At 73.7% G+C, this 56596-nt stretch carries 51 protein-coding genes and 1 pseudogene (2 of these 52 only partly in view); 19 read left to right on the top strand and 33 right to left on the bottom strand.

Features of this window, described 5'->3' with window-relative positions; translation table 11 throughout:
• The 7 genes in view from ACQP1S_RS13770 to ACQP1S_RS13740 are tightly spaced (at most 39 nt apart) and all read left to right on the top strand, a layout consistent with a single transcriptional unit that may run on beyond the window.
• Positions 1-18 carry the 3' end of a polysaccharide deacetylase family protein gene (locus ACQP1S_RS13770; RefSeq protein WP_432906842.1) on the top strand. It extends 921 nt beyond the left edge of the window, so only the last 18 of its 939 coding nucleotides appear in the window; its start codon lies off the left edge, out of view; its stop codon occupies positions 16-18.
• 2 nt (positions 19-20) lie between these two features.
• Positions 21-812 carry an ABC transporter ATP-binding protein gene (locus ACQP1S_RS13765; RefSeq protein WP_091239274.1) on the top strand — a complete coding sequence of 264 codons (792 nt, stop codon included), beginning with the start codon at positions 21-23 and terminating at the stop codon, positions 810-812.
• Positions 809-1669, top strand: a complete 861-nt coding sequence (locus tag ACQP1S_RS13760) for an ABC transporter permease (RefSeq protein WP_432906840.1) — start codon at positions 809-811, stop codon at positions 1667-1669. Before ACQP1S_RS13765 ends, ACQP1S_RS13760 begins: the two co-directional genes overlap by 4 nt.
• Positions 1666-2745, top strand: a complete 1080-nt coding sequence (locus ACQP1S_RS13755; RefSeq protein ID WP_432906838.1) for an ABC transporter substrate-binding protein — start codon at positions 1666-1668, stop codon at positions 2743-2745. Before ACQP1S_RS13760 ends, ACQP1S_RS13755 begins: the two co-directional genes overlap by 4 nt.
• Entirely contained in the window at positions 2745-3527 is a 783-nt protein-coding gene (locus ACQP1S_RS13750) for an HpcH/HpaI aldolase family protein (RefSeq protein WP_432906836.1), read from the top strand. Before ACQP1S_RS13755 ends, ACQP1S_RS13750 begins: the two co-directional genes overlap by 1 nt.
• The gene (locus ACQP1S_RS13745) at positions 3524-4186 is read left to right on the top strand and encodes an SDR family NAD(P)-dependent oxidoreductase (protein ID WP_432906834.1); all 663 of its coding nucleotides are present in this window, start codon (positions 3524-3526) and stop codon (positions 4184-4186) included. The genes ACQP1S_RS13750 and ACQP1S_RS13745 overlap by 4 nt, the downstream gene beginning before the upstream one ends.
• Before the next feature lie 39 nt (positions 4187-4225).
• Positions 4226-5245 carry a LacI family DNA-binding transcriptional regulator gene (locus ACQP1S_RS13740; protein WP_432906832.1) on the top strand — a complete coding sequence of 340 codons (1020 nt, stop codon included), beginning with the start codon at positions 4226-4228 and terminating at the stop codon, positions 5243-5245.
• 81 nt (positions 5246-5326) lie between these two features.
• Here ACQP1S_RS13740 and ACQP1S_RS13735 read toward each other — a convergent pair whose 3' ends face one another.
• The 5 genes and pseudogenes from ACQP1S_RS13735 to ACQP1S_RS13715 form a co-directional block, all read right to left on the bottom strand.
• On the bottom strand, positions 5327-6553 hold the full coding sequence (locus ACQP1S_RS13735) for a glycosyltransferase (RefSeq protein WP_432906830.1): 1227 nt from the start codon (positions 6551-6553) through the stop codon (positions 5327-5329).
• 3 nt (positions 6554-6556) lie between these two features.
• Positions 6557-9103 carry an ArnT family glycosyltransferase gene (locus ACQP1S_RS13730; RefSeq protein WP_432906828.1) on the bottom strand — a complete coding sequence of 849 codons (2547 nt, stop codon included), beginning with the start codon at positions 9101-9103 and terminating at the stop codon, positions 6557-6559.
• A 200-nt stretch (positions 9104-9303) separates the two neighbouring features.
• Positions 9304-10809 (bottom strand): annotated as a pseudogene (locus ACQP1S_RS13725) (HAMP domain-containing sensor histidine kinase); the annotation flags it as partial.
• Positions 10787-11533 (bottom strand): response regulator transcription factor, encoded by a 747-nt coding sequence (locus ACQP1S_RS13720; RefSeq protein ID WP_432906827.1) that lies wholly within the window; start codon positions 11531-11533, stop codon positions 10787-10789. The gene ACQP1S_RS13720 and the pseudogene ACQP1S_RS13725, both read right to left, overlap by 23 nt.
• 133 nt (positions 11534-11666) lie before the next feature.
• Positions 11667-11900, bottom strand: a complete 234-nt coding sequence (locus ACQP1S_RS13715; RefSeq protein WP_091239248.1) for a hypothetical protein — start codon at positions 11898-11900, stop codon at positions 11667-11669.
• Between the two features lie 281 nt (positions 11901-12181).
• Here ACQP1S_RS13715 and ACQP1S_RS13710 point away from each other — a divergent pair, with 281 nt between their 5' ends.
• From ACQP1S_RS13710 to ACQP1S_RS13700, 3 genes are all read left to right on the top strand, one after another.
• On the top strand, positions 12182-13132 hold the full coding sequence (locus tag ACQP1S_RS13710) for a serine/threonine-protein kinase (protein ID WP_432906825.1): 951 nt from the start codon (positions 12182-12184) through the stop codon (positions 13130-13132).
• An 87-nt stretch (positions 13133-13219) separates the two neighbouring features.
• A complete protein-coding gene (locus ACQP1S_RS13705) occupies positions 13220-13645 on the top strand; it encodes an OsmC family protein (protein WP_363673929.1) in 426 nt (141 codons plus the stop codon).
• 271 nt (positions 13646-13916) lie between these two features.
• Complete coding sequence (locus ACQP1S_RS13700; protein WP_432906823.1) at positions 13917-14756, top strand: hypothetical protein; 840 nt, start codon at positions 13917-13919, stop codon at positions 14754-14756.
• An 85-nt stretch (positions 14757-14841) separates the two neighbouring features.
• Here the strand turns inward: ACQP1S_RS13700 and ACQP1S_RS13695 are convergent, their stop codons facing one another.
• The 5 genes from ACQP1S_RS13695 to ACQP1S_RS13675 all read right to left on the bottom strand — a co-directional run bounded on the left by ACQP1S_RS13695 (position 14842) and on the right by ACQP1S_RS13675 (position 19375).
• The gene (locus ACQP1S_RS13695; protein WP_432906821.1) at positions 14842-15348 is read right to left on the bottom strand and encodes an ATPase; all 507 of its coding nucleotides are present in this window, start codon (positions 15346-15348) and stop codon (positions 14842-14844) included.
• Positions 15349-15504: 156 nt separating this feature from the next.
• Positions 15505-15951 (bottom strand): response regulator, encoded by a 447-nt coding sequence (locus ACQP1S_RS13690; protein WP_091239235.1) that lies wholly within the window; start codon positions 15949-15951, stop codon positions 15505-15507.
• Between the two features lie 129 nt (positions 15952-16080).
• Complete coding sequence (locus tag ACQP1S_RS13685; protein WP_432906819.1) at positions 16081-16449, bottom strand: STAS domain-containing protein; 369 nt, start codon at positions 16447-16449, stop codon at positions 16081-16083.
• Positions 16450-16514: 65 nt separating this feature from the next.
• Positions 16515-17561 (bottom strand): cobalamin B12-binding domain-containing protein, encoded by a 1047-nt coding sequence (locus tag ACQP1S_RS13680; RefSeq protein WP_091239227.1) that lies wholly within the window; start codon positions 17559-17561, stop codon positions 16515-16517.
• Positions 17558-19375 carry a SpoIIE family protein phosphatase gene (locus ACQP1S_RS13675; RefSeq protein WP_432906818.1) on the bottom strand — a complete coding sequence of 606 codons (1818 nt, stop codon included), beginning with the start codon at positions 19373-19375 and terminating at the stop codon, positions 17558-17560. The genes ACQP1S_RS13680 and ACQP1S_RS13675 overlap by 4 nt, the downstream gene beginning before the upstream one ends.
• A gap of 253 nt (positions 19376-19628) precedes the next feature.
• Here ACQP1S_RS13675 and ACQP1S_RS13670 point away from each other — a divergent pair, with 253 nt between their 5' ends.
• Positions 19629-19979 carry an STAS domain-containing protein gene (locus tag ACQP1S_RS13670; protein ID WP_432908000.1) on the top strand — a complete coding sequence of 117 codons (351 nt, stop codon included), beginning with the start codon at positions 19629-19631 and terminating at the stop codon, positions 19977-19979.
• Between the two features lie 101 nt (positions 19980-20080).
• Positions 20081-20434, top strand: coding sequence for an STAS domain-containing protein (locus ACQP1S_RS13665; protein ID WP_091239223.1), 354 nt, complete (start codon positions 20081-20083; stop codon positions 20432-20434).
• An 84-nt stretch (positions 20435-20518) separates the two neighbouring features.
• On the opposite strand, the gene ACQP1S_RS13660 is transcribed toward ACQP1S_RS13665, so the two are convergent.
• A complete protein-coding gene (locus tag ACQP1S_RS13660; protein WP_432906816.1) occupies positions 20519-20854 on the bottom strand; it encodes a hypothetical protein in 336 nt (111 codons plus the stop codon).
• 200 nt (positions 20855-21054) lie between these two features.
• Here ACQP1S_RS13660 and ACQP1S_RS13655 point away from each other — a divergent pair, with 200 nt between their 5' ends.
• The gene (locus ACQP1S_RS13655; protein ID WP_432906814.1) at positions 21055-21444 is read left to right on the top strand and encodes an AI-2E family transporter; all 390 of its coding nucleotides are present in this window, start codon (positions 21055-21057) and stop codon (positions 21442-21444) included.
• 70 nt (positions 21445-21514) lie between these two features.
• Here the strand turns inward: ACQP1S_RS13655 and ACQP1S_RS13650 are convergent, their stop codons facing one another.
• Entirely contained in the window at positions 21515-22816 is a 1302-nt protein-coding gene (locus ACQP1S_RS13650; protein WP_432906812.1) for an NAD(P)/FAD-dependent oxidoreductase, read from the bottom strand.
• 250 nt (positions 22817-23066) lie between these two features.
• Here ACQP1S_RS13650 and ACQP1S_RS13645 point away from each other — a divergent pair, with 250 nt between their 5' ends.
• Entirely contained in the window at positions 23067-24152 is a 1086-nt protein-coding gene (locus tag ACQP1S_RS13645) for a hypothetical protein (protein WP_432906810.1), read from the top strand.
• A 223-nt stretch (positions 24153-24375) separates the two neighbouring features.
• Positions 24376-25407 carry a LacI family DNA-binding transcriptional regulator gene (locus ACQP1S_RS13640; protein ID WP_432906808.1) on the top strand — a complete coding sequence of 344 codons (1032 nt, stop codon included), beginning with the start codon at positions 24376-24378 and terminating at the stop codon, positions 25405-25407.
• A gap of 99 nt (positions 25408-25506) precedes the next feature.
• Here ACQP1S_RS13640 and ACQP1S_RS13635 read toward each other — a convergent pair whose 3' ends face one another.
• The 5 genes from ACQP1S_RS13635 to ACQP1S_RS13615 all read right to left on the bottom strand — a co-directional run bounded on the left by ACQP1S_RS13635 (position 25507) and on the right by ACQP1S_RS13615 (position 28963).
• The gene (locus ACQP1S_RS13635) at positions 25507-25800 is read right to left on the bottom strand and encodes a DUF6510 family protein (RefSeq protein ID WP_432906806.1); all 294 of its coding nucleotides are present in this window, start codon (positions 25798-25800) and stop codon (positions 25507-25509) included.
• 16 nt (positions 25801-25816) lie between these two features.
• Positions 25817-26578 carry a ferredoxin reductase gene (locus tag ACQP1S_RS13630; protein WP_432906804.1) on the bottom strand — a complete coding sequence of 254 codons (762 nt, stop codon included), beginning with the start codon at positions 26576-26578 and terminating at the stop codon, positions 25817-25819.
• Position 26579: 1 nt separating this feature from the next.
• On the bottom strand, positions 26580-27170 hold the full coding sequence (locus ACQP1S_RS13625; RefSeq protein ID WP_432907997.1) for a sulfite oxidase-like oxidoreductase: 591 nt from the start codon (positions 27168-27170) through the stop codon (positions 26580-26582).
• A gap of 110 nt (positions 27171-27280) precedes the next feature.
• Complete coding sequence (locus ACQP1S_RS13620) at positions 27281-28300, bottom strand: TerC/Alx family metal homeostasis membrane protein (RefSeq protein WP_432906802.1); 1020 nt, start codon at positions 28298-28300, stop codon at positions 27281-27283.
• A gap of 249 nt (positions 28301-28549) precedes the next feature.
• Positions 28550-28963 (bottom strand): DUF2267 domain-containing protein, encoded by a 414-nt coding sequence (locus tag ACQP1S_RS13615; RefSeq protein ID WP_432906800.1) that lies wholly within the window; start codon positions 28961-28963, stop codon positions 28550-28552.
• Positions 28964-29189: 226 nt separating this feature from the next.
• Between ACQP1S_RS13615 and ACQP1S_RS13610 the strand changes: the two genes are divergently transcribed.
• Positions 29190-29462: a DUF2795 domain-containing protein gene (locus ACQP1S_RS13610; protein ID WP_432906798.1), complete on the top strand. Its 273-nt coding sequence runs from the start codon at positions 29190-29192 to the stop codon at positions 29460-29462.
• 246 nt (positions 29463-29708) lie between these two features.
• Here the strand turns inward: ACQP1S_RS13610 and ACQP1S_RS13605 are convergent, their stop codons facing one another.
• From ACQP1S_RS13605 to ACQP1S_RS13575, 7 genes are all read right to left on the bottom strand, one after another.
• Complete coding sequence (locus ACQP1S_RS13605) at positions 29709-30683, bottom strand: pirin family protein (RefSeq protein ID WP_432906796.1); 975 nt, start codon at positions 30681-30683, stop codon at positions 29709-29711.
• A gap of 49 nt (positions 30684-30732) precedes the next feature.
• A complete protein-coding gene (locus ACQP1S_RS13600; RefSeq protein WP_432906794.1) occupies positions 30733-31665 on the bottom strand; it encodes a hypothetical protein in 933 nt (310 codons plus the stop codon).
• A gap of 103 nt (positions 31666-31768) precedes the next feature.
• Positions 31769-32560 (bottom strand): DedA family protein, encoded by a 792-nt coding sequence (locus ACQP1S_RS13595; protein WP_432906792.1) that lies wholly within the window; start codon positions 32558-32560, stop codon positions 31769-31771.
• Between the two features lie 309 nt (positions 32561-32869).
• Positions 32870-33097 (bottom strand): winged helix-turn-helix domain-containing protein, encoded by a 228-nt coding sequence (locus tag ACQP1S_RS13590; protein WP_091240754.1) that lies wholly within the window; start codon positions 33095-33097, stop codon positions 32870-32872.
• A 422-nt stretch (positions 33098-33519) separates the two neighbouring features.
• Positions 33520-34374 carry an SAM-dependent methyltransferase gene (locus tag ACQP1S_RS13585; RefSeq protein ID WP_432906791.1) on the bottom strand — a complete coding sequence of 285 codons (855 nt, stop codon included), beginning with the start codon at positions 34372-34374 and terminating at the stop codon, positions 33520-33522.
• A gap of 98 nt (positions 34375-34472) precedes the next feature.
• The gene (locus tag ACQP1S_RS13580; RefSeq protein ID WP_432906790.1) at positions 34473-35306 is read right to left on the bottom strand and encodes a helix-turn-helix domain-containing protein; all 834 of its coding nucleotides are present in this window, start codon (positions 35304-35306) and stop codon (positions 34473-34475) included.
• Between the two features lie 194 nt (positions 35307-35500).
• Positions 35501-35740 carry a DUF397 domain-containing protein gene (locus ACQP1S_RS13575; protein WP_091239172.1) on the bottom strand — a complete coding sequence of 80 codons (240 nt, stop codon included), beginning with the start codon at positions 35738-35740 and terminating at the stop codon, positions 35501-35503.
• 270 nt (positions 35741-36010) lie between these two features.
• Here ACQP1S_RS13575 and ACQP1S_RS13570 point away from each other — a divergent pair, with 270 nt between their 5' ends.
• Positions 36011-36661 (top strand): GGDEF domain-containing protein, encoded by a 651-nt coding sequence (locus ACQP1S_RS13570; protein ID WP_432906787.1) that lies wholly within the window; start codon positions 36011-36013, stop codon positions 36659-36661.
• A 61-nt stretch (positions 36662-36722) separates the two neighbouring features.
• Here ACQP1S_RS13570 and ACQP1S_RS13565 read toward each other — a convergent pair whose 3' ends face one another.
• The 4 genes from ACQP1S_RS13565 to ACQP1S_RS13550 form a co-directional block, all read right to left on the bottom strand.
• Entirely contained in the window at positions 36723-37217 is a 495-nt protein-coding gene (locus ACQP1S_RS13565) for a type II toxin-antitoxin system PemK/MazF family toxin (RefSeq protein ID WP_432906785.1), read from the bottom strand.
• A 30-nt stretch (positions 37218-37247) separates the two neighbouring features.
• Positions 37248-38561, bottom strand: a complete 1314-nt coding sequence (locus tag ACQP1S_RS13560) for an RNA polymerase sigma factor (protein WP_432906784.1) — start codon at positions 38559-38561, stop codon at positions 37248-37250.
• Positions 38534-38953 (bottom strand): YciI family protein, encoded by a 420-nt coding sequence (locus ACQP1S_RS13555; protein ID WP_432906782.1) that lies wholly within the window; start codon positions 38951-38953, stop codon positions 38534-38536. The genes ACQP1S_RS13560 and ACQP1S_RS13555 overlap by 28 nt, the downstream gene beginning before the upstream one ends.
• A 92-nt stretch (positions 38954-39045) precedes the next feature.
• On the bottom strand, positions 39046-39921 hold the full coding sequence (locus ACQP1S_RS13550) for a class I SAM-dependent methyltransferase (protein ID WP_432906780.1): 876 nt from the start codon (positions 39919-39921) through the stop codon (positions 39046-39048).
• Positions 39922-39975: 54 nt separating this feature from the next.
• On the opposite strand from ACQP1S_RS13550, the gene ACQP1S_RS13545 reads away from it, so the two are divergent.
• Both ACQP1S_RS13545 and ACQP1S_RS13540 read left to right on the top strand, forming a co-directional pair.
• A complete protein-coding gene (locus tag ACQP1S_RS13545) occupies positions 39976-40491 on the top strand; it encodes an NUDIX hydrolase (RefSeq protein WP_432906778.1) in 516 nt (171 codons plus the stop codon).
• 41 nt (positions 40492-40532) lie between these two features.
• A complete protein-coding gene (locus ACQP1S_RS13540) occupies positions 40533-41801 on the top strand; it encodes a hypothetical protein (RefSeq protein ID WP_432906776.1) in 1269 nt (422 codons plus the stop codon).
• 122 nt (positions 41802-41923) lie between these two features.
• Here ACQP1S_RS13540 and ACQP1S_RS13535 read toward each other — a convergent pair whose 3' ends face one another.
• The 5 genes in view from ACQP1S_RS13535 to ACQP1S_RS13515 are tightly spaced (at most 25 nt apart) and all read right to left on the bottom strand, a layout consistent with a single transcriptional unit that may run on beyond the window.
• Positions 41924-47479 carry a non-ribosomal peptide synthetase/MFS transporter gene (locus ACQP1S_RS13535; RefSeq protein WP_432906774.1) on the bottom strand — a complete coding sequence of 1852 codons (5556 nt, stop codon included), beginning with the start codon at positions 47477-47479 and terminating at the stop codon, positions 41924-41926.
• Complete coding sequence (locus ACQP1S_RS13530) at positions 47476-50685, bottom strand: non-ribosomal peptide synthetase (RefSeq protein WP_432906773.1); 3210 nt, start codon at positions 50683-50685, stop codon at positions 47476-47478. The genes ACQP1S_RS13535 and ACQP1S_RS13530 overlap by 4 nt, the downstream gene beginning before the upstream one ends.
• Positions 50682-50870, bottom strand: a complete 189-nt coding sequence (locus ACQP1S_RS13525) for an MbtH family protein (RefSeq protein ID WP_432906771.1) — start codon at positions 50868-50870, stop codon at positions 50682-50684. Before ACQP1S_RS13525 ends, ACQP1S_RS13530 begins: the two co-directional genes overlap by 4 nt.
• On the bottom strand, positions 50870-51823 hold the full coding sequence (locus ACQP1S_RS13520) for a TauD/TfdA family dioxygenase (protein ID WP_432906769.1): 954 nt from the start codon (positions 51821-51823) through the stop codon (positions 50870-50872). Before ACQP1S_RS13520 ends, ACQP1S_RS13525 begins: the two co-directional genes overlap by 1 nt.
• Positions 51824-51848: 25 nt before the next feature.
• A protein-coding gene (locus ACQP1S_RS13515) for an SDR family NAD(P)-dependent oxidoreductase (RefSeq protein ID WP_432906768.1) crosses the window boundary here: on the bottom strand, positions 51849-56596 show its 3' portion. The gene runs 730 nt beyond the window's last position; only the last 4748 of its 5478 coding nucleotides appear in the window; its start codon lies off the right edge, out of view — the gene reads right to left on this strand; it ends in the stop codon at positions 51849-51851.

Below are 56596 nucleotides of genomic sequence, written 5' to 3'. Positions count from 1 at the left end.
GCCCACGGAGGGCAGTGACCATGCGCATCGAGATCGACAACGTGGCCAAGGGCTATCCCCGGGCCGACGGGAGCCGACTGTCGGTGGTCGGCAGCCTCAGCACCACGATCGAGGCGCAGGAGTTCGTCTGCGTGATCGGGCCGAGCGGATGCGGCAAGTCGACGCTGCTCGGCCTGCTCGGCGGGCTGCGCCGGCCGGACGACGGGGAGATCCGGTTCGTCGGCGAGCGCAGCGCCGCCGGGCCGCTCACCTCGATCGTCTGGCAGGACTACGCGCTGATCCCGTGGCGGTCCATCGTGGACAACGTCGGCTTCGGGCTGGAGCTGCGCGGGGTGCCCGCCGGCCGGCGGCGGGAGGTCGCCCGGGAGCACCTGGCGATGATGGGCATCGAGGCGTTCGCCGACAACAAGCCGCACGAGCTGTCCGGCGGGATGCGCCAGCGGGCCGGGATCGCCCGCGCGCTGGCCAGCGACCCCGAGGTCCTGCTGATGGACGAGCCGTTCGCGGCGGTGGACGCCCAGACCCGGACCCTGTTGCAGGACGAGCTGCTCCAGGTCTGGTCCCGGCACCGCAAGACGGTCCTGTTCATCACGCACAGCATCGAGGAGGCGCTGCTGCTGGCCGACCGGATCATCGTGCTCGGCCCCCGGCCGACCCGGGTGGTCGAGGAGATCCGGGTGCCGTTCCCCCGGCCGCGTACCCGTGACGTCGAGTTGGACCCGCGGTTCACCGAGCTGAAGCGCCACCTGTGGGGGCAGTTGCGGGACGCCACCCTGGCGGCCGAGTGGGCGGAAGCGAAGGGGGACCGATGAGCGAGCAGAGCGTGCCGGCCCGGGAGCGGGCGGCCGACGAACCCGTGGTCCGCTACGCGGTGGACCCCCGCGCGGAACGCCCGCCCGGCCGCGGCTTCAAGCTGCTCAGCAGCGGGCTGGGCAGCATGGTCCCGGTGGTCGTGGTGCTGGCGCTGTGGCAGGCCGGCAGCATGGCCGGACTGATCGACAAGACCTTCTTCCCGGCCCCGTCGGAGTGCGTGCAGGCCCTGGTCGACCTCTTCTCCTCCGGGGAACTGCTGCCGAACGTCGGGATCACCGCGCAGCGGATCCTGCTCGGCTTCCTGCTCGGCGTGATCCCGGCGACGCTGCTGGGCATCGCGATGGGGCGGTCCCGCTGGGTCCGGGTGCTGCTCGACCCGTTGATCGCCATCACGTACCCGATCCCGGTGGTGGCGATCCTGCCGCTGCTGCTGGTCATCTTCGGCACCGGCGGGCGGCCGATCGTGGTGCTCGCCGGCATCATCTCGTTCTTCCCGGCCGTGGTGAACGCGATGTCCGGGGTGCTCCAGGTCGACGAGCGGCTGATCCAGATGGCCCGCAACCTGGGCGCCGGTCGGCAGCAGATCCTGTGGAAGATCGTGCTGCCGGGCGCGCTGCCGTCCATCTTCGCCGGTATCCGGCTGGCCGCCGGGCTGGCCCTGCTGGGCACCATCGCCGGTGAGTTCCTCGCCGCCAGTGACGGCGTCGGGTCGATGACCTGGCGGTACTGGCAGATCTATCAGATCGACAACATGTACGCCACGCTCGCGGTGATCGCGGCGATGGGCTTTTTCCTCACCACGGTGACGCTGCGGGTGCAGCGGCGCTTCTTCAGCTGGACGGAGGGCCAATCATGACAATCAAGAAAAAGGGTGTCATCGCCGCGTTGTTGGGGGCGAGCCTGCTGCTCGGCACCGCGGCGTGCGGTGACGACGCGGAGTCGAAGGGTGCCGGCGGCACCGACAAGGTGACTGTCAACTCGCTGGAGATCCTCTCGCTGGCCCCGATGATGGTGGCCGACGCGAAGGGCTTCTTCGGCAAGCACCAGGTCGAGGTGGAGTTCAGCAACGCCGACATCTACTCCCGGCTGGCGGTGCAGGGCCAGGGCAAGCTGGACGTGAACATCCCGGGCACCGGTGGGGCGCTGTTCAACGCGGTCAACCAGGGCCTGCGGGTGCGGGCGGTCGCCGACCGGCAGCAGTACCGGTGCGCGTCGGACAACCTCCTGCTGGCCCGGACCCAGTCCTTCGACGGCGGGCTGAAGAGCGTGGCCGACCTCAAGGGCAAGAAGGTCGCGATCCTGGCCAAGGGTTCGACCACCGAGTACTGGCTGGACCGGGCGCTGGGTGAGGTAGGGCTGAAGCAGTCCGACCTGGCGCAGATCGTCACCCTGAGCTACCCGGACACCGCCAACGCGCTCAAGAGCGGTGCGGTGGACGCCGGCTTCGTGGTGCAGCCGCTGGCGTACCAGCTCATCACGGACGGGCAGGCCAAGCGGGTGCTGGCGATGAACGAGGTCGCGCCCAACCAGGAGCAGGGCCTGATCACCATGTCGCAGGACTTCATCAGCAAGCGGTCCGACGTGGCGGCCCGGTGGATGGCCGGCTGGCTGGAGGGCGTGCGCTACTACCAGGACCCGGCCAACAAGGACGACGTGATCTCCATCGTGGCCGAGCGGACCAAGGTCCCGGCGGCGACGATCAGCAAGCTGTACGGCACCGACCAGTGGCCGTACATGGACCCGAACGGTCGGGTGGACACCGCCACGGTGGCCGCCGAGGACGGCAAGTGGCTGCTCGACAACAAGATCATCGAAAAGCTGCCGGAGGTCGGTGACTGGCACGACGGTTCGGTCGTCGACGCCGCGCTCAAGATCGTCGGCGAGGTGCCGGTGAACCGCGACTGCGGCGGCGTGCAGAAGCTGGAGTCCTGATGTATCCCCGTCCGAGCCGGCTGGCCGAGGTGCTGCGCGACGGTGGCGTCGCCCTGGGCAGCCTGACCCTGCTCCAGGAACCGGCGATCGGCGAGATCCTCGGCGCCCTGGGCTACGACTTCGTGGTCGTGGACACCGAGCACGCCGCAGCCGACGAGCAGAGCGTGCTGGCGATGGTCCGGGCGGCCGGCGCGGCGGGGACCACCCCGCTGGTCCGGCTGCGCCGGATCGAGGAGAAGGACCTGCTCTGGTCCCTGGACAGCGGTGCCGGTGGCGTGGTGCTGCCGCTGGTGGAGACCGGCGCGCAGGCCGCCGAGGCGGCCCGGCTGACCCACTACCCACCGGTCGGCGACCGGACGCTGTGCTCGGCGGCGCGGGCCGCCGGGCACGGCACCGCCCGGGGCGACTTCGACCGCTACCTGACCTGGGCCGGGCAGAACACCACCGTCGTCGCGCTGGTCGAGACCCCCGCCGGGCTGGCCAATCTGGACGACATCCTCGCCGCCGACCTCGACGTGCTGATGCTCGGCCGGGCCGACCTGTCGGTCAAGCTGGGCCTGGGCTACCAGCCCACCCACCCCGAGGTGGAGAAACACGCCGTCGCGTTCGTCGAACGGGTGGTCGCGGCCGGACGGGTCGCCGGCATGCTCGCCTACTCCGCCGAGGAGGCCCGTCGGTGGATCGACCGGGGGGTGCGCTTCGTCGTCTACTCCCAGCCGGAGATGCTGCTCTCCGACGCCTACCGGCGGGCCCGCGAGGAGATCCTCGGCGGTACGCCGTGAGCCTGTTGGTGACCGGCGGGGCCAGTGGCATCGGCGCGGCGGTGGTCGCCGCCGCCCGGGCCCGGGGCGAGACGGTGCACGTGCTGGACGTCTCCACCGGCGTGGACGCCGCCGACCCGGTCGCGGTGGGCGAGTTCGTCGACGCGATCGGCACCCCGCGCCGGGTGGCCCACCTGGCCGGGGTGGTCAGCGCCGGTGGCATCGCGCAGACCACCCTCGCCGAGTGGGACCGCACGCTGCGCAACAACCTCACCGCCGCGTTCGTCGTCAGCCAGGCCGTGGTGCCCCGGATGGCGGCGGCCGGCGGCGGGTCGCTGGTGCTGATGAGCAGCCTCAACGCCCGCGACGGCGGCACCCGGCTGTCGGGTACGGCGTACGCGGCGGCGAAGGCCGGGGTGCTCGGCCTGATGCGGCACCTGGCTGTCGACTTCGGACCGCAGCGGGTACGGGTCAACGCCGTCGCGCCCGGCCCGGTGGCCACCCCGATGCACGACCGGCTCACCGCCGAACAGAAGGCGGGGTTGCGGGCCCGGATGCCGTTGGGCCGGGTCTCCTCGGCGCAGGAGATCGCCGACATCGTGCTGTTCCTGCTCTCCGACTCGTGCGCCACGGTCACCGGCATGACCTTCGATGTGAACGGGGGCAGTCATCTCAGCTAGGTTGCCGGGTACGGATACGGGTGCGGCACGGGAGGCACAGTGAACAAACGGGTGACGTTGCGCGATGTCGCCAGCCTCACCGGTGTGCACGTCTCCACGGTCTCCCGGGTGCTGCGCGGCGACGACGTACGGGTCAGCCCGGCGACCGCCACCCGGATCGTGGACGCCGCCAAGCAGCTGGGGTTCCACCGGGACCGGTGGGCGGCCAGCCTGCGCAGCGGCAAGACCGGGGTGATCGGCGTGCTGGTCCCCCGGATCACCGACATCGTGCTGGCCACCGTCTTCGAGGGCATCGACGCCGCCGCTGCCGCCGCCGGCTACCAGGCGGTGGTGAGCAGCAGCTGGGACGACGACGAGGCGCGGGCGCTGCGCATCCAGCGGTTGATCGGGGAACGGGTGGACGGGCTGATCATCGGCGACGCCCGGCGCAACGACCCGATGCTGGCCCGGCTGGCCGCCGACGGGGTGCCGTTCGTGCTGGTCAGCCGGGCCTCGCGGGGCTTCCCGTCGGTGACCGGCCGGGACCGCCTCGGTGGTCGGCTCGCCGCCGAGCACCTGATCGACGTGGGGTGCCGGCGGCCGGCGGTGATCGCCGGCCCCGACCACGCCAGCACCTCCGCCGACCGGGTCGCGGGTTTCCTCGCCGCGGCGAAGGCCCGGGGTGTCCCGGTCGACCCCCGGTGGGTGGTGCCGTCCACCTTCGACGTCGCCGGTGGGGCTTCGGCGATGGCCCGGCTGCTGGCCACCGGTCAACCGGACGGCGTCTTCGCGGTCAACGACTTCGCCGCGATCGGGGCGATGGGCACCCTGCGCGACCACGGCCTGCGGGTCGGTCGGCAGGTGGCGGTGGTCGGCTACAACGACATCGACGTGGACGCCCAACTCCTGGTGCCGCTCACCTCGATCCGCACCCCGCTGCGGGACATGGGCTCGCAGGCCCTGCACGCGCTGCTCACCCTGCTCGGCTCGGGCAGCACCACGTCGGTGCGGCTGGCCCCGGAACTGGTCGTGCGGGCGACCACCGCCGACTTCTCCCCGGACGCCGCGACCGGCCGGTAGGGCCCGACCGGCGGCGTACCGCCGGCCGGGCCGTCTGTTCCGGCGGGCCGCGCCACCGCCCGCCGGACGCCGCCCGCCGGGTCAGCTCCGGCGGTGGTGCATCGCGAGCCGCAGCAGCAGGAAGCGCAGCGCCGTCGCGGCCAGGTTCGCCGCCACCAGCACCACCAGTTCGACCGGCCGCGACGGGGTGCCGACGGCGTGCAGGGCGGCGAGCGAACCACTGGTCAACGCCAGCCCGAGGGCGAAGGCGAGCAGCCCCTGGAGGTGGTGCCGCCCGGCCGCCCGGCGACCGGTGATGCCGAAGGTGAGCCGCCGGTTCGCCGCGGTGTTGCCCACCGCGGTCACCAGCAGCGCCAGCAGGTTGGCCGGCTGCGCGCCGAGCACCCCCCGGGTCGCCACGAACAGCATCAGGTACGCCACGGTGCTGACCACCCCCACCAGGGCGAACCGGGCCAGCTGGCCGGGCAGCCCGACCGGCACCCGCGCCGGTGGGGCGGCCAGCGGCGCCCGACCCCACTGGGCACGCAGCGCGGCCAACGGCAGCGCCCCGGTGACCAACGCCCGGCCCAGCCGGCCGATCCCGCGCAGGTCGGCCAGGGCGGTGGCCACGATGTCCACCCGGCTGTCCGGGTCGTCGACCCAGTCCACCGGTACCTCGTGGATGCGCAGTCCGGCCCGCTGGGCGAGCACCAGCAACTCGGTGTCGAAGAACCAGCCGGTGTCCTGCACCAACGGCAGCAACTCCCGGGCCACGTCGGCCCGGATCGCCTTGAAGCCGCACTGGGCGTCGGAGAACCGGGCCGCGAGGGTGCCCCGCAGCAACAGGTTGTAGGCCCGGGAGATCACCTCCCGCTTGGTGCCCCGCACCACCCGGGAGGTGCGCGCCAGCCGGGTCCCGATGGCCAGGTCCGAATGGCCGGAGATGAGCGGCGCGACCAGCGGCAGCAACGCGGCCAGGTCGGTCGACAGGTCCACGTCCATGTACGCCAGCACCGGGGCGTCCGAGGCCGACCAGGCGACCCGCAGCGCGCGCCCCCGGCCCTTCGCGGTCAGGTGACGTACCTCGACGTGTGGCAGTTCGACGGCGAGCGCCTCGGCCACCGCGAGGGTGCCGTCGACGCTGGCGTTGTCCGCCACGGTGATCCGGAACGGGTAGGGGAAGTGCGTGCTGAGATGGTCGTGCAGCCGGCGTACGCAGGGGCCGAGGTCGACCTCCTCGTTGTAGACCGGGACCACCACGTCCAGCACGGCGGTCGGGGTGCTCGTCCGGGTCTCGACGGCTGGCCGGGGGCTACCGGTGTGGGTCATGGCTCAGCCCTCCCCTGCGCTGCTCAGGTCGTAGACGGTGACCCCGTCCACGGTCTGCGCCGTGAAGGTCTCGGTGACCCAGGCGGCGATCTCCTGGGAGGCGGAACTGCCCCCGTTGGCCCGGAAGCCGCCCCCGCCGACGAAGTAGTGGATCTTCCCCTCGGCCACGTACGCCTGGAACTGGGCCAGGGTGGGCGACGGGTCGCTGCCGTTGAATCCGCCGATCGCCATCACCGGTCGGCCGGTGGCGAGTTGGTAGCCGGAGGCGTTGTTGGAGCCGACGGTCGCCGCGACCCAGGTGTAGTCGTCGGCGTCGGCCGCCAGCAGCGCCTTCAGCGCGGCGCTCGGCTCCCGGGAGTTGAGCAGGCCGCCCATCCCGCCGCCGGTGCGTCCCTGGCCGCCCCCGATACGCCCACCATCCTGACCGGTGCCACCGTTCTGGCCCGTGCCGCCGTTCTGGCCCGTGCCACCGTCCCGACCGGTGCCACCGTCCTGACCGGTGCCGCCGGGGAAGCCGGGGAACTGGCCCGTGCCGCCGTTGGCGGTGCCGCCGGGGAAGCCGGGAGGCGGACCGTTCTGGCCGGTGCCGCCGTCCCGGTTGCCGCCCGGGAAACCGCCACGACCGGGGAAACCGCCACCGGGGAACTCCATGCCGTTGCCCATCCGGCCGCCGGGTCCGCCCCGACCCGGGCCGAAGCCGCCCTGCACGTTCGGGCCGGCGCTCGGGATGGACCCGGTGTGCGGGGTGCCGGCGGTCTGCGCCGCGTACGCCGCCGGGCCGGCCAGCGCGGCCGACGCGCCGAGCGCCAGCACCACCGGTACCAGCCGCCGGGGCAGCCGCCGGGCGAGCACGATCAGCACCGCCACGGCGAGGCCGGCGACCAGCACGACCGGGCGCAGCCAGGGGTGGAAGTCAGGGCTGCGGCCGAGTAGTTGCCAGGACCACCAGGCGGTCACCGCGAGGGCGCCGGCCAGGGTGGCGGTGGCGAACCACCCCCGCCACCGGACGGACCGGCGACCACCGGCCACCGACCCGGTCGCGGAGTCCACACCCGACGTGGGCGCGGGGTCCACACCCGACATGGGCGCGGGGTCCACACCCGACATGGGCGCGGGGTCCACACCCGACATGGGCGCGGAGTCGACACCGGGGGCCGTCGCGGCGTCGCCACCCGGGGCGGCGACCGGCCCGGCGGGTACCGCGGTGCCGGTGACCGGGGTGGCGGGTTCGGCGGCGAGGGCCCGGCGTTCCCGCCAGAGCAGGACGGTGCCGATGCCGACCAGCGCGCCGACCGCCGGTGCCAGGGCCACCGTGTAGTACGCGTGGAAGATGCCGGACATGAAGCTGAAGATCAGCCCGGTGACCAGCAGCCAACCGCCCCACAGCAGCAGCCCGGCGCGACGGCGGTCGGTACGGGCCGCCCGGCCCGCCAGCACCAGGCCGGCGACGAGCAGGATCAGCGCGGCCGGCAGCAGCCAGGAGATCTGGCCGCCGACCTCGGTGTCGAACATCCGCAGCCAGCCGGTCTGCCCGGAGAACGGCCCACCGCCGCCGCCCATCCGGGCGCCTCCACCGATGCTGCCCTCCTCGTCACCGGTGATCCGGCCGAGGCCGTTGTAGCCGAGGGTCAGCTCCAGGATGCTGTTCTGCTGCGAACCGCCGATGTACGGCCGGGCGCTGGCCGGGACCAGTTCCACCGTCGCCACCCACCAGCCGGCGGCCACGATCAGCCCCAGACCGGCCAGCAGCAACTGCCGGATCCGCCGCCAGAAGCCGGTCGGCGCGCCCAGCAGGTAGACCCCGGCGAAGACCGGGATCACCAGGAACGCCTGGAGCATCTTGGTGAGGAAGCCGAAGCCGACCAGCACCCCGACCAGCACGATCCACCGGGTGCTGGCCGTCTCCACCGCCCGCACCGTGGCGTACGCGCCGAGCACCAGCAGCAGGACCAGCAGCGCGTCCGGGTTGTTGAACCGGAACATCAGGGTGGCGACCGGGGTGAGCGCCAGGACCGTCCCGGCGATCAGGCCGGCGGCCGGGCCGTACCAGCGGCGGACGGTGGCGAACAGGGCACCGACCGAGGCGACCCCGAGCAGCGCCTGCGGCACCAGGATGGCCCAGCTGTTGAGCCCGAAGATGCGCACCGACAGGGCCATCAGCCACAGCGAGGCCGGCGTCTTGTCGACGGTGATCGAGTTGGCCGCGTCGGAGGAGCCGTAGAAGAACGCCTTCCAGCTCTCCGCGCCGGCCTGCACGGCCGCCGAGTAGAACGAGTTCGCCCAGCCGGACGCCCCCAGGCCCCACAGGTAGAGCAGGCCGGTGCCGAGCAGCAGCACCGCCAGGGCGGGCCTTACCCAGCGCGGATCACGTCGTGGTGGGGCGTCGACCGCGCCCGGGTGGACCGACGCCGACCGGGCCGGCCCTACGGTCGCGCCGTCGGGCGGGCCCGAGCGCGGTGCGGTCGCGGCGTCGGGCCCGGCCGACGGCGGTGCGGTCGCGGCGTCCGGCGGGCTGGCCGGCGTCGTCACCAGGCTCTCGGTTCTGTCCATGCGGCCAGCCTGGATGAGCTGGTTGGGTCGACCCCATGACCCGGCTATGCGTGGGCTGTGGAATCCGGTGGCCCGGCTGCGCCGGCATCCGGCAGCGCGGGGGCGGCGGACTGCCGCGACGCGGGCGTATCGGAATCCGGCGGTGCGGACAGGTCGGCGGTCGGCCGTGCGGGCAGATCGGCGGCCTGCCGTACGGGCACGGTGGAGTCCGGCAACCGCACGGTGAAGACGGTGCGGCCCGGTCGGCTCTCCAGGGCGACCGTGCCGTGGTGGGCCTCCACCACGGCGGCCACGATGGCCAGGCCCAGGCCGGTGCTGCCGTGTTCCCGGGACCGCGAGCTGTCCCCCCGGGCGAACCGTTCGAAGACCTCGTCGCGCAGCTCCGCCGGCACCCCCGGGCCGTCGTCGGTGACGCTGATCTCCACCGCGCCGGGCACCGGGGCGAGCCGGGTGGTGACGGTGCTGCCGGGTGGGGTGTGCACCCGCGCGTTGGCCAGCAGGTTCGCCACCACCTGGTGCAGCCGGACGGCATCGCCCGGCACCTCCAGCGCCTCGTCGGGCAGGTCGAGCTGCCACCGGTGTTCGGGGCCGGCCACGTGGGCGTCGCTGACCGCGTCCACCACCATCGCGGTCAGGTCGACCGGCCCGGTGGCCAGCGGACGGCCGGAGTCGAGCCGGGCCAGCAGTAGCAGGTCGTCGACGAGGCTGGTCATCCGGGTGCTGGCGGACTCGACCCGGCGCAGCGCGTGGGCCACGTCCGGCGGCACCCGGTCCCGGCCCCGGCGGGCCACCTCCGCGTAGCCCCGGATCGCGGCCAGCGGGGTGCGCAGTTCGTGCGAGGCGTCGGCGACGAACTGGCGTACCCGGGTCTCGCTGGCCTGCCGGGCGGCGAGCGCGGCGGCGACGTGACCCAGCATCCGGTTCAGCGCCGCGCCCACCTGCCCCACCTCGGTACGCGGATCGGTGTCGGCGGCGGGCACCCGTACCGACAGGGCCACCTCACCCCGGTCCAGCGGCAGCTCGGCGACCCGCCCGGCGGTGGCCGCCACCCGGTGCAACGGGCGCAACGTGGCCCGGACGATCAACGCGCCCAGGCTGCCGGCGACGAGCAGACCAGCGGCCGCGACCCCCGCCTGGGCGACGACCATCCACCACACCGTCTCCTGCACCAGCCGCAGCGGAATGGCGAAGACCACGATGCCGCCGTCGGAGAACCGGCGGGCCACCGCCCGGTAGTCCCCCCGGTCGCCCAGCTCGACGGTGTGCGGCGCGCGGCCGGTGGGCAGGCGGGTCAGTGGGGTCACCTCGGCGGCGGCGAGCGCGTCGGTCGCGCCGGAGCTGGTCCGGATCCGCGCCGACGTCTCCCCCGAGGGGGCGACCCGCACCGAGATCGAACCGATCGGAAACGTCGGCGGCGGGTCGGGCTGGGTCTGCCGGCCGGATGCCTGCTCGGAGGGGCGCAGTTGGTCCGGGGGGCGGTCCCCGGGCAGTCGGCTGTCGAAACGACGGTTGTCCATGGCGAGCTGGCTGTCGACCTGATAGACCAGGAAGTGCCGCAGCGCGATAGTGGTCAGCCCGCCGATGCCCACACTGACCAGGGCGAGGAGGGCGACCACCGCGAGCACCAGCCGGCGGCGCAGCGACCAGCCGGCCAGCCAGCGACGCAGCGACCAGCCGGCCCGGTCACGGCGCGGGCTTGAGGACATAACCGGCGCCGCGCAGGGTGTGGATCATCGGCCGGCGTCCCACGTCGATCTTCTTCCGCAGGTACGAGATGTACAGCTCGACCACGTTGGCCTGCCCGCCGAAGTCGTAGTTCCAGACCCGGTCGAGGATCTGCGCCTTGCTCAGCACCCGGCGCGGGTTGCGCATCAGATAGCGCAGCAGCTCGAACTCGGTGGCGGTCAGGGTGATCAGGTCGTCGCCCCGACGCACCTCGTGGCTGTCCTCGTCGAGGCTGAGGTCGCCGACGGTGAGCACGGCCTCCTCGCGGGCGGTCACCGCGAAGCCGGTGCGCCGCAGCAGGGCACGCAGTCGGGCGATGACCTCCTCCAGGCTGAACGGCTTGGTGACGTAGTCGTCGCCACCGACGGTCAACCCGGCGATCCGCTCCTCGACCGCGTCCCGGGCGGTCAGGAAGAGCACCGGGACGGTCGGGATCTGCTCGCGCAGCCGACGCAGCACCTGGAAGCCGTCCAGGTCGGGCAGCATCACGTCGAGCACCACCGCGTCGGGCTGGAACTGCCGGGCCGCACTCAACGCCGCCATGCCGTTTCCCGCGCTGCGCACCTGCCACCCCTCGTAGCGCAGCGCCATCGAGAGCAGGTCGGTCAGGGTGGGTTCGTCGTCGACCACCAGCACCCGGACAGGCTCGCCATCGGGACGGCGAAGCTCGATCCGGTTCGGTAGGGTCTGCCCGTCGGTCACCATGCCCCCATCGTGGGACCGGTTACTGGCGCTGACCTATGCGCATCCTGTGCGCCGGCTGTGCGCGGCGGCGGCCCCGCTCGACCGTACCGGGCCGGGTGGGGCCGGGGTGAGCCGATCCCGGTTCTGCGGGCCGCTACTGGCCCACCCCGATCGGATAGGTGTGCACGAAGGACATCGTCCAGACCCCGTCGGCGGCTGGCCGGTCCCGCTGGTAGAGGTGGTCGGGGCCGCCCCCACCGGGGGCCGGCGGGGCGTCCGGGTGGCGCAGCACCCAGCGGAGCGGCGGCGTGCCCGCCGGGTCGGCCGGCAGCGCCCGGACCAGGTCGTGGGCCGGCCCGCCGACGAAGCGTACGGTCACCTCGCTCATCGGCCCTCCCTCTGGTGGGCCGACGGCACGCCGGCCACCCCGGCAAGCTACCGCACACCCCGGCCGTGGCGGGGTCGCTCGGCCGAGCCCACCACCGGACGACCGCCCGCCGGCGCCGGCCCGGCGGCTGCCGTGGCGGCCCGGCGGGCACGCCGATGGTTTGCCCTACGCAGCGGCCCGCCGGGCACGCGGAGCGGTTTGCCCTGACCAGCGGCCGGGTACCGGGTGGGGAGCGCCATCGCCATCCCGGCGACGCGGTCGGCATGGACAGGAGCGGGTCGATGAGGACGCTCGCCGGGCGGTACCAGCTCGAACAGCGCATCGGCATGGGTGGGATGTCGGAGGTCTGGCGGGCCCACGACATCGTGCTGGACCGACCGGTCGCGGTGAAGCTGATGTCCCCCGCCCACCGGGGCGAGGAGACCTCGGTCGAGCGGATCAGGACCGAGGCCCGCTCCGCAGCCCGGCTGGTGCACCCCAACGTCGCCGGCGTGCACGACTTCGGCACCTCCACGACGCTGCCGGGCCGGGAGATGCCGTACATCGTGATGGAGCTGGTGGAGGGGGAGACCCTCGCCGCGCACCTGCGGGCCGGGCCGTTGGACTGGCGCATCGCCGTGCGGGTCTGCGCCGAGGTGGCCGCCGCGCTGGCCGCGGCCCACGCGCACGGCATCGTGCACCGCGACGTCAAACCGGCCAACGTCATGCTCACCCCGTCGGGGGCGAAGGTGCTCGACTTCGGCATCGCCACCCCGGCCGGGGCCCCCGACCACAGCCCGGACGGCATGGTGGTGGGGACTCCGGCGTACCTGGCCCCGGAGCAGTTCGACCGGCAGCCGGCCACCCCCGCCGCCGACATGTACGCGGTGGGGGTGCTGCTCTACTACTGCCTCACCGGGCGGTTGCCGTACGCCGCGGGGACCACCGCCACCCAGTTGGTCGGGGCCCGGCAAAAGATCACGGCGGAGCCGCTGCCACCCATCGTGGGGTTGCCGCCCGAGGTGGTGGACCTGTGCCGACGCTGCCTCGACGACGACCCGCACCAGCGGCCCAGCAGCCTGGTGGCGGCGCTGGAGCTGGCGGAGGTGGTCGACGCCCGGGTCTACGTGCCGATGCTGACCTCGGTGCCCCGGCCCCGGGTGGCCGCGAGGTCGCCGTGGACCGAGCAGGCGGCGACGGAGGCGACCGAGGCGGTGGCGCTGCACGACCGGTCCCGTACCGGATCGCTCTGACCCGGTGCCGCCCGCCGGGCGCTGCGGGCCACGGCGTTTCACCCGTTCGTGGCCGGGAATCCGGCCGACGAGTGAGGGAGGAACGCGATGCCGGATCCGAGTTCCTGGCTGCACGAGGCCAGCGCGACCGCCACGGGCGGACATGTACGCACCGACGACGGCGGGCTCTCCTCCGCGTTGGCGTCGCCGCTCGCGCCGCACTGCACCGGGTTGACCCCCGAACAGTTGCTCGCCGCCGCCTTCGCCTCCTGCCTGCACCATGCGGCGGTCGAGGCGGCCGGGGAGATCACCGACGAGGCGCACACGGTGCAGGTGACCGCCGAGGCCAAGCTGGGGCGCGACGACGACGGCCGGTACCGGGCCGACGTGCACGCCAGCATCTCGTCGGTGGGGTTGAGCCGGGACCAGCTGGCCGAGCTGGTCGCGTACGCCGATCGGCTGTGGCCCTTCTCCAGCGATGACAACAGCCGGCACCGGTTGACGGTGAGCGCGGCCGAGAACGGCCGCCACTGAGTTGCGCCGCTCATCCGTCCGGTGGACAGCCCATCGACGGTACGGCCACCCGCACTTCCGCCGGACGACCCAGGCCCGCCCATCGGTCGAGAACGATCGACTTTCGTCCGTTACCAGATGAAAAAAGCTCCATAAGAGACAAAGTCGACTTAGCGCTTTAGCGAATCTAGTCGCTTTTGGTGAGAGATATCCGGGCGAATTGCGGCCCGTTGTGGTGCAGGCCACCCGCAGCGGTGGTGGCCTGCGGCCGAAACCTCTCTAGCCTCGGCGGGTGCACCCCGACGACACCGCTGAGCAGCAACCGGTCCGACCGTGCCCGGCTGGCCCTTCGACCGGGGTGGCCTCGGACGAACGGAGGGTCGGCCGACACCGCGCACCGGAGCCGCCCCGGCAGGGTGCCCGCGCCGCGCTCACCTCGGCCCCCGCCCGGATCGCTCTCGCCGGCGGCGTCACCTGCTGCCTGGGACTGCTCGCGTTCGCCGGCACGCACCACGTCGACCGGCAGCCCCGGCCGGTGCAGGAGGTGCTGGCCGACCGGGCCGCCGACGAACAGCGGGCCTCCCGGGCCCGGGAACGGGCCGCCGCGCCGTTGGCCGTCCCGGTCACCCCGGTCCCGGCGAGTCCCCGCCCACCAGCCGCCCGCAGCGCCACGACGACACCGGAGAAACCGGCCCGGCCCCGCTCGGTCGCCGGCCTCACCCCGCTCCAGATGGACAACGCCAAGAAGATCGTCGACGTCGGTCTCGACCTCGGCGTGCCCCGGCGCGGCATGGTGGTCGCCGTCGCCACCGCCATGCAGGAGAGCGACCTGCACAACCTCGCCAGCGACGTGCTGCCCGAGTCGTACGACCACCCGCACCAGGGCAGCGGGTCCGACCACGACTCGCTCGGCCTGTTCCAGCAGCGCCCGAGCAGCGGCTGGGGCAGCGTGGCCCAGTTGATGCGTCCCGACTACGCGGCCCGGGCCTTCTATTCGGCGCTGGCCGAGATCCCCGGCTGGCGGGACCTCAGCGTCACCGCCGCCGCGCAGGCCGTGCAGATCTCCGCCTACCCCGACGCCTACGCGCGGCACGAGCAGCGGGCCACCAGCGTGGTGGAGGCCCTGACCTGAGCCACGGTCCTGGCGGGCCCGCCAGGGCAACGGCGGGGGCAGCCAGGGCAAACGGCGGGCCGGTCTCAGGGTAACGGCGGGCCGGTCAGGCCACCCAGGTCCCCGGCGCCGGTCGGTCGGCCGGCACCTCGTCGACGCCGGCGGCCACCCGGGTCGCCGGAACACCCCCGGCGGCGGTCGGGGTGTCGACCGGCACGGTCCCGACGGTCAGCCCGGTCAGGAGCTGATCCACCCGGGCCGCCCGGTGCCGCCGTTCGCGCAACGACGCCTCGAACTCCCGGCGGGCCTGCACCGCCTCGGCGTACACCCGCTCACGCAGGTGTCGGGCCTCCTCCCGGGCGGCGTCGAACTCGCCGCGCGCCCGGGCCAGGATCTCGGCCGCCGGTCGGGCCGCCCGGTCACCGTCGGCCTGCCGGCGATCGACCAGCGCCAGGAGCAGGGTGGTCTCCTGGCGGATCTGGTCCGGGTCCCGCCCCGCGCCGACGATCACCTCCACCCGCGCGGCGAGTCGGGTCAACCGGACCGCGAGCTCGTCCAGGTAGGAATCGACCTGTTGCCGGTCGTAGCCGGACCCCACGACGGAGAACCTCATCACGTGTCGCCCCCAGGAAGCTGGTACGTCTGTCCCCGTTCGATCCTCGTGGCAGCGGACGACCACGGGGGCGGTTCGGGAAAAATGTTCAGCAACTGCGGGCCGGGCGGCCGGTGCGGCCCCGGCGCGGGGGACGCGCCGGGGCGAACCACCCGATCAGGAACGTTTCGGCAGCACCACGACCCGACCGAAGAACTCGTCGATCCGGCGCACCACGTCGTTGAAGTCGTCCAGGTCGATCGGCTTGGTGACGTAGGCGTTGGCCTGCAGGCTGTAGCTGCCCACGATGTCGGTGTCCGCGTTCGAGGTGGTCAGCACGACGATCGGGATCGTCCGCAGGTCGTCGTCCCGCTTGACCTCGCCGAGCACCTGACGCCCGTCCATCCGGGGCATGTTCAGGTCGAGCAGGATCACGTCGGGGCGACGGGCATCGACGTGCCGGCCCTCCCGACGCAGGAACTCCATCGCCTCCTGACCGTCACCGACCACGTCGATGACCTTGGCGATCTCGGAGTCCGCCAGGGCTTCCTCGATCATCAGCACGTCACCCGGGTCGTCGTCGACCACCAGGATGCGGACGGGGTTCGTAACGCCTCGGTCCATGGGTCCAACCTGTCTGTCTCGGCGATCGGGGGACGACGGTCTCGGTACCCCGCCGGCGGGGTAGTCGAACGCGGTCACCCGCGGGGTGGGAAACCGCTCGGTTATCCGCTGGCGGGGAAATTTAGCCCATCACCGGGCGGACGACGACCGCGGGTCGGCGGTCTCCGGCTGGTAACGCAGCACGTCGGCAAGGCCGGTGATCTGGAGAACCCGATCCACCCGGCCGGTCGCTCCGGACAGCCGCAACCAGCCGCCGTGGGCAGCCGCCATGTTGTCACCGCGCACGAAGGCCGCGATGCCGGTGGAGTCACAGAAGGTCAGGCCGCCGAGGTCGAGCAGCAGATGTCGCTCGCCGTCGGCCACGAGCCGGTCGATCTCGGCGTTGAGCGCCCCGGCCGCACCGAGATCCAGCTCACCCGCGAGCCGCAGGCACACACCGCCACCATCCCGCTCGTCGTGCGTGACGGTGAAGGTCAACGTCGTCCCTCTCGCTCCCACCGCAGGTACACCCTTGCAGTGCAGCAAGTATACGCAGCGCTCCCCGGGAGCCCCGCAACGCCGCGTCAGTGCCGGACGCCCCCGGTCGCGACGGTCGCCGCCGCGCCCAACGCCACGAACCGGCCCGCCCGGGGGAAGTCACGCAGGGCGTGCCCGTAGTGGCCCAGGGTCGACGCGACCGCCGTGTCCGGGACCCCCCGGCTCGCCAGGATCGTCACCAACCAGGCCACGAAGTCGGTGAACAGCACCGGGTCGTCGACGTAGACGGCGGCGGCCAGCGAGTCCACGATGTAGCCGAGATCGCCCACCGTGGCGTCCCACTGGGCCGAGGTGTAGTCCTCGACCGACGGCACCCGGGCCCGCAGCTCCGCCACCGCCGAGTCGATCAGCTCGCTACGTCGTTTCACCAGACCGGCGTACTCGTGATCGGCGAGGTGGGACAGGTCCGCCGGCGGGACCCGGCGCAACGCCCGCTCGTCGGCGACCAGGTCGGCCGCGCCCGGGGCGTCCGCCGCCCAGGCGACCCCGAGCCGCCGGGCCCACCGGCCGTCGACACCGAAACCACGGCCACCGACCACCACCGGCACGTCCGAGCGCCGGCACGCCTCGATCATCCGATGCGCGTACGGCAGTCGCATCGGCAGGGCACAGGCCAACGCGACCGCGTACGCGTCGTGCCGGTGCAGGTACGACACCAGGTGCGCGGCGGGCACACTGGCGCCCAGGAAGGTCACCTGCCAGCCGCGCAGTCGCAGCACCTCGGCCACCAGCCGGGGCGGCAGGGCGTGCCACTCACCGTCCATGCAGGCCACCACGATCCGCCCCCGGGTGGGACGCGGGTCCGCATATCCGGCGATCGCCGCCACCACCCGCTCGCTGATGTGGGTCGCGGCGTGTTCCTGCGCCACACTCCACTCGTTGCGGGCCCACCGCTCGCCCACCTCGATCTGGGCCGGGACGACCAGATCGAGCAGCACCCGTTCCGCCGGAACACCGGCGTCGAGCAACCCGGTGGCAACCTCGATCGCGCCGTACTCGTCCGCCTCCTCCAGACAGGCGAGGAAGTCGGCGAAGGCGTGCGACGGGTCGACCGGGGCGGTCGCGGCGGTCACGGGCGGGGGGTCCTCTCCTCGGCCGTGCCCGGGATGGCCGGGACGGAGTGCAGGTGACGCCGGGGGCGGCCACCCGGACCGGTCGCCCGCAACGCCAGCACCGCGATGTCGTCGTGGTCGCCGTGCGCCAGCCAGTCGCAGGTGACCTGCTCGATCCGCTCGGCGAGCGCCGGGGCGGGCATCCGGTGACAGGCGGTCACCGCGTGGACCAACCGGTCCTGGCCGAACTGCTCGTCACCGCGCCGCCCGCCCCGGGCCTCGGTCACCCCGTCGCTGTAGAGCAGGCAGGTCTCCCCCACGGCCAGCCGTACGGTGACCTCACCGACGCGGGGGTCGGGGACCACGCCGATCAGCATGCCGCGCAGTGGCACCGCCTCGACCTCGCCCGAGTTGCGCAGCACCAGCGGCGGCAGGTGCCCACCACCGGCCATGGTCAGCGACAGGCCGCCGTCGCGGTGCGGGCGTACCGTCCCGAGCACCAGGGTGGCGAAGCGACCCTGACCGTGCGCCTGGGTGGTCTCCAGCAGGGCGTCGTTGAGCAGCTTCACCAACCGGCCGGGATGCGACTCGACACGATGGAGCGCCTGGAGACACTGGCGCAGCTGCCCGGTGAAGACCGCGGCCTCCACCCCCTTACCGGACACGTCGCCGAGGAAGAACACCGCGCCGCCGTCGGCCAGCCGGTGCGCGCCGTAGAAGTCGCCACCGATGCGCAGGCTCGCCTGCGCCGGCCGGTACGCCGTCCCCCACTGCACGCCGGTCGTCTCGGCCGGCTCCACCGGCACCAGACTGGCCTGGAGGGTGTCGGCCACCTCGGCCTGGTTGCGGTAGAGGATCGCGGTGGTGAGCGCGGCACCGGCCCGGGCGGCGAAGGCCCGGACGAGTTCCAGGTCGGCGTCGTCGTACCAGCGGGTGCGGCGGGCCACCAGCAGCACGCCCGCCGGGGCGTCCCGGCCGGGCAGCAGGACCACCCGGGCGGTCACCTCCCGGGCGGTCAGCCCCGGCAGCCACCCGGCCTCGACCGCCTGCTCGACGAGCCAGTCCACGGCGTGCGGTTCGACACCGGACAGACCCTCGGTGATCGCCGGGGGCAGCGCGGCGGCGGGCAGCACGCCGCTGTCCACCGTGGGGGACTCGTGGTCGGCCCGGGTCGCCCGCCACCACCGGGCCCGCCCGGACCGGGGTGCCAGCACCAGCACCGCCACCTCGGCCAGGGTGGGTACGGTCAGCCGGACGACGGCGGCGGCGGCCCGGTCCGGGTGCAACGGGTTGCCCAGCTTCTCGCCCACGACGGCGAGGAAGGCGGAGCGGGCCCGCTCGGCGAGCAGCGCGTCCGCCCGGGAGATGCTGTCGGTGACGTCCTCGACATAGAGACAGCTGCGGGACCCGGACAGCGGCACCCGTCGGATCCGCAACCGCCGGCCGTGATGACCGAACCCGTCGGGGTCGATGGCGACCTCGGTCAGCACGGGGATCCCGGCGGCCGCCAGGCGGCGACCGGGCGTCACCTCGGGCAGCAACCGCTCAGCGACCGGGCTGACGTGTCCCACCACGCCGTCGGCGTCGCAGATGATCAGGCCCTCGCGGAAGTGCTCGACGACCTCGGACCAGGCAGGCCCGGACCGGGCGGGCTCAGACCGGGCAGGTTCGGACCGGACAGGCTCGGACCGGACAGGTTCCGGACTGCTGTGGTCCGGGGCCAACGGCGGCAGTCCGGCGGGGGCCCCTGCGGATCGGGCCGGAGCCCGTTCGGCACTCGGCGTGGAGATCCGCCCGTCGCCCGGGTCGAAACCCCTGACGTCGGCAGCAGTCACCAGCTGAGCCTCACTCCCCTTGTCGCCATCCGCCGAGCTGCGGAGGTAGTCCGTATGTGCCAATCTGTGCCACTCAGCCTACGCCGGAACGCGGGTACCGCCACCGCACAGCACCTGGGCAGCCCGAATGCGCGCTCCTGCGGACCCGCCGGGAGGTTGTTACGATCCGGCGTAGTTCGGCCCGACCGTCGGCCCTGCGGAAAGGCGTGCGGTGGTATCCCCTGCAAGGAATCCCGAAGCTGACCCGTTGACCATGTCGGTGGACCGGTCCGATCCCCGGTCGCCGGTCATCTCGGTCGGCGGTGAGCTGGCCTACACCACCTCGGGACCGTTGCGTACGGAGGTCGACCGGCTGCTGGCGGGCCGGCCACCGGTGATCGTCCTCGACTTCTCCAGTCTGACCTTCATCGACAGCACCGGGTTGTCGGTCATCGTCCACGCCTGGCGCGAGGGCCAGCGGGCCGGGACGCTGATCCGGCTGCGGGCCACGCCCCGGTTCCTGGCGACCATCCTGGACATGACGGGGGTCACCGGCCTGTTGGCGCGTCCGGTGCCGGAGCAGTCCGCCGTCACCGCGCCGAGGCGACCCGCCGCGTCCGCCTGAGCACCGGGGCGAGCGACCGCGACGGGCCCGTCCGGCCCCGGGGCGCTGATCCCGCGAACCCCCGACGTTTCCCGGTCACCGGTTACTGGGAACATGGGGGCATGCGCCCGCAGCTGTGGTCCATCGAGGTGACCCGGCTCGCCGTCGGTCACGCCCGGCTGCGGCTGACCGGTGACCTCGACTTCGACACCGCGCCGGAGCTGCTCGACGCGGCGACCCGGGCCCGCGCGGACGGCTGCGCCGAGCTGACGATCGACCTCGTCGGGCTCGGCCTGTGCGACTCGTCGGGGCTGAGCGCCTTCCTGGTGCTCAGCCAGGGCGGTGCCGGGCCGGTCCGGTTGACCGGGGTCGGCGTCCGGCTCCGACAACTGCTCGACCGCACCGGTCTGACCGAGCTGCTGGCCGTGGAGCAACCGACGGCACACGTCATCGACGACGTCCGCGAGGTAGGCTGAGCCACCCCGCTGCCGGGGTGGCCCCCGGCCCTGGGACCGGGGGCCGGGGGGCCGGGAGGAGTGCCTGCGCGCCACGACCGACGGTCACCCGGTGACGACGGGTTCCTGCGCCGTGACGGCGGATTGCCGTCGTGGCCCGGTCGACCGCAGTTGGGCGGAAGAGGGCGGTTCGACGTCCTCCGGAGGACCGGCATCGGGCAGCTGGAACAGGTACCGGACGAATCCCCCGCCCGACTCGTTCTCCTCCGCTCCGGGCCACTGCCCGGCGCAGTCCACACCCACCACCTCACGGCCCGAGCCGTCGGCCTCCTCCAGCAGTGCCCAGAGGCTCACCGGGTAGCACCGCGTCACCTCGGGGCCGATCTGCCACCGCGAGTACCAGCCGGGACGAGCCGGGACGATCTCGACGATCCTCTTCATGACGACCTTCCCTTCCGCGTGCCTCGGAAGACCTCCGGTCGCCTCGATGATCTGCCCCGAACGGGTGAGCGCCCCTCACCCCCGGCGAGTGAAGCCGGTGCCCACCGGGGCCGGCAGGGCGGGTTTCCGGGCCCCGACCCGGGGTAGCCGCGCCGGATGGGTACCGCCGACGATCGCCACATCGCCCGTCGGCGCTGATCGTGATCGGTCTGGTGCTGGCGGTCGCCGTCGGGCCGGCCGTCAATCTGCTCTGCGGCGTCCTGCAGAACCTTGCCGGCCTGGTCACCGTCGTCGTGCTGGCCTACCTGATGGTGCTGGAGGCGCCCCGGACAATCCGGACCACCCTCGGGGCGGTCGGTGCCGGTGCGGGGGCGCGGTTGCGGCGGATCAGGCGGGACACCTCACGGGTCATCACCGGCTACCTGAGCGGGAACCTGCTGATCAGCGTGATCTGCGACCTCGGGACGTACGTCGTGCTGGCGCTGCTGGGGGTGCCGTTCGCGGCGGTCATCGCGCTGCTGGTGGCGATCGCGGACCTGATCCCGCTGGTCGGCGCGACGCTCGGCGCGCCCGACGGTCGGCGAGGGTGACCGGGGCAGGATCGACGCACCGCCGGTCCGGCCGCCGGGGTGAGCCGGTGGCCGGACCGATCAGCTTCGGTCAGCGAGTGCGCGCCGGCACCTCGGGGGAGGAACTCTCCAGCGGCACGGCGTTGGCCGGCACCAGGCCGAGCTGGGTCGCCGGCCTGGTCAGCGCGGCGTCGAGCACCCAGTCCGCGCTCACCCGCGCCCGGTTGCCGGGCATCGCCAACAGGTGGTAGCCACGGGTGACGGCCTTGGCGGGCAACCCGGACAGCGACAGCTTCAGTGGGTTCGCCGCCGCGTCCTTTCCGCCGAGGTCGACCACCCAGCCCAGATCGTGGTGCTTGTACGGCCGTCGCCGACCGTGACCGTAGGAGGCGGCGATGTTCTGCGCCGCGAGCTTGCCCTGTCGCTGCGCGTGCTGGGCGGTCATCGCGCAGATCTGCCCGGGGCGGGCCAGGTCCGGCACGGCGGCGGCGTCACCGCAGGCGTACACCTCGGGGAAGCCGGGCACGGTGAGGTACTCGTCGACCACCAACCGACCCTTCTCGGTGCGCAGGCCCAACTCGGCCACGAACGGGTCGGGGCGCACCCCGACGCACCAGGCCAGGGTGCAGGTCGGGACGTACTCGCCGTCGGTGAGGCGGACCCCGTCGGCGGTGGCCTCGGCGACCGAGGTGCCCATCCGTACGTCGACACCGCGACGACGCAGCACCCGGTCGGCGGTCCGCGACATCCGCTCGTCCAGTTCCGGCAGCACCCGGGGGGCCACGTCGAGCAGCATCCACCGGGGGCGGACCGTCAACCGGGGCCGCTGCGCCCGCAACGCGTCGGTGAAGAGTTGCCCGTGCGCGGCCACCTCGGTGCCGGTGTAGCCCGCGCCCACCACCACGAAGGTGGCGCGGGCCTGCTGCTCGGCCGGGTCCTGCGCCTGCTCGGCCAGCTCGATCTGACGGACCACGTGGTCGTGCAGGTAGACCGCCTCGGGCAGGCCCCGGAAGCCGTGGGCGTACTCGGTCACGCCGGGGATGGGCAGCAGCTTGTTGACGCTGCCGACGGAGAGCACCAGCCGGTCGTAGGCCAACTGGCCCCGTTTCCCCTCCGGGTCGGTGAACCCGACCCAGCGGTTGGCCAGGTCGACCCGGTCGGCCTCGCCGACGACGACCCGCACCCCGGGCAGGGTGCCGGTCAACGGGACCGAGATCCGGGTCGGCTCGACCACCCCGGCGGCCACCTCGGGCAGCAGCGGCAGATAGAGGAAGTAGTCGGTCGAGTTCAGCAGCACGATCTCGGCCCGCCCGCCGGCCAGCCGACGCAACGTCTTCGCCGCGTGGTAACCGGCGAAACCGGCGCCCACGATCACCACACGAGGTTTCGTCATGTCCGCTCCGTTCCCGGCGGCCAGCACGACAAACGTGTCGGATCGCGCCGGAGCGCGGCGGCCGGCGACCCGGAGTCACCCTTCCCGCCGCCCGCAAGGACTCCTGCGATGGGCGAGGGCGTCGTGGGCCGTTTGATACATCAGTGACGGGCTCCCGACTGTCGTTACACCGCGTAGACGACACCGTTGCTTTAGGCGCGCCCTCCGCTCACGCTGAGTTCCTGTTCGACACCACCGATCGGAGGAACAGATGAGAGTTCGTCGTGTCGTCGCCGTCGCACTGGCCGCCCTGCTGGCGGCCGTGGGGCTCGCGCCGACCGCACCCGCCGCGGCGGCCACCGCGGACCGCTGGGGTTTCGCCTACGTCGACAATCCCACGGTCACCAGCTGGACCGTCCTGGACACCACCCGGCAGTGGGGAACCTGGAAGACCGCCTTCCCGGCCGCCTGGGCCACCGGCATCAAGCTCGCCCCGGGCCGATTCCAGGTGCGCTTCCCGCAGATCGGCGCCGGTGCGCGCGGGGTGCCGCACGTGACCCCGGTGGACCGGGCCGGGCACTACTGCACCGTGGTGCGCTGGTTCCAGTCGGGCACCGACGAGATCGTCGACGTGCAGTGCTTCGCCCCCGGCGGCACCCGCGACGACAGCCGGTTCACCGTGCTGTGGACCACCAGCTCCGGCGTGCTGCCGGCCGGCACCGCACACGCCTACGTCCAGGGCGGGGTCAGCGGCCTGGTGCAGTCGTACGTGTCGACCGGGGCCCCCGCCGCGCTGGCCCCGTTGGGGGTCGGGCAGTGGTCGGTGCGGCTGCCCGGGGTCGGGCTGGCCGGGGTGCTGGCCGGCAACGTGCAGGCCACCGCGATCCAACCGAACGCCGCACCGCGCCGGTGCACCGTCGCGCGGTGGGGCGCGTCCGGCACCGACGTGCTGGTCTACGTGTTCTGCTTCGACCAGACCGGAGCGCCGGTGAACACCGACTTCACCCTCTCCTACCACCGGGGACGGTCGGTGATCGGGTCGCTGGCCCCGCCGAAGTTCTTCGGTCACCTGGCCAGCGCGGCGGGCGGCCCCACCAACGACAACTCCCAGCTCGGGGTGGGCGTCAACACCATCGCGCCGCTCGCGCCGGCTGGCCGCTACCTGGTCACCTTCAAGCAGCTCGGGCAGAAGGAGACGCACGCCCAGGTCACCGCGCAGGGCACCGGACCCAACTACTGCAACCTGACCCAGCCGTGGTCGTACGCGGTGGACGCCCCGGTGGACGTGATCTGCTTCGACAACACCGGCACGCCCGCGCCGTACCAGGTGCTGGTGGCCTTCACCTCCCGGATCTGAGCTGGACGTCGATGCCCGCCGGTGCACCGCACGGGCGGGCATCGACCCGTGGGACGACGCCGGACGGCACCGCCCGCCGGCCCGACACGCGCCCGGAGTGTCGCCGCCCCGCCCAACCCGTGGACCGGGTGCCGCACGTGATCTCCGCTTCCCCGCCGGTTCGGCTAGCGTTGTCGGACCGTCGCCCCGGCGGCCGAGCCACGAGCAGCACGAAGGTGAGCCGATGGGACCGAAGGCGAGCATCCGGGACGTCGCCGCCGCGGCGGGCGTCTCGGTGACCACCGTGTCCCACGTGTTGAACAACAAATCCGGCACCCGGGTCAGCGCACAGACCCGGGAACGGGTCGAGGCGGTGGCCCGACAGCTCGGCTACGCGGCGAACGGGCTGGCCCGGGGGCTGCGGCTGCAACGGTCGTACGCCCTGGGGCTGCTCGGTGACGTCATCGCCACCAGCGGTCAGGCCGGGCGGCTCATCCTCGGTGCGCAGGAGACCGCGTCGGCACGCGGTTGGGTGCTGCTGCTCACCACCGGACGCGATCCCGAGGCCGAACGGCGGGAGATCCGGGCCCTGGCCCGGCACCGGGTCGACGGCGTGCTCTACGCGACCACGGACCACCGGGTGGTGCGGGTCCCCGACGAGCTGCGCCCGATGCCGGTGGTGCTGCTCAACGCCCGTAGCGACGACGCCACCCTCCCCTCGGTGGTGCCGGACGAACGCGGCGGCGCCGAGGCGGCGGTGCGGGAGCTACTCACCCACGGTCACCGGCGGATCGGGTTCGTCACCAGCACGGCCGACCTCCCCGCCGCGCGGGGCCGGTTGCTCGGCTACCGGGAGGCGCTGTGGGCCGCAGGGGTGCCGTACCGGCCCGAACTGGTCCGTACCGATGTCGGCGACTCCGCCGGCGGGCACCGGGCGGCCCGTGCCCTGCTCGCTCCCCCCGACCGGCCCACGGCGCTGTTCTGTTTCACCGACCGGATGGCGATGGGCGTCTACCGGGCGGCGGCCGAGCTCGGTCTGCGGGTCCCGGACGACCTGTCGGTGGTCGGTTTCGGCAACCAGGAAGGCATCGCGGACGGGTTGTTCCCCGCGCTGACCACCGTGGCGTTGCCGCACCACGGGATGGGCGCCTGGGCGGTCGAGACCATGGTGGAGCTGCTCGACCGGCCGAAGGGGTCCCGCCGGCGGGTGGCCCGGCACGTCCTCATGCCGTGCCCGCTGGTCCGTCGGGCGTCGGTCGCCGCCGCACCGCACTGACCGCGGTGCCCGCACCGCACCGACCGCAGAGCCCGCACACACCGCACCGCACCGACCGGCGGCGAGCCCGGCTCCCCGGGAGGTCACCCGGGCGGCGGGTCAGAGTGGACGGGGGAACGGTGGCGCGGTCGGCATCGGCACCTGGAGGTAGGTCGCGCCGCGCAGGTCCAGCCAGGCCCGGTCGGGGGCGCGGACCAGCCGCAGCATCACCTCGGCGCAGGCGGGGCAGCGGCCCACCAGCCCGGGGGCGTGGGCGTAGACGCGCAGGCCGGCCATCGGGCCGACCATGCCGCACGACGCGCACCGCCCGGTCGCCGCGCTCAGATCCACCGCCAGCAGCTCGCGCAGCGGCCCGTCGAGCATGTTGCCGTCCAGGTAGGACATCTCGGTCATCGGTTCTCCTCGCCGGTCAGCCGGTGGGCCCGAACCGTTCGGTCCGTACCCGCCGGGTCTGGTGGCCCAGCCCCACCAACAGGTCCGCGACGGTCTCCACGAAACCGGTCGGGCCGCAGACGTAGCAGAGCGGCTCCAGCTCCGCCGGCCAGCCGTGGGTGTTCACGTCGGCCAGCCCGATCCGGTGCGGTTCGCCCCGCCACCCGTCGGGGGCCTCGCGGGTGTAGAGGTAGGTCACGTCCAGGCCGAGGTCGTCGCGGGCGCGGACGCGCAGCTCGTCGGCGTAGATGACGTCCGCCGGGGTGCGTACCGAGTAGATCAGCCGGAACGGCGTCCGGCTGCCGGCGGCCCGCCGGGCCCGCACCATCGCCATCAGCGGCACCACCCCGGAGCCGCCCGCGACCAGCAGCACCGGCGCGGTCTGCGCGGGCCGCCAGACGAACCAGCCGCCGACCGGACCACGCACCTCCACCGGGTCCCCCTCGGCCCAGGCGTCGGTCAGGTACGGCGACACCTCGCCGTCGGGCACCCGCTGCACGGTCAACTCGATCCGGTCGCCGTCGGCCGGTCCGGCCAACGAGTACGACCGGGCCGCCTGGTAGCCGTCGGGGGCGGTGAGCCGGACGTCGACGTGCTGCCCCGGCAGGTGCCCGGGCCAGTCGGGCACCGACAGGAGCAGGGTCTGCGCGGTGGGCGTCTCGACCCGGCGCTGCACCAGCCGGGCCACCCGCCAGCCCAGCGGCGCGGCCACCCGGCCACCCGTGGCGGCTGCGGTCACCTCAGTCGCCCTGGTAGCGCTGCTCGCGCCACGGGTCGCCGTAGTCGTGGTAGCCGGCGGTCTCCCAGAAACCGGGCTCGTCCTCGACGGTCAACCGCAGGCCGCGCACCCACTTGGCCGACTTCCAGAAGTAGAGGTGCGGCACCAGCAGCCGGACCGGTCCACCGTGCTCGGCGGGCAGCGGCTCGCCGTCGTAGCCGTGCACCACCCAGGCCTGACCGTCGCGCAGGTCGTCCAGGGGCAGGTTGGTGGTGTAGCCGCCGTACGAGTGGGCCTGGGCGTAGTCGGCGGCGGTGTCCACCCCGTCGAGCAGCACGTCCAGCGAGACGCCCTGCCAGCTGGTGCCGAACTTGGACCACCGGGTGACGCAGTGGATGTCCACCGTGGGGGTCTCCTGCGGCAGGGCCATCAGCTCCGCCCAGGACCAGCGCAACTCGTCGCCGGTCTCGGTGGCGAGGACGAACTCCCAGCGGTCCAGGGGGACCCGGGGGGTCGGCCCGGCGGACAGCACCGGGAAGTCCTCGGTCAGGTACTGCCCCGGCGGCAGGGCCGGGTCGGTCGTACGACGGCGGCCCTGGAAGCCCGGTGACACGATTCCCACCCGTCAGTCGTACCACCCGGTGGGCCTGGGCGGGAGGGTTCTCGCCCACCGGCACGCCTTCGGCGGCGGCCTTGTGACGGGCCGCCGCCGGCCGCGTACCGTCAGTGCTTCTCGGTGACCACCTCGGCCTCGCCGGGCTCCCGGTCTCGGGTGGCCCGCAGGCTGGTGAGGGTGACCACGACCAGCACACCGATGATGACGCCGAGCGAGGCCAGCGTCGGGATCTCCGGCACACCCGACCAGATCCCGTGCGCCCAGTGCAGGCCGAGCTTGACGCCGATGAAGGCCAGGATGATCGCCAGGCCGTAGCTGAGGTGCACCAGCCGGCTCAGCGCGGCATGCAGCACGAAGTAGAGCGCCCGCAGCCCGAGCAGCGCGAACGCGTTGGTGGCGAAGACCAGGTACGGGTCCTCGGTGATGCCGTAGACGGCGGGCACCGAGTCGACCGCGAAGACGATGTCGGTGGCGAGCACCGCGACCACCACGAGGGCGAACGGGGTGAGCGCCCGCCGACCGTGCTGCCGGATCGTCATCCGGGTGCCGTGGTACTCGTCGACCACCGGCATGAACCGGCGCAGCAGCCGCACCGACCGCATCTTGTTGATGTCGACCTCCTGCTCGTGCCCGGAGAGGGCGTCGCGCAGCAACTTGATCGCGGTGGCGATCAGGATGACGGCGAAGAGCAGGAACGCGAAGTCGAGGGTCTGCAGCGCCGCCGCGCCGAGGGCGATGAAGATCGCGCGCAGCACCAGCGCACCGGCGATGCCGTAGAGCAGCACCCGCTGGGCGAGCACGGCGGGCACCGCGAAGGCGGCCAGCAGCAGCATGAACACGAAGAGGTTGTCGACGGAGAGCGACTTCTCGACCAGGTAGCCGGTCAGGTACTCGACCCCCTGCTGGGAGCCGTACCGGGACCAGATCCAGCCGCCGAAGGCCAGCGGCAACGCGATGTAGAAGGCCGACCAGCCCAGCGCCTCCCGCATCGACACCTCGTGCGGGCGACGGGTGACCAGGAAGTCGAGCACCAGCAGGGCGACCACGCCGACGATGGTGACCGCCCAGAGGGTGGGCGTGCCGACCGACGACAACTCACCGGCAGAAAGATATGACAGACCGGTCATGGGACCTCCTCGAACACCGTGCCATGTTCGAGGTCTCCTTCACCCACGTTCGCCGTGGGCAACCACCCGAGGCGTGCCCGGGGCACGCCGTACTGACCGGAATGGTTCGTGGGAAGTACTCCCCTCGTGCGGTCCAGGTTAGGCCAGGTCGAACGACTCGCCAAGTCAGGGCGCACCACTGCGGCGGCGTTGTTGCCCTGGTCAACGGCTGGGTGTCCCCGGTGGGTGGTCCGATCCGGTGCCCGGCGGTCAGGCCCGGCGCAGCGCGGACACCCCGGGGGTGAGCGCCAGCTCCACCAGATCCCGGTAGTCACGGGGAAACCGGGTCACCACATCGTCGAACTCGCCGCCGCTGACCGCCTCGCGGACCGTGACGAAGACCGCCCGCACGACGTCCCGGGCGGCCGGTTCGTCCAGGTCGGCCCGCTGCGCCACCCGCGCGACGAACTCGGCCGCGCCGAACCGCTCGGCCGCCTCGGTGCTCGGGCTGGGCCGCAGCGCCAGCCGCAGCGGCGCCGGCAACTGGGTGGCGAGGTCGAGCACCTCCCCACCGGTCAACCGCTCGGCGAGGGTCGCCAGGGTGGCGTGGACCAGCACCACGGCCCGCTCCGGATCGGTGCGGACCCGTCGGGCCACCTGGTCGACGAAGGTGTCGTAGTTCATGCGGGGCTCCCTTCGACATGAGGCCGGTCGGTTACCCACCACGGCGGCCCGGAAACGACGCCGCATCCCGCGGCCGGGCCCGGGGTCCGGTAACGACGCCGAATCCCGCCCCGGCGTCGGACCGTCGGCAACGGCGTGATTTTCCGCTTCGACGGCGAATGACCGGCCGCCGGGCGGGTACCCGCCGCCGATCGTGACCGGAGTACGGCGGCGAGGAGGCTCACCGATGGCCAGTCGGACCGAAGTCCTGCGGTATCTGTCCCGGCTGGACTACCCGGCGGCGAAGGACGCCGTGGTACGCCAGGCCGAACGGGAGGGCGCACCACCGGACGTGTTGCGGGCGTTGCGGGCGCTGCCGCCGGTCGACTACGCCAACGACGCCGAGGTGGCCCGCTCCGCCGCTGTCGATCCGGCCCCGGAGGTCGGCCCGGCCCCGCGGGCGCAACAGGCGCGGGACAAGCGACGCCAGCGCGTCGCGCAGCACCTGCGGGGCATCTGAACCGGAAGGCGGACGCCGCCGGCCCGCCGAAGTGTCAGGGCCGGTGCCGGGTCACCGGGTCCGGAAAGGCGGGCGCCCCGGGTCACGAACCGCGACCTGGGGCGCACGCGTGCCTGTTCACCGGCGAACCGCCGGGTGGCCACCCGAACCGGGCGGGCATCGCTGCCACGATCATCATATGACACGCCATCACCCGTACGGCTGATTATGGAAGTACTGTGGGCGAGCACACGGCTGGTGGGCGGGTCAGCCGTGCAGGTCGCCCCGCCGGTCCCGGGCCTTCAACCGGACACTCGGCAGTTCCGGGGCGGGCAGCGGCGGGGCCGCGTCGTCGGCGACCGGCCCGAACCGGTCACGACCGGCCATCCAGTCCTCCCGGGCGGTGACCACCTCCTCGTGCGAGCGGCCGACGAAGTTCCACCACATGACCAGGGGCTCGTCGAACGGCTCGCCACCGAGCAGCATCAGTCGACTGCCCGGCTCGGCGGTCAACTCCAGCCGGTCCCGCCCCGCGCCGAGGTAGAGCAGCACGCCGGGCTCCAGCGACTGGCCGTCGACCCGGGCCCGGCCGTCCATCGCCAGCAGGGCGTACTCGAAGCGGGGTCGCAGGTGCAGCGTCGCCGGGGCCGGCCCGTGGGCCTGGAGCTGCGCACCGAGCAGCGGCGTGTGCACCACCGCCGGGGACCGCTCGCCGCCCAGCTCACCGACGAGCAGGGTGTGGTCCCAGTCGCCGGTGCGCCAGCGGGGCAGGTCGGCGTGGTGGGCGAAGCCGGCCGCACCGGCCCGGACCGGGTCCGGCAGCGCCACCCACAGCTGCACCCCGTGCATCACCGGCGGATGGGTGGCCGGTGACCGCTCGGAGTGGGCGATGCCGTGCCCGGAGGTCATCACGTTGAGCTGGCCGGGTCGGATCGGCTGGACGTTGCCGAGGCTGTCCCGGTGCACGATCTCGCCGTCGAGCAGCCAGGTCACCGTCTGCAGGCCGGTGTGCGGGTGGGGCGGCACCTCCATGCCGGGCCGCTGCGCGACGTCGTCCGGGCCGAAGTGGTCCACGAAACACCACGCCCCGACCATCCGACGCGCCCGCTGCGGCAGCAGCCGGCGCACCGTGGTGTAGCGGCCCAGTGGCACGTCGTGGCCGGGCAGCAGCACACTGCCCGGGTCCTCGTCGGCGACGCCGGGTGGTCGGGTCTGCGCCGGCAACGATTCGGTACGGTCCACCGCCCGACTCTATGCCGGCCCGCCCGCCGCGGTGCGTGCCCCGGGCGGTTCAGTCCTCCACGACGGTGACCGTGTTGGCCCCGGCGACGAGGTCGAGGTAGAGCCGGTCGGGTGACCGGTCCCAGTCCGGCGAGCCGACGGTCGCCCCCCGGGCCAGCCCGTCACGCCGATCGCCGTACCAGACGACGCTGCCGGCACCGGCGCTGGCCCGGACCCGGACCGGGGGGCCGTCGGGTGCCCGGATCACGAACTGGTTGACGCCCCCGGTCATCCGCACCGTGCGGGTGCCGGTCGTCGGGGGCAGCCGCAGGTCGACCCGGGCCGCGCCACCGATCAGCTCCAATCCGGACAGCCGCGCGCCGGTGAGGTCGAGAACGTGGTCGCTGACCCCGCCGATCAGCCGCAACCGCCAGGTCAGCCGCGAGTTGAGCACCACGTCGACGACACCCCGGCCGGCCTTGTCCCGGCGGGTCACCCGCAGCTGCACCCGGTCGCCGGACACCTCGGGCCGGGGGGTCAGGCCGGCGTCGGCCGGGCTGCTGATCCGATACAGGTCGGCACCGAGGTCATCGGTGCGCAGCCGGAACGAGGTCACCCCGTCCATCAGCTCGAAGGTGGCCCGGCGCAACCCGCCGACCGGTGCGGTCGCGATCCGCTCGGCGGCGGCCTCGGCAGCGCCCGCGCCACCCGGTCGGGCGGTCACCGCCACCGGTGGCGTCGCGTTCTGCCCACCGGAGAAGACCACCCCCAGCCGGTCCGGGTTGGCCAAGGTCACCACCACCGCGAGCGCGCCGAGCGCCACCACCAGCACCGCCGCGGCGGCCAGCAGGCGCACACCCCGGGGCCACGGCGACCGGTACGCCGGGTCGTCCTCCGGGTCTCCGGTCGGATCGACCGGTTCGCCGGTCACCTCGATCACCGGCTCGAAGACCGGTCGCTGCTCCCCCGTCGTCGGACGGTGCTCCTGATCCGGCTCCGGCATCGTGCCTCCCCTGTCGGTCCCCGCACAGCAGTACGTACGGGCCACCGCAACGGATCACCCGGTCGACGTACGGTTACGAACACCGCCGAGGGCCGGCCCCGGGTCAGTCGGTGTCGCGTCCCCAGACGCCACCCCGGTAGATGGTCCCGCGGTAGGTCGTACCGTCGCCGGGCTCCGACCACCCGGCGGCGTCGCCGGGCGGGACGTCGGCGGCCGGGGTGTCGGCGCGGGCGGCACGGGCCCGACGGACCCGGTTGACCACGAACCAGCCGGCGGCGGCCACACAGACCACGATGACGACCTTCTGGAACGACCCGACGTACTCCTCGACGACGTGCCAGTTGTCGCCGAGCAGGAACCCGGCCAGCACGAAGGTGGTGTTCCAGATCAGGCTGCCCAGCGTGGTGTAGAGCAGGAACGTCAGGATCGGCATCCGCTCCACCCCCGCCGGGATGGAGATGAGGCTGCGGAAGATCGGGATCATCCGCCCGAAGAACACCGCCTTCACCCCGTGCTTGAGAAACCATGCCTCGGTGCGGTCCACATCGCTCAGCTTGACCAGCGGCAGTCGGGCCGCGATGGCCCGCATCCGGTCGCGACCCAGCGCCGCGCCGATGCCGTAGAGCACCCAGGCCCCCACCACGGACCCGAGGGTGGTCCAGAGGATCGCACCGACCAGACTGATCCGCCCCTGGGCGGCGGCGAAGCCGGCCAGCGGCAGGATCACCTCGCTGGGGATCGGCGGGAACAGGTTCTCCAGCGCCACCGCCAGCCCCGCGCCGGGGCCGCCGAGCCGCTCCACCAGGCCGGTGACGAAACCCACCGGGCCTTCGGACGAGGGCTCGGCGGCGGACACGGCCATACGGGGGCTGAGCGCCAGGGAGCGTGGGATCATCCGACAAAGTTACGAGCCGGTCGACGAATCGACCACGCGGATCGACCGCTCCCGACAGCCTGACGGTTCGGGCGTAGCCGGTGCTCCGCCGGTTCGCCGTGCTGGACCTGGCCGGCCCGGACACCCTGCGGGACCGAGGGGGGGCGACGCCGACCAACCGGTGACTGGGACCCCGTTGGGCAGCGTCGCCCCGCGGGTAGCCCGGTCGACTTCGCGCTGCTGCACCTGGTCACCACGGCCAGACTGGACGCGCTGAACCTGCCCCGCGCGGCAGTGCGCGCTACCGGCCCAACCTGGTCGTCGTTAGCCCTACGCCTCCGCGACGTACGTTCCCGACCCCGGCACGCCCACTACGATGCCGCGCGCCTTGAGCGCATCCACGGCGCGTGCGACCGTCCGGCGAGCCGACCCGTACTCGACGGCCAGCGCGTCGTAGGTCGGCAGTCGCGCCCCACGCGGGAACTCCCCCGCACCAATGCGGCGGGTCAGGTCGTCTGCGATCTCTTGCGCAGAGTGCGGGATAGGCACGGGCGTCATCGTGCCGCCTACCCGAATCGGCACCACTGACACACCTGGCACTACTTGCCCTGCTGGCATCATTGGCACTAGATTCCGGATCGACGCGTGGCGGTGGCCTGTCTGGGTCGACCGAGCGGAGTGCGGCGAGGCGCTGCCTGTCGAGCGGTTGACCGCGCTGGCCACGCTGGCCGATGCCGTCGGGGATCACGCGGGGAAGTGCGACACGTGCTGAACGACGAAACCCCCGATAGCCAGGTGGGTACCGACTTTGCCGTGCCGCTCGATGGCGGGCACCACCGGTTGCCCGCCGCCTGGCCCAGTGACCTGAGAAGATCCGCCGATCGGCGGTGGCTCCAGGTCACACGCCGGCCCGCGGATCCCTGGTGACCCGCCAACGCGCCGGGAGCCACACCGCATCCACTCCGTAGGGTGGGAGCCGGTCAGGGCTTGCGGGCCACCGCGCCGTACATGCTCACCTCGTCCACCGTGGGGCGGGGCTGTGGTTCGGTCTCGGCCCGCCACCGGGCGACCGAGACGACGCCGGGCTCGACCACTTCCAGGCCGTCGAAGAACCGGGCGAAGTCGTCCCGGCTGCGCAGGTTGATCCCGCCGGGCGGGTTGCCATCCCTGGTCGCCACCCGGGCCGCCTCGGCCACGTCCGGGGGAAGCTGGTCGTAGGTGGCATGCGACGCGGCCAGGTAGCTGCCCGGCGGCAGTTCCGCGAGCAGCCGGCGGACCACGCCGTACGGGTCCTCGGCCTCCCCCACGAAGTGCAGGATGGCCACCAGCATCAGGGCGACCGGCTGGCCCAGGTCGAGGGTGCGCCGCAGCTCGGGGTGGTGCAGGATCTTCTCGGGTTCACGCAGGTCGGCGTCGATATAGGCGGTGGCGCCCTCGGTCGCGCTGGTCAGCAACGCCCGGGCGTGGGCCAGCACGATCGGGTCGTTGTCGACGTAGACCACCCGGGACTGCGGGGCGACGGCCTGGGCCACCTCGTGGGTGTTGTTCGCCGTCGGGATGCCGGTGCCGATGTCCAGGAACTGCCGGATACCCGCCTCGCGGGCCAGGTGGGCCACCGCGCGTTGCAGGAACCGACGGTTCTCCAGGGCCGCGGTACGGACGGTCGGGAAGGCCGCCGCCATGGCGTCGCCGGAATCCCGGTCGGCCTGGAAGTTGTCCTTGCCACCCAGCCAGTAGTTGTAGCGGCGGGCCGGGTGCGCGACCGAGGTGTCGATCCGGTCGCTGGGGTGCTGGGCGGCGCCCGTCGGGGCATCGGTGGTCACCGGGTCCTCCATGACTCCGCGCCATCTCGTCGTCGATGGCGTCCGTCCACTGTCTGCGGTCCGATCATCGTAGAGCCCGCCCGGATGTGGCCGGCGGGCCGGTGGGACGGTCACTGCGGGTATAGCTCGTCACGCAGTCGGGTGAGGACCTCCGGCGTACGCTCCGGCGGGGTGGCCTCGACGCAGAGGCGTTCCATCGCCGCCGCGTAGTAGTCCAGGTCCTCCCGCTTGTCGAGGTAGAGCGCGCTGGTCAACTGCTCGATGTAGACGATGTCGGGCAGGTCGTCGTCGCCGAACCGCAGGATGGTGAAGGCACCACCGGCCGCGGCGTGGCCACCGGCGTCGAACGGGATGACCTGCAACCGGATGTGCGGCGACCGGGTCGCCTCGATCAGCGCGGTCAACTGCCCCCGCATCACCTGGGGGCCGCCGATCGGCCGACGCAGGGCGGCCTCGTCGATCACCGCCCAGAGCTGCGGCGGATCGGCGCGGTGCAGCACCTGCTGACGCTGGACGCGCAGTTCCACCCGACGGTCGACCTCCTCGACCGCCGCGCCCCGGTGTCCGAGCAGGACCACCGCGCGGGCGTACTCCGGGGTCTGCAGCAGGCCGGGGACGAATTGCACCTCGTAGCTGCGGATCAACGCGGCGGCGGCCTCCAGGCCCAGGTAGGACTGGAACCAGCCGGGCAGCACGTCACCGTAGCGGTGCCACCAGCCGGGGCTGTTGGCGTCCCGGGCCAGCTTGAGCAGCGCGTCGCGATCGGCGGCGGCGGTGACCCCGTAGGGGGTGAGCAGGTCGGCGACGTCCCGTTCCTTGAAGCCGACCCGGCCCAGCTCCATCCGGCTGATCTTCGACTCCGAGGAGCGGATCTCCCAACCGGCACCCTCCCGCGTGACACCTCTGGCCTCCCGCAGCCGGCGCAACTGTGCGCCGAGCAGCATCCGCAACACCGTAGGGCCGGTGGCCGGTCCCCCCTCGGCGGCAACCATCGTCACGTGCCCGCCCCTCCGCGTGTGCCCACACCCCGTCACGGTCCCTGGGCCCCCGCCCGACCGACGAGTAAGCATGCCATGGACCGTCGGTGAGGAGAACATCCTCCGGACGGATACGGTCCCGTGGGCGGGACTACCGGCCGTCAGCCGATCAGATGGTCGAAGTCGCCGTCGCGTGCGCCGAGGACGAATGCCGCTATCTCGTCCACCGTGTAGATCAGCGCCGGCCCCTCGGGGTGTCGCGAGTTGCGCATGGCGATACCGGCCCCGCCGGGCAGTTCGGCCAACTCGACGCAGTTGCCGCTCGGGTTGCTTCGCCGGCTCTTCTCCCACCTCAGGGGGGGCAGCTGGGTGGTGGGAACGCCGTTCTCAGGCTGCTGCATGGATGTCTTTCTGTCGGGGTGCGGACCCACTGTCACAAGAGGATGGTGCGGGGTTCGTGGGGCTGTGCGACATCAGATCCGGCCGTGCTGCACGTGCATCTGCTATTGCATATGCACCAGACAGCGAGCATGATAGCCCAACGTGCGCGGTACTTATCCGTTCACTTTGGGTTACTACTCCCAGGGCGTTCACCTGGGGAAACGAGGGCCCGGCGCGGCACGACGGCCGTCGCCGCACGGGTCGTACGCCGACACTGCGAGGGAGGACCCGTGCCGGATCCGTTGACCGTCGCGTCCGGCGTCTCCGCAGCCGGGGCCCTGGTCTCGGTGTGGCAGCTACGCCGCCGGGCCCTGCAGGCCGAGGCGGAACTGGAGCACCTCCAGGCCGAACTCGCCGCCGAACGGCACGCCGCCAGCCACGACCCGCTCACCGGGCTACCCAACCGCCGGGCCTTCTACCGGCTGGCCGCCGCGCTGCTCACCGACGCGGGCGGGCAACCCCTCATCGCGGTCGTCCTCGACCTCAACGACTTCAAACAGGTCAACGACCGCTTCGGGCACGCCGCCGGCGACCAGGTGCTGGTCAGCGTCGCCCAACGGCTGGCCGCCTTCGCCGGGGACAACCTGGTCGCCCGACTCGGCGGCGACGAGTTCGCCGGCCTGCTGGCCAGCCCGTCGGTCGACCGGCGCTGGATCGACCACGCCACCCGGCGGCTCTGCGAGGCCATGGCCGCCCCCATCCCGCTGGGCCCGTGCAGCGTCCGGGTCACCGCCTCGGTCGGGCTCGCCCCGGTCACCGGCCCCACCCAACTGGCCGACGCGCTGTGCCGGGCCGACGCCGCGATGTACCGGGCGAAGGGCGTCACCAGCCGTCAGTCACCCCGGCAACTGCTCGACGCGGCCCGCCTCGCCGAGTGCTGAGACCCACCGCCGGTCGGCGGGACGCACCACCGCCGCCGGCCGGTCGGGCGGCCGACCGAGGTCAGCGCCAGCCGTAACCAGCCCGCAGCGCCTGGCCGACCCGGTCGAAGCGACCCCGGTCCAGCACCGCGCCCTCCCGGCGGATGCCGTCCTCCCGCATGGTGAGCACCCGGTCCAGGCGTACCCAACTGGGTCGGGAGTCGCGGTCCCACTCCCCCGGGCCCAGCGCCAGCCAGTGCCGCTGACCGTCCCGCTCACTCTGGCTGGACAGCATCAGCCCGAACAGGGTGCGACTGGACCGGCCGACCACCAGCACCGGGCGGTCCTTGCCCTGCCTCGGGTCGTCCTCGTAGGGCACCCAGGTCCAGACGATCTCCCCCGGGTCGGCCTGCCCGTCCGGCTCGGGGGCGTACGACAGCTCCCGGCGTTGCAGGGCGCTGAGCTGCCGACGCCGGGCCACCTGCGCCGGGATCGCCCCGGGGGTGCCCTGCCGCGCGCCGACCACGCCGGTCACCCGGCCGAGCCGGGTCGCCACGTTCCTCAACAGACCTGCCACGGCGGGCAGCCTACCGCCGTCCCGCCCAGCTCACCCGCCGAGGGCGTCGACCTTGCGCAGCAGCACCGCCCGCTCACGGAGATTGCCGCACAACCGGGCGGCGAACTCCAGCTCCGCCCGCGCCTCGGCGGTCCGACCGAGCCGGGCGAGCAGCTCGCCCCGCACGCTCGGCAGCAGGTACGACCCGGCCAGCCGGCCGGCGGCGGCCACCTCGTCCACCAGGGACAACGCCTGCTGCGGCCCGTCGGCCATCGCCACCGCCACGGCCCGGTTCAGCGCGACGACCGGCGACGGCGCCACCCGGCCGAGCGCCTCGTAGAGGAGCACCACCCGGGCCCAGTCGGTCTGCGCCACCGAGACGGCGCCGGCGTGGCAGGCGGCGATCGACGCCTGCAACCCGTACGGCCCGAGGCCCCGCCCCAACGCCACAGCCCGGCCGAGCGCCGCCACCCCCCGCCGGATCGCCGACCGGTCCCACCGACGCCGGTCCTGATCCGCCAGCAGCACCGCCTCGCCGTCGGCGTCGACCCGGGCCGGGAACCGCGCGGCCGTCAACTCGCACAGGGCGAGCAGGCCGTGCACCTCCGGCTCGGCGGGCAGCAGCGCGGCCAGCGTCCGGGCCAACCGGATCGCCTCGTACGCCAGGTCGGGTCGGAGCAGCTGGTCACCGGCGGTCGCCGTCGCCCCCTCGGTGAAGATCACATAGAGCACGTTCAGGACCGCGCCGAGCCGCTCCCGCCGCTGCGGTGCTTCGGGGAGCGCGAACGGCACCCCCGCGGCGGCGATCGTCTTCTTCGCCCGGGTGATCCGCGCCTGGACGGTGGGCACCGGGACCAGCAACGCCCGGGCGATCTCCTCGCTCGACAGGCCACCGACCACCCGCAACGTCAGCGCCAACCGGGCCTCGGGCGAGAGCACCGGATGGCACGCCACGAACATCAGCGCGAGGACGTCGTCGTCGACCCGGTCGGGGTCCCACGGCAGTTCGTCGGTGGGGGAACCACCAGCGCCCTCGGCGAGCTGACCGGCGAGCACGGCGTACCGCGCGTCGAGCGCCGCCCGGCGGCGGAACGCGTCGACCGCGCGCCGCCGGGCGGTGGTGAGCAGCCAGCCCACCGGGTTGGCCGGCACCCCGTCGCGCGCCCAGCCGACCAGCGCCTGCGCCACCGCCTCCTGCGCGACGTCCTCGGCGAGCGCGAAGTCGCCGGTGAACCGGGCCAGCGCCCCGACGATCCGGGCGGACTCGATGCGCCAGAGCGCCTCGACGGCCCGCCGCGCCGACCCGGCGCTCGGCAGGCCGTCGGAGGTCACGGTGCTCAGAGCTGGCCGGTCCGCTCGCGCCACGCCCGCTCCCTGACGATCCACTCGTTGTCCTGCGGGAACTCGTCGATGCCCGGCACCCGGCGGACCTCGCACTTGCTGCCGCTGATCGCCGGCATCCGCCGGGCCCACTCGACGGCCTCCTCCTTCGACGCCACGTCGAGCAGGTAGAAGCCGCCGAACAGCTCCTTCGTCTCGCCGTACGGGCCGTCGGTGACGACCGGGGTCTCCCCGCTGTAGTCGACCACCACGGTCTGGGCCGGGTCCTCCAGGCCCTCGGCGGCCACCAGCACGCCCGCCCGGATCAGCTCCTCGTTGAACCGCCCCACCGTCTCCAGCATCTCCTCGAAGGGCGTGTCCATCATCGTCGCCATGGACTCGTCCGTGCCCCGCATGATCAGCATGTACTTGGCCATCGTCGCTCCTCGCTGTCGGGTCGCCGGTCGACCCTCTCATCCCCAGGTCGAACGGGAACCCGGCGGGATCGACACGACCCGCCCACCGATTTTCAGGCTGGCCGGCGGGCCAGCACCAGCGTGGTCCGCAGGTCGAGGGTGACGGTGCCGCCGAAGCCGTCGACGGCGACGCCGATCGCCGCGCGGACCCGGTCCCGCAGCTCCGGTGGGCGGCGCAGTTGCGGGGAGAAGGTGTCGACGAGCCGCTGGTATCCCGCCGTGGTCAGTGGCACCGGCCGACGGAAGGCCACCGATCGGACGTCGGTGAAGAGTCCGCTCGCGGTGATGTCCGCGTGGAACCAGTCCTCCGGCTGGTCGTGGTGCGGGACCGGGTCGACCGACTCGAACGCCGCCCGGACCGCCGCCGAATGCGCCGGGTCGACGTAGTCGTAACGGTGGGCGAAGACGGCCAGGGTGCCGCCGGGGGTCAGCGCGTCGTGGGCCTGCCGGTTGCGGGTGGCCGGATCGAGCCAGTGCCAGGCCAACGCGCAGGCCAGCAGGGGCACGCCGCCCGGTGGCGGCGACCACTGCGCGAACCGGGTCACCACCACCTCGACGTCGGGGAACCGGGCGGCCAGCACCGCCGCCATCCGGGCGTCCGGCTCGACACAGGTCACCCGGGTCCGCACCGGCCCGGCACGCTCCCGGTCGGCACGGCCGGCACCGTCCAGGCCGGGGCGGGGCGGACCCGCCGGTCCCGGCCCGACGACATCCGGCCCGACGACGCCCGGCACAGGGCGGGCAGGCTCGGCAGCGGCAGCGGCGAGGTCGCGCAGCAGGGCGGTGGCCAGGCCGGTGCCCGCGCCGACCTCGACCAGCCGGGAGGGCGGTCCGCCGTGATAGGCGAGGATGGTGGCGGCGAGGGCGGCCGGATACCCCGGCCGGATCTCGTCGTAGTCGGCCGCCACCTCACCGAAGAGCTCCGCCATGATCGCCATCGTCGCACCGCCGCCGCCCGGCCGGTGCCCCGTCGAGGGAGACCCGTGACCGAACTGCCCCGGGACCTGCCGGTGATCGAACGCACCGCCGTCCGGCTGGTGGTCCGCGACCGGGACGACCTGATCCTGCTGTTCCACACCCGCGACCCGGAGCACCCCCGGCTGGGCACCTGGTGGGAACTGCCCGGCGGGGGCGTCGACCCCGGTGAGACGTACCCCCAGACCGCGTTGCGGGAGCTGCGCGAGGAGACCGGCTTCGTGGTCACGGCCGCGCAGCTCGGCCCGCCCACCTGGCGGCGGCGGGCCAGCTTCATCCACCGTCGGTTGCGGCACGTCCAGGACGAGGTGGTCCTGACGGTACGCCTCGACGCCACCGCGCCGGACATCGACGGCGCCGACCGGCTCGACTACGAGGTGGAGGACTACTTCGGCTTCCGCTGGTGGCCGGTCGAGGAGATCGTCACCAGCACCGCCCGGTTCTACCCGGGCCGGCTGCCCGAGCTGCTCACCGGCTTCCTGGCCGGTGAGCGGATCGACGAACCGTTCGAGCTCTGGTCCTGACCCGGGGTGCCGGAAGCACGAACGGTGGGCACAGTGGGGGCATGACGACGATCCCGTACGCCCCGCTGGCCCGGTACGCCGCCCGGCTGCACGCCGCCATCGGCGACCGGCACCACGTCGCCTCCCCGCTCGGTGCCTGGCTGCTGCTGGCGCTCGCCGCGCCGGCCGCCACCGGCGCGGTCCGGGCGGAACTGGCCGAGGTGCTCGGCGTCGACGGGGAGACCGCCGCGGCGACGGCCGCCGCCCTGCTGGACCGGCCACACCTGCTGGTGCCGTCGGCCACCGCCGTCTGGCACCGCCCCGGTGCGGACACCGGCCCGCTGGCCGGCTGGCGGGGCGGGCTGCCCCGGGCCACCACCACCGGTCCGCTGCCCGACCAGGCGGGCCTGGACGCCTGGGCCCGCGAGCACACCCTGGGGCTGATCGACCGGTTCCCGCTGACCGTCTCCCCCCGGGTGCTGCTGGCGCTGGCCGGCGCCCTGGCCACCCGGATCTCCTGGGCCGCCCCGTTCGACCTGGTACCCGGCTCGGCGCTCGGCCCCGACCGGCCCACCGACGCCGACGCGGACCGGACGGTCGGCGACTGGGCCGGAAAGCTGGGCCGGGCGCTGCGCACCCCGGAGCACGGGCACCGGGCCTGGATCGCGTCGACCGGATCGGCCGGTGACGTCGCCGTGCACGCCGCCGCGGCGGTGGAACGCGACGGGGCCGGGGTGGTGGTGCTCTCGGTGCTCGCCGACCCGACGGTCCGCCCGGCCGACGTGCTCGCCGCCGGCTACGCGCTGGCCGGCGCGGCGGTGGACGGGGAACCGGGCCGGCGGTCGCTGTTCGACCTGCCGCTGGGGGCGGGTCCGCTCGGGACGCTGCGGGAGGAGCGGGTCCGCACCTCGGCCCGGGACGGTCGGGAGGAGCGCCGGCACGCGGTGCTGCCCTGCTGGTCGGCGCAGGACGAGCACGATCTGACCGCCCCCGGGTTGGGGTTCGCGGCGGTGGGGCGGGCGCTGGGTGGGCTGCTCGGCACCCAGGTGGGCGTCGAGGCCCGGCAGGCGGCGGTGGCCCACTACGGCCGGTACGGCTTCGAGGCCGCCGCGGTGACCGGGGCGTTCGCCCTGACCAGTCTCCCGCCGGAGGGTGTCCGCCGGACCGCCGAGCTGCGCTTCGGGCACCCGTACGCGGTGCTGGCGGTGGCCACCGACCACCGCGCGGACGGGACCGGGCCGTGGCACGGGGTGCCGGTCTTCTCCGCCTGGGTGGCCGAGCCGCAGGAACCGTCGGACGGCGACCTCGCCGACCCGCCCGAGCCGGCCTGACCAGCCCCGACCGCGGCGACTGCCCCTGAGTCGGCACCGTCCCCGGGGAAACCGTCGCGGTCGGGTGTCCCGGCCGCGCGGGTACGACGACGCCTCGACGCCGCCGTACCCGCGCGGATCGGTCAGCCGGCGACCGACGCCGGTTCCGGGCGGGACTTCGCCCGCTCGGCGATCCGCCGCTGCCGCTCCTGCGCCCCGATCAGGTCGTCGGGGAGCGAGTCGGGCACCTCGATGTCGAACCGGCGCAGCATCCGGATCGCGAACCCGCCGAGCGTGATCAGCACCAGGGCCAGCCCGAAGCAGACGTACGCGAAGCCGATGCCCCGGCCGGGACCGGTGCCGATCACCGCGCCCACCGAACCGGCGAGCGCCCCGCCGTCGGCGAGCATCGGCTCGAACAGGGCGGTCGCGCCCGGGGCGAGCAACGCGAAGCCGATCGGCAGGGTCGACCAGGAGATCGTCTGGTTCAGGCTGAAGACCCGGCCGTGGAACCGCTGCGGCACCTTGACCTGCACGATCGTGGCGTAGATCGACTGGGCGGTGGTCATCGCCATCGCGAGCCAGAACGCCCCGAAGGAGATCATGATCACGGAGGCGTCCAGACCGATCAGCAGGCACCCGACGGCGGTGCCCAGGTTGCCGATCAGCACCCCGATCATGCGCCGGTGCCGGGGGCCACCCCACAGCGACATCAGCACGCCGCCGACCACCGCCCCGACCGCCTCGGCCAGGGCCACCTGGGCGACCTGGGTGGCGGTGCCGAACGACAGCACCAGCGGGGTGGTGAGCACCAGGGCCGGGGCCAGGAAGATGTTGCCCAGCGCGAAGTAGCCGAGCATCAACCGGAAACCCTTGTGCCGCCACGAGTAGCGCAGGCCGTTGGCGATCGCCACCAGCAGCCGCTCCCGGGGCCGCCAGCCGAGCAGGTCGGGGAAGCGGACCACGGCCAGCGTCAGCACCGCCACCACGTAGCTCGCCACGTCGATCAGCAGGATGCCCTTCAGGCCGATCGCGGCGAGCAGGCCGGCCGCGAAGACCGGCATCAGCAGCAGGGCGAAACCGCTGGAGAGCTGGGTGATGCCCATCGCGTGACCGAGGTAGCGCTTCGGCACCAGTTGCGGCACCGCCGACTGGAAGGCGATCCGTTGGAACGATCCGGCCACCTGACTCAGCGCCACCAGGCCGTAGATGTGCCACAGCGCCAGGTTGTCGGTCCAGAGCAGGGCGGCGAGGACGAGCTGGACGGAACCGGAGACGCAGCTCGCGATCATCATGATCCGCCGCCGGCTGATCCGGTCGGTGAGCGCGCCGGCCACCGGCAGCATCAGCACGCCGCAGATCAGCGCCAACGCCCAGAGCAGCCCCAGGTCGGCCACCGAGCCGGTCCGGGTGAACAGCCAGATCGGCAGGGCGAACGCGGTCAACGCCGACCCGGTGGTGGAGACCAACTGCCCGGCGGTGACCGCGACGAACCGGGCCATGCTCGGTTTCACCACCGCCGGGGCGGGCGCGTCGGCGTCGCCGATCCGCTGGTGGTCGGCGACCACCCAACCGGCGTCCTCCCCCCGGGCATCCGGGCCGAGCGCGGAGACGTCCCCGGCCCGGACCGCCGGGTGCACCTGGGTGACGATCTCGGCCAGCTCGTCGGCCCGGTACTTGAGGAAGAAGTGACCGGCCTGGTCGAGCACCACCAGGCCGAGGGTGTCGCTGAGGAACTGCCACTCCGCGTACCGCTCGGCGTGGTAGTCGGTCACCGGGTCCTCGGAGCCGACCACCGAGACGATCGGCGCACGCAGCTTCTCGGCGCCCCGGTCCAGCAGCCCGGTGAAGTACTCCTCCGACGCGCGGGAGTCGGCCCGCATGTTGCTGATGATCCGGTCGGCCTGCTCCGGCTCCAGCTCGTCGGTGTCCACCCCCATGCTCTTGAGCCAGCTCGCATAGTGCCGGTTGCTGCTGAGCTGCTCCAGCCGGTTGCGCAGCGCCGCGAACGCGCCCTTCGGGCGGGCGAACGGGAACATCGCCCCGATGTAGACGACCTCCAGCTCCCGGCCGGCGGCCTCCACCTTGCGGGCCACCTCCGCGATGATCGCGCTGCCCACCCCGCAGTGGCCGTAGAGGGCGAGCGGACCCTCGATCCGCTCCACGATCTCGGCGGCCACCCGGCTGGTCAGCTCGTCGAACGGCAGGGCGGCCTCGGTCAGGCCGACGTCGTGGCCGGGGATGGCCAGCGACCACAGGGCGTGCCCGGCCGGCAACGCGTCGGCCAGCGGTTGGTAGACGATGGCGCTGCCGCCGCCGTACGGGACGCAGACGTAGCTGAGCACCCGCCGGCCGGCCGGGATCGGCTTGGTCAGCTCGTAGAGCAGCCGGCGTGGGCCGGCCGCCTCGGCGTCACCGGTCATGAACACGGCCAGCTCGCGGATGGTGCGCTGCTGGAACAGGTCCATCACGCCGACCGCCCGGCCGCCGTGTTCCGCCCGACGGATCTTCGCCACCACCTGGGTGGCGAGCATCGAGTGCCCACCCAGGTCGAAGAAGTCGTCGTCGATGCCGAGCGTCGGCACCCCCAGCACCTCCGACCATATCCCGGCGAGCAGCCGCTCGGTGTCGTCGCGCGGCTCGACCAGGGCCACCGACGCCTCACGGGTGACCACCGGCGCGGGCAACGCCCGGCGGTCCAGCTTGCCGTTCGGGGTCAGCGGTAACGCGTCCAGGGTGACGAACGCGGCCGGCACCATGTACTCCGGCAGGGTCTCCTTCAGCGCCGTCTTGAGCGCGGCGTGCTCGGCCCCACCCACCAGGTAGGCGGTGAGCCGCTTGTCGCCGGGGCTGTCCTCCCGGACGATCACCGTGGCCTCGGCCACCTCGGGCTGCTCGCGCAGGGCACTCTCGATCTCACCCAGCTCGATCCGCAGGCCGCGCAGCTTGACCTGGTGGTCGATCCGGCCCAGGAACTCGATCACCCCGGCCGGCCGGGCGTTCCCGTCGGCGTCCGCACCGGTGCCGGCCGACCCGGTCGGTACGCCCACCCCCGCCGGGTCGGGCACCCAGCGGGCCAGGTCACCGGTGCGGTACAGCCGGGCGCCCGGCACACCGGAGAACGGGTCCGGCACGAACCGCTCGGCGGTCAGCGCCGGCCGGCGGTGGTAGCCGCGGGCCAGCCCCACCCCGCCGATGTGCAGCTCACCGGCCACCCCGATCGGGCACTCACGGCCCGCCGGGTCGAGCACGTGCAGCCGCAGGTTGGCGATCGGCCCACCGATCGGCACCCCGCTCAACCCGGCCAGCAGCGCCGGGTCGCAGTGCCAGGCGCTGACGTCGATCGCCGCCTCGGTCGGGCCGTACAGGTTGTGCAGTTCGCAGTGCGGCAGCCGGGCGGTGAAGTCGACCGCCGAGGCCAGCGGCAGCTCCTCGCCGGAACAGATCACCCGCCGCAGCGCCGAGGCCGCTTCCACCCCCTCCTCGGCCAGGAACACCGTCAGCATCGACGGGACGAAGTGGGCGGTGGTGACCCGCTCGGCCACCAGCACGTCACGCAGGTAGCCGGCGTCCTTCTGCCCGCCCGGCTTGGCCAGCACCAACCGGGCCCCGGTGCGCAGCGGCCAGAAGAACTCCCACACCGACACGTCGAAGCTGGCCGGGGTCTTCTGCAGCACCGCGTCGTCGGCGTCGAGCCGGTAGGTCTTCTGCATCCAGTCGAGCCGGTTGACGATGCCCCGGTGGGTGTTCGGCACCCCCTTCGGGCGACCCGTCGAACCCGAGGTGTAGATCACGTACGCCAGGTGCCCCGGCCCGGCCAGCGGGGTCGGGTCGGTGTCCGGCTGGTCGGCCCAGACCGCCGGGTCGTCCAGGGCCAGCACCGTCGCGTCGACGCGCGGCAGCACGTCGCGCAACTGCTCCTGGACCAGCACCACCGGCGCGGCGGCGTCGGTCAGCATGAAGGCCAGCCGGTCGGCCGGGTACTCCGGGTCCAGCGGCAGGTAGGCCCCACCGGCCTTGAGCACGCCGAGCAACCCGGCGACCAGCTCGACGGAGCGTTCCGCGCAGACCCCGACCAGGGTCTCCGGGCCGACACCGGCCGCCCGCAGTCGGTGCGCCACCCGGTTCGCGGCGGCGTTCAGCTGCGCGTACGTCGTCGGGACGCCCTCGATGGTCACCGCCACCGCGTCCGGGGTGGCCGCCGCCCGTGCCTCGATCGGGCCGTGCAGCGTCTCGGCGGCGGGGAAGTCGGCGTCGGTGTCGTTCCAGGACGCCAACAGCGTCCGCTCGTCGGCGGCGCGCAGGTCCAGCGCCGAGACCGCCACGTCCGGGGTCGCCCCCACCGCGCGCAGCAGGGCGCACCAGCGGGCGGCCATCCGGTCCACGGTGGCCCGGTCGAACAGGTCGGTGTTGAAGACCAGCTTGCCCCAGAGCCCGTCGGCGGTCTCCACGGCGTGCAGCTCGAAGTCGAACCGGGTGGCCCGCAGCTCCATCGGGGTCCAGTCGAACGTCACGTCGGTGGCGTCGGAGACCTCGGTGAACCGGCCCATCTCGTAGTTCTGCAACACGAACATGGCCTGGAACACCGGCGACCGGCTGACGTCGCGGGGCAGCCCCAGCTCGTGGACCACCTTCGCGAACGGCACCTCGGCGTGCTCGAAGCCGTCCAGCACACTGCGCCGGGTGCGTTCCAGCAGCTCGACGAAGGTCGGGTCGCCGCCCAACTCGGCCCGCATCGGCAGCATGTTGATGAACATGCCGACGAGGTTCTCCAGCTCCGGGGCGGACCGGCCGGCCACCGACGCGCCGACCGCGAAGTCCTCCTGGCCGGCGTGCCGGGCCAGGAAGACCTGGTAGGCGGCGAGCAGCGTCATGAACAGGGTGCCGCCGGCCGCCCGGGTGAGGGTGGTCAGCCGCTCGGTCTCCGCCGGGGTCAGCCGGAACTCGACGAAGTCCCCCCGGTAGGTCTGGGTGGCCGGGCGGGGCCGGTCCAGCGGCAGCTCCAGCGGGGTGATCCCGGCCAGCCGGGACTTCCACCAGTCCAGGTGCGACCGGGCCGCCGGGCCGGCCAGTTCCTGCGCCTCCCAGACGGCGAAGTCGCCGTACTGCACGGGCAGGGTGGGCAGGTCGCCACCCCGGTAGGCGGTGATCAGGTCGCGCAGCAGCACGTCGACCGACCAGCCGTCGCCGACGATGTGGTGCTTGCTGAGGAACAGCACGTGGTCGTCGGCGGCCAGCCGGATCAGCAGCGCCCGCAGCAGCGGCCCGGCCGCCAGGTCGAACGGCGCGAGCGAGGCCGCCTCCACCAACTCCCGTGCGGCCCGCTCGTCGGGGGCGTCGACCACGGTCAACGGCACCTCGACCGCGTCGGCGACGACCACTGTGGGCTTGCCGTCGGCGTCGGCGGGGAACCGGCTGCGCAGTGACTCGTGCCGGGCGGTCAGCGCGGCGAGGGCGGCGCGCAGCGCCGTGACGTCGAGCGGGCCACGCACCCGCAACGGCACCGCGATGTGGTACGCCGCCTCGCCCGGGGCGAGCTGGTCCATGAACCAGACCCGCTCCTGGGCGTACGACAGCGGCACCTCGGCGTCCTCGGGCCTCGGCGTGACACGGGCGGCGGGGGTGGCCTGCCGTCGGCGCAGCCGTTGGGCGATCAGCGCCGCCCGGGCGGCATCCCGGGAATCCTTCAGGTCCGTCATGCGGGGGTGTCCTTCTCCGCCGCCAACAGCGCGGCGACTTCGGTCTCGGAAAGGCCGTCCAGCTCGGCGGCGATGTGCGCCTCGATCTGGGCGGCCAGGTCGGCCACCACGGGGCTGCCGAACAGCGCCCGCATCGGCAGGTCGACGTCCACCTCGGCGCGGATCCGGGCCATCGCCCGCATCCCGCGCAGCGAGTTGCCGCCGAGGGTGAAGAAGTCGTCCAGCGCGCCGACCTTCTCCACCTGGAGGATGTCGGCATACACCTCGGCGACCAGGGTCTCGGCGTCGGTGCGCGGCGGGACGTAGCCGTCCCCCGCGACGGACTCCGGTGGAGCGGGCAGCGCCGCCCGGTCCAGCTTGCCGTTCGGGGTCAGCGGCAACGCGTCGAGCCGGACGAACGCGGTCGGCACCAGGTGCGCCGGCAGCTCCCGGCCCAACTCGGCGGCGAGGTGCGCCTCCTCGGCGGTGCCGACGTGGTAACCGACCAGGGTCGGCTCCCCCGAGTCGGTGCGGACGGCCACCGCCGCCTCCCGGACCTCCGGGTGCTCCCGCATCGCCGCCTCGATCTCACCCAGCTCGATGCGCATCCCGCGCACCTTCACCTGGTCGTCGCGGCGGCCCAGGTAGTCCAGGGTGCCGTCGGCCCGCCACCGGGCCAGGTCGCCGGTGTGGTACATCCGCTGCCCCGGCGGGCCGTACGGGCAGGGCAGGAAGCGCTCGGCGGTCAGGCCGGGCCGGCCCAGGTAGCCCCGCGCCAACTGGTCACCGGCGACGAACAGCTCGCCGACCACCCCGGGCGGAACCGGCTGGAACGCGGCGTCGAGCAGGTACACCCGGCTGGTGGCGGTGGGCCGGCCGATCGACACCGGGCCCGCCGGCACCGGCTGGCCGGGGGCGAGCCGGGCGGCGACGCAGCCGACGGTGGCCTCGGTCGGGCCGTACTCGTTGACCACCGCGACGTCCGGGTGCGCGGCCCGCCAGTCGGTGAGCTGCTCACCGGTGAGCGCCTCGCCGCCGATCACCAGGTCGGTGGTGGGCGACAACTCCGCGTCCAGCAGCGGCAGGTGGCTCGGGGTGACCTTGAGGAAGGTCGGCCGCCCACCCACCCGGGCCGCCGGGGAGTCGATCCCGGCCAGCCGGACGGTGCCACCGGCGGTGAGCGGGCCGAGCAGCCCGGTCACCGTCAGGTCGAAGGAGACCGGCGAGTGCAGCAGCGCGGTGCCGGCCAGCCCCGGGTAGGTGTCCCGGGCCCAGGCCAGGTACGCGGTGATCGCCCGGTGTTCCACCACCACGCCCTTGGGCCGGCCGGTCGAACCGGAGGTGTAGAGCACGTAACCGGGGTGTTCCGGGCGCAACGGCGCGACCCGGTCGGCGTCGGTGAGATCCGCCTCGTCCCGGCCGGCGGCGGTGGAGCCGGCTCCGTCCCGACCGGGGTCGGCCAGGCCGGCGGCGGTGCGGTCGCCGTCGGGGCGGCCGGTGGAGGGCCGGTCGCCGGCGAGCACGCCGTCGAGCAGCAGCGCGTCCGCCGGCACCAGGGTGGCGGTCTCCGAGACCGCCAGCACCAGCGCCGGGGCGGCGTCGGTGAGCAGGTAGCCGATCCGGCCCGCCGGGTAACCGGTGTCCACCGGCACGTACGCGGCCCCCGCCTTGAGTACGGCGAGGATCGCCACCAGCAGCTCCGGGCCGCGTGGCAGGGCCAGCGCCACCCGGGTCTCCGGGCCGGCGCCCCGGGCCACCAGCACCCGGGCCAGCCGGTTCGCGGCGGCGTTGAGCTGCGCGTACGACCACGTGACGTCGTCGCAGACCAGTGCGGTGGCGGCCGGGGTGGCCGTCACCTGCCGCTGCACCTCGTCGACCACGGTGGACGACGGACCGGCCGCGCCCACCCCGGCCCAGGCGCCCCGCACCAGGTCCCGTTCGGCGTCGGCGAGCAACGGCAGCGCGGAGACCGGCTGCTGCGGGTCGGCGACCGCCGCGTCGAGCAGCCGGACGTAGCGGGTCACGACCGCCTCGGCGGTGGCCCGGTCGAACAGCGCGGTGCGGTAGACCAGCCGGCTCTCCCCCGTGGTGATGTCGAAGGCGAGGTCGTCCTTGGTGGTGCCCAGCTCCACCGGGTCCAGCCCGGAGTCGGGGATGAAGTTCAGCGCGGTCTGGAAGATCGGCTGCACCGACGGGTCCCGCTCCGGGGCGACCGCCTCGACGATCGCCTGGAACGGGGTCTGCCCGTGTTCCAGGGCGTCGACCAGCCCGTCGCGCACCCGCCCCAGCAGGTCCGTGAAGCGCGGGTCCCCGCCGACGTCGCAGCGCAACGCCACCGGGTTGACGAACATCCCGATCAGCGGGGTCAGCTCGGCGGTCTCCCGGCCAGCGGTGGAGACCCCGACCACCACGTCGGTGTCGCCGGAGATCCGCGACAGCAGCGCCGCGAAACCCGCCAGCAGCACCATGTACGGGGTGACCGCCGACCCGGCGGCCAGCCGGGCGATCCGCTCGAGCAGCCCGTCGGGCAGGTCGAAGCGGACCTCGTCGCCGGCGAAACCGAGCTGGGCCGGACGGGGCCGGTCCAGTGGCAGGCCGGTGGCCTTCGGGGCACCGGCCAGGTGACCGGTCCAGAAGGCGAGCTGCCGGTCCCGCTCCGCGCCGGTGAGCTGGTCACGCTGCCAGACCGCGAAGTCGGCGTACTGGATGGGCAGTTCCGGCACGGCGGCCGGCGCACCGGTCGCCGCGGCCTGTGCGAACGCGGTGATCTCGGCGCCGAACAGCACCGCCGAGTGGCTGTCGAAGATGGCATGGTGCACCACGAGCAGCAGCGTCCAGCCCTCGTCGACCCGGACCAACCGGGCCCGCCACAGCGGCGGCGCGTCCAACGCGATGGCGGTCCGGGCCAGTTCGGCGCGCAGCGCCGTGTACCGCGCGAACTGCTCCCCGGCGGGCAGGTCCCGCAGGTCGTCGGTGGGCAGCCGGGCCGGCTCGTGCTCCCGGACCACCTGCACCAGTGTGCCGTCGTCGACCCGCAGGTGGGTCCGCAGCGCCTCGTGCCGGGCGACGACCTGGTCGAACACCCCCGTCACGGCGTCGGCGTCCAGGTCGGCCGACAGCCGGCACGGGACCGACACGTTGTAGACCGGGGAGGCCGGGTCGAGCTGGTTGGCGATCCAGACCCGCTCCTGGGCGAAGGAGGCGGGGAAGGTCCACTCGCGGGTCATGCCGTCTGCTCCCGTACCGAACGCGGACGCATGTCGGTCCAGACCTCGTCGACGTGGGCCAGGCACTCCTCGCGGCCGCCGGTGAAGCCCGCGTCGTGCCACCCGGCGGGCAGGTCGCGGTCGGCCGCCCAGATCGAGTACTGCTCCTCGTCGTTGCGGACGACCAGGAATCGGGTGTCGGCCATCAGTTCGCTCCAGCGGTGTCGGGGGTGTGCGGTTCGGCCATCGCGACGGCGATCTTGCGGGGGCCGGTGAACGGCTCCCGCCCGTGCGCGGCGGTCATGTTGTCGACCACCAGCACGTCGTCGCGCCGGTAGTCGAAGCGGACGCTGGCCGCCCGGTATGCGGCCCGCAGGTGGTCCATCACGTCGGCGGGGATCTCGCCGCCGTCGCCGTAGTAGGTGTTCGCCGGCAGCCCGTCGGCGCCGAACATCGCCAGCAACCCCTCCTGGTAGTCCTTCGGCAGGGTGCTCAGGTGGAAGAAGGTGGCGTGGTTGAACCAGCGCGGGGCGTCCGAGCCGGGCCGGTGGTGCACCACGTCGCGCACCGCCCGGGTCCGCAGGCCGTCCTTGCCGACCCACTCCAGGTCGATCCGGTTCGCCGTCGCGTACGCCTGCACCTGGGCCCGGTCGTCGGTGCCGAAGACGTCCTGCCAGCGGGTGCCGAAGTCGGCGTGGAAGTTGCGCACCAGCAGCCAGCGCCGGCGGACGAACTCCTCCCGCACCGCCGGGTCGATCTCGGCGTACACCCGGCGCACGTCGGCCAGCGGCGTCGCGCCGAGGGTCTGCGGCGCGGTCAGGCAGTAGAAGAACAACGTCAGCGGCCAGCGCGCCTGGTAGGAGTTCTCGTTGTGCAGGAAGATCTCCTCGTCCGGCGGGTAGTCGGTCGAGGTGTAGACCTTCCCCTTGATGGCGTGCCGGGGCGAGGACCGCTCGGTGTAGGTCAGCGGCTCGCCGGAGAACGCCCGGACGACCGCGTCGAAGCCGTCCACCCCGCCCACGTCGAAGCCGCGGAACAGCAGCCCGCCGTGCGTGACGAGGGTGGCGCGCAGCTCGGCCCGACGTCGGTCGATCAGCTCGGTCAAGGGTGTGCCGTCGTTCTCGACGACGACCGGCAGCGTGGCGATCGTGTCGCTCATGGCGTGGTCTCCTGATTTCTCGACGTCAGGCGCGGGGTAGCCGCGGGATGGCGGGGATGGGGGCCGGCGCGGCCGGTTCGTCGGCGGCGGTGGCCCGCAGGTGGGCGATCCGCTCGGCCAGGCCGGCGACGGTGGGGGTCTCGAAGAGGCTGCGCATCGGCAGCCGGACCCCGGTCGCCTTGCGCATCGCGGCGATCAACTGCACCGCGACCAGCGAGTTGCCGCCGAGGGCGAAGAAGTCGTCGTCCACCCCGACCTCGGCCACCCCCAGCCCGTCCCGCCACACCCCGGCGATGGTGATCTCCAACTCGGTACGGGGGGCCGCCGAGCCGCCCCCGGTCGTCGCCGGGGCGGTGGTCGTCGGCTCCGGGTCCTGCTCCAGGCTGTCCGTGGTCACCCGGGCGGCCCGCCGCCGGATCTCCTCGACCGGGCGGGTGGCGATCACCACCTGCGCGCCGAGACCGGCGGTCAGGCTACGACGGAACGCCTCCGCGCCGTCGACCGGGCGGATGTCCTCGGTGAGCGCCCCGGCCGTCGGCTCGGCCGGGCCCGCGTCGGCGGTGCCGGTCAACCCGCCGGTGACCGCGCCCTGGTCGACCCGACGCAGCACGAAGTCGCCGATCGCGACCAGTTCCCGCCCCTCGGTGTCGGTGAGCGACAGGTCGGCGGCGACCACCTCGTCGGTGGTGCTGGCCCGGTGCCGCAGGTGGCTGTGGAACACCGCCGGCAGTGGCCCGCGCACCACGATCCGCCCGTAGGACAGCGGCAGGTAGGTGCCGTCGCCCTGGCCCCGGCCGAAGGCGGTGGCCACGTCCAGCAGCGCCGGGTGCAGCCCCCACGCCGGCAGGTCGGCCCGGACCGGCTCCGGCGCCACGATCCGGGCCAGCTCCTCGCCGTCGCCGAGCCGGTGCTCGGCCAGCGAGGCCCAGCGCGGGCCGAAGGTCAACATGCTGGTCCGGCCCCGGCCGAACGAGGCGTCGTCGTCGACCCGCCGGCCGTCGACCACCGGCACCCGGGCCGCCGGGGCGGCCTCGACGGTCCAGCCCGCCGACCCCCGCACGTGGGTGCGGAGCTGGCCGGCGGCGAGGCTGCGGACCGCGAAGTCGACGCCCTCCTCGGCCGTGGTCAGCTCCACCCGGTACTGGGCGACGGTGCCCTCGGGCACCGCGAACGGCTCCAGGAACACCACGTCGCGCAGCTCCACCGCGGCCTGCGGCGCAGGGCTGGTCAGCCCCGCCACCACCGCGGCCCGCACCGACTCCAGGTGGGCGGTGCCGGGCACCACCGGCACCCCGCCGATGCGGTGCTCGTCGAGCAGCCAGTGGGTACCGGCGGAGACCAGCCCGTGCAGCACGGTCGACTCCGGGCCGACCACCTTCGTGGTGAGCACCGGGTGGTCCACCGGCGTGGTGACGGTGTCCCGGCCGGCGGCCCGGAACGCGGCCGGGGCGGCGGTCTCCACCGCCATGCCGACCTCCGCCCAGCCACCCCAGTTCTGCGACAGCACCGGGGCCCGGAAACCCGCGCCGGACCGGGCGAACGCGTCGAGGAAGGCGTTCGCCGCGCAGTAGTCGACCTGACCGAACCCACCGATCACCGAGGTGATCGACGAGCAGAGCACCACGAAGTCCAGCGGCAGGTCACCGAAGACCTCGGCCAGTGCCAGGGTGCCGGTGAGCTTCGGGGCGAGCACCCGCTCCGCGTCGGCCCGCTCCTTGACCTCGGCCATCCCGCCACCGGGCAGGCCGGCGGCGTGCACGATGCCGTCCAGCCCACCGAACTCGGCCTCGACGGTGGCCCGGACCCGCCGCAGGTCGGCCGGGTCGGTGACGTCGGCGGCGAGCACCAGCACCGTCGCCCCGGCCGCCTCCATCCGGCGGATCGCCGCGATGGCCCGACCCGCCCGGTCCGCGCCACCGTGCACCGCCAGGTGGTCGTCCCACCGCTCGCGCGGCGGCAACCCGGAACGGGCCAGCAGCACCAGTTTCGCCCCGGCCCGCCGGGCGAAGTCCTCGGCGAGGGTGACGCCGATGCCGCCGAGCCCACCGGTGACCAGGTACCGACCACCGTCGCGCAGCGCCCCCGGCGCGGTCTCGGCGGCGACGGTGACCTGCTCGTATCCGGTCACCCAACGGCGGGTGCCGCGCAGCGTCAGCTCGGTCCGCTCCGGGTCGACCGGGCGGCGCAGCTCGGCGGCGAGCGCATCGACGCCGTCGCCGGCCGGGTCGGCGTCGACCAGCCGGACGGCCAGGCCGGGCAGTTCGGCCGGCAGCACCCGGGCCAGGCCGGCGAGGGTCGCGTGCTCGGGCCGGACCAGGTCGGCACCGGTGACGTCGCCGACGCCTGCGGTGACCAGGTCCAGGGTGAGCGCCCGGTCCTCGGCGGTGGACCCCGCCCCGGCGAGCGCCTGCACCAGGTGCAGGGCGTCGAAGAAGCCGCGCTGCTGGGCGTCCCAGGCGGCCGTCGCGTCGATGCCGGCCGGCGTGCCGTCCAGGGCGAAGGCGTGCACCAGCCGGTCCGGCAACCCGTCGACGGTCAACGCCGCGACCAGCGCGTCGTGGTCCTCCCGGTGGCCGGGGCGCAGCCGGTAACCGTCGTCGGCCGCCGCGAACGCCGCGCCGGGGCGTACCACGACCGGGTCGTCGCCGGCGGTCCGCAGCGCGGTGACCAGCGCGTCGGCGCGCGGACCGGCGGCGAACACCAGGCAACGGCCCGCCGGCACGGTCGCCGGGTCGGCGGCGGCCTGCCGCCACACCGGCACCGCGAACCACTGCGGCAGCGGACGCGGACCGGCCTCCACCGGCGCCTCGGCCACCGCCGCCACCGGGTCCGGGTCCGCCCAGTGGCGGCGACGCTCGAACGGGTACGTCGGCAGCGGCACCCGCCGGGCGGCCGGGTCGGCGTCCCACCGCACCGCGATCCCGGCGCACCACAGCGCCCCGGCGCTGGTGAGCAGGGAGGCCAGGTCGCCGGCCGGCTCACCGGGGCCGGGCAGGCTGCCCAGCGGGGTCAGCGCCCGCTGCTCCGGGGTGCCCTTGGCGACCTGCATCCGGGCCAGGTTGGCCAGTTGCCGGCCCGGCCCGCACTCCAGCAGTGCCCAGGTGCCCGCGCCGAGCAGGGTCGCCACGCAGTCGCCGAAACGCACCGGCTGGCGCAGGTGCGCCGCCCAGTACGCCGGGTCGGTGGCCTGCTCGGCGGTGATCCAGGTGCCGGTCACGTTGGACAGGAACGGGATGCCCGGCGCGCGCAGCGGCACCGTCGCCATCAGCGCGGTGAACTCCGCCAGGATCGGGTCCATCATCGGCGAGTGGAACGCGTGCGAAGTGCGCAGCGGCTTGCTCTTGTTCTTGCCGCCGAGGCTGTCGGCGAACGCGGCGACGGCGGCGCTCTCGCCGGCCACCACGCAGGTGCCGGGGCCGTTGACGGTCGCGATGGCGAGCCCCTCGGGCAGCCGGGCGGCGACCTGCGCCTCGTCGAGCGAGACGGCCAGCATCGCCCCGGCCGGCATCGACTGCATCAGCCGGCCCCGGGCGGCGACCACCCGCAGCGCGTCCGGCAGGCTCAGCACCCCCGCGACGGTGGCGGCGACGTACTCACCGATCGAGTGGCCGATCATCGCCGCCGGGCGGACCCCGGCCCGTTGCCAGAGCAGCGCCAGGGCGTACTCGACGACGAACAGGGCCGGCTGGGTGTAGCGGGTCTCGGTGAGCTTCTCCGCCGCCTGCGGATCGCGGCCCAGGATCAGCTCCCGCAGGTCCAGGCCCAGCTCCGGGTGGAGCAGCGTCGCGCACTCGTCGATGGTGGCCGCGAAGGCCGGCTCCTCGGCGTAGAGCTGTGCGCCCATCCCGGCGTACTGGGCCCCCTGGCCGGAGAAGAGGAACGCGGTACGGGGCGCGGCGCCGTCGACCACCCCGGACTGGCGGCGGCGCGGGGTGCGCAGCGCGGTCACCGCCTCGGGCAGTTCGGCGGCGACCACGGCCACCCGGTGCGGATACTCCTGCCGGCCCACCCGCAGCGTGTGCGCCACGTCGGCCAGCAGCTCCGGCCCGCCGTCGGCAGCGTCCGCCAGGTGGTCGGCGAGCCGCGCCACGGCGGTGTCCAGGGCCGTCGCGGTCTTCGCCGACACGTGCAGCAGCTGCGCCGGCCGGACCCGGCGATCCACCCGGTACGCCGCCGGCGCCTCCTCGAGCACCACGTGCGCGTTGGTGCCGCCGATGCCGAACGAGCTGACCCCGGCCCGCCGCGGCCCACCCTCGGTGTCCCACTTGGTCAGGGTGTTCGCCACGTAGAACGGGGTGTCGGCGAAGTCGATGCCCGGGTTGGGCGTCTCGTAGTTGATCGTCGGCGGGATCAGCCCGTGCTCCATCGCCAGCACCGCCTTGATCACGCTGACGATGCCGGACGGCTGGCTGAGGTGCCCGATGTTGGACTTCACCGAGCCGATGCCGCACCAGCCCCGCTCGTCGGTGTCCCGGGTGAACACGGCCGACAGCGCGGCCACCTCGATCGGGTCGCCCAGCGCGGTGCCGGTGCCGTGCGCCTCGACGTAGCTGATGCTGCGCGGGTCGATCCCGGCCATCCCGACCGCCTGGGCGATCGCCTCCACCTGTCCGTCGACGCTGGGGGCGGTGAAGCCGACCTTTCCGGCGCCGTCGTTGTTGATGGCGTTGCCGAGCACCACCGCGCGGATCGCGTCGCCGTCGGCGATCGCGTCGGAGAGCCGCTTGAGCAGGGTCACCCCGACGCCACTGCCCCAGACCGTGCCGTTGGCGC

It is taken from the genome of Micromonospora matsumotoense (assembly GCF_050951065.1).
Taxonomy (GTDB): Bacteria; Actinomycetota; Actinomycetes; order Mycobacteriales; family Micromonosporaceae; genus Micromonospora; species Micromonospora matsumotoensis.
The sequence above is the reverse complement of the archived record's forward strand: the minus strand, read 5'-3'. Positions and strand labels throughout refer to the sequence as shown.

What these genes read in the sequence shown, in the direction of transcription:
- ACQP1S_RS13765 (WP_091239274.1), top strand. Translation starts at nt 21, where the DNA reads ATGCGCATCGAGATCGACAACGTGGCCAAGGGCTATCCCCGGGCCGAC.
- ACQP1S_RS13760 (WP_432906840.1), top strand. Translation starts at nt 809, where the DNA reads ATGAGCGAGCAGAGCGTGCCGGCCCGGGAGCGGGCGGCCGACGAACCC.
- ACQP1S_RS13755 (WP_432906838.1), top strand. Translation starts at nt 1,666, where the DNA reads ATGACAATCAAGAAAAAGGGTGTCATCGCCGCGTTGTTGGGGGCGAGC.
- ACQP1S_RS13750 (WP_432906836.1), top strand. Translation starts at nt 2,745, where the DNA reads ATGTATCCCCGTCCGAGCCGGCTGGCCGAGGTGCTGCGCGACGGTGGC.
- ACQP1S_RS13735 (WP_432906830.1), bottom strand. Translation starts at nt 6,553, where the DNA reads ATGACCCACACCGGTAGCCCCCGGCCAGCCGTCGAGACCCGGACGAGC.
- ACQP1S_RS13730 (WP_432906828.1), bottom strand. Translation starts at nt 9,103, where the DNA reads ATGGACAGAACCGAGAGCCTGGTGACGACGCCGGCCAGCCCGCCGGAC.
- ACQP1S_RS13720 (WP_432906827.1), bottom strand. Translation starts at nt 11,533, where the DNA reads ATGGTGACCGACGGGCAGACCCTACCGAACCGGATCGAGCTTCGCCGT.
- ACQP1S_RS13715 (WP_091239248.1), bottom strand. Translation starts at nt 11,900, where the DNA reads ATGAGCGAGGTGACCGTACGCTTCGTCGGCGGGCCGGCCCACGACCTG.
- ACQP1S_RS13710 (WP_432906825.1), top strand. Translation starts at nt 12,182, where the DNA reads ATGAGGACGCTCGCCGGGCGGTACCAGCTCGAACAGCGCATCGGCATG.
- ACQP1S_RS13705 (WP_363673929.1), top strand. Translation starts at nt 13,220, where the DNA reads ATGCCGGATCCGAGTTCCTGGCTGCACGAGGCCAGCGCGACCGCCACG.
- ACQP1S_RS13695 (WP_432906821.1), bottom strand. Translation starts at nt 15,348, where the DNA reads ATGAGGTTCTCCGTCGTGGGGTCCGGCTACGACCGGCAACAGGTCGAT.
- ACQP1S_RS13690 (WP_091239235.1), bottom strand. Translation starts at nt 15,951, where the DNA reads ATGGACCGAGGCGTTACGAACCCCGTCCGCATCCTGGTGGTCGACGAC.
- ACQP1S_RS13670 (WP_432908000.1), top strand. Translation starts at nt 19,629, where the DNA reads ATGTCGGTGGACCGGTCCGATCCCCGGTCGCCGGTCATCTCGGTCGGC.
- ACQP1S_RS13665 (WP_091239223.1), top strand. Translation starts at nt 20,081, where the DNA reads ATGCGCCCGCAGCTGTGGTCCATCGAGGTGACCCGGCTCGCCGTCGGT.
- ACQP1S_RS13660 (WP_432906816.1), bottom strand. Translation starts at nt 20,854, where the DNA reads ATGAAGAGGATCGTCGAGATCGTCCCGGCTCGTCCCGGCTGGTACTCG.
- ACQP1S_RS13650 (WP_432906812.1), bottom strand. Translation starts at nt 22,816, where the DNA reads ATGACGAAACCTCGTGTGGTGATCGTGGGCGCCGGTTTCGCCGGTTAC.
- ACQP1S_RS13645 (WP_432906810.1), top strand. Translation starts at nt 23,067, where the DNA reads ATGAGAGTTCGTCGTGTCGTCGCCGTCGCACTGGCCGCCCTGCTGGCG.
- ACQP1S_RS13640 (WP_432906808.1), top strand. Translation starts at nt 24,376, where the DNA reads ATGGGACCGAAGGCGAGCATCCGGGACGTCGCCGCCGCGGCGGGCGTC.
- ACQP1S_RS13635 (WP_432906806.1), bottom strand. Translation starts at nt 25,800, where the DNA reads ATGACCGAGATGTCCTACCTGGACGGCAACATGCTCGACGGGCCGCTG.
- ACQP1S_RS13620 (WP_432906802.1), bottom strand. Translation starts at nt 28,300, where the DNA reads ATGACCGGTCTGTCATATCTTTCTGCCGGTGAGTTGTCGTCGGTCGGC.
- ACQP1S_RS13615 (WP_432906800.1), bottom strand. Translation starts at nt 28,963, where the DNA reads ATGAACTACGACACCTTCGTCGACCAGGTGGCCCGACGGGTCCGCACC.
- ACQP1S_RS13610 (WP_432906798.1), top strand. Translation starts at nt 29,190, where the DNA reads ATGGCCAGTCGGACCGAAGTCCTGCGGTATCTGTCCCGGCTGGACTAC.
- ACQP1S_RS13600 (WP_432906794.1), bottom strand. Translation starts at nt 31,665, where the DNA reads ATGCCGGAGCCGGATCAGGAGCACCGTCCGACGACGGGGGAGCAGCGA.
- ACQP1S_RS13595 (WP_432906792.1), bottom strand. Translation starts at nt 32,560, where the DNA reads ATGATCCCACGCTCCCTGGCGCTCAGCCCCCGTATGGCCGTGTCCGCC.
- ACQP1S_RS13590 (WP_091240754.1), bottom strand. Translation starts at nt 33,097, where the DNA reads ATGACGCCCGTGCCTATCCCGCACTCTGCGCAAGAGATCGCAGACGAC.
- ACQP1S_RS13585 (WP_432906791.1), bottom strand. Translation starts at nt 34,374, where the DNA reads ATGGAGGACCCGGTGACCACCGATGCCCCGACGGGCGCCGCCCAGCAC.
- ACQP1S_RS13580 (WP_432906790.1), bottom strand. Translation starts at nt 35,306, where the DNA reads ATGCTGCTCGGCGCACAGTTGCGCCGGCTGCGGGAGGCCAGAGGTGTC.
- ACQP1S_RS13575 (WP_091239172.1), bottom strand. Translation starts at nt 35,740, where the DNA reads ATGCAGCAGCCTGAGAACGGCGTTCCCACCACCCAGCTGCCCCCCCTG.
- ACQP1S_RS13555 (WP_432906782.1), bottom strand. Translation starts at nt 38,953, where the DNA reads ATGGCCAAGTACATGCTGATCATGCGGGGCACGGACGAGTCCATGGCG.
- ACQP1S_RS13550 (WP_432906780.1), bottom strand. Translation starts at nt 39,921, where the DNA reads ATGGCGGAGCTCTTCGGTGAGGTGGCGGCCGACTACGACGAGATCCGG.
- ACQP1S_RS13540 (WP_432906776.1), top strand. Translation starts at nt 40,533, where the DNA reads ATGACGACGATCCCGTACGCCCCGCTGGCCCGGTACGCCGCCCGGCTG.
- ACQP1S_RS13535 (WP_432906774.1), bottom strand. Translation starts at nt 47,479, where the DNA reads ATGACGGACCTGAAGGATTCCCGGGATGCCGCCCGGGCGGCGCTGATC.
- ACQP1S_RS13530 (WP_432906773.1), bottom strand. Translation starts at nt 50,685, where the DNA reads ATGACCCGCGAGTGGACCTTCCCCGCCTCCTTCGCCCAGGAGCGGGTC.
- ACQP1S_RS13525 (WP_432906771.1), bottom strand. Translation starts at nt 50,870, where the DNA reads ATGGCCGACACCCGATTCCTGGTCGTCCGCAACGACGAGGAGCAGTAC.
- ACQP1S_RS13520 (WP_432906769.1), bottom strand. Translation starts at nt 51,823, where the DNA reads ATGAGCGACACGATCGCCACGCTGCCGGTCGTCGTCGAGAACGACGGC.